Origin of the sequence: Candidatus Synechococcus calcipolaris G9 (assembly GCF_029582805.1) — a bacterium.
Taxonomy (GTDB): Bacteria; Cyanobacteriota; Cyanobacteriia; order Thermosynechococcales; family Thermosynechococcaceae; genus Synechococcus_F; species Synechococcus_F calcipolaris.
On the sequence record NZ_JAKKUT010000008.1, the window covers coordinates 230,687 to 288,357 of the forward strand.

General features: G+C 49.8%; 53 protein-coding genes and 1 riboswitch (2 of these 54 running past the window's edge). Of the genes, 32 read left to right on the top strand and 21 right to left on the bottom strand.

The window, feature by feature from the left end:
- Positions 1-152 carry the end of a R3H domain-containing nucleic acid-binding protein gene (locus L3556_RS15435; RefSeq protein WP_277868225.1) on the top strand. It extends 1,582 nt beyond the left edge of the window, so the window shows 152 of its 1,734 coding nt (coding positions 1,583-1,734); the start codon falls outside the window, past its left edge; it ends in the stop codon at positions 150-152.
- Entirely contained in the window at positions 149-1,003 is an 855-nt protein-coding gene (locus tag L3556_RS15440; RefSeq protein WP_277868226.1) for an SAM hydrolase/SAM-dependent halogenase family protein, read from the top strand. Before L3556_RS15435 ends, L3556_RS15440 begins: the two co-directional genes overlap by 4 nt.
- Before the next feature lie 17 nt (positions 1,004-1,020).
- On the opposite strand, the gene L3556_RS15445 is transcribed toward L3556_RS15440, so the two are convergent.
- The 3 genes from L3556_RS15445 to zds are packed head-to-tail and all read right to left on the bottom strand — an operon-like array spanning position 1,021 to position 3,445.
- Positions 1,021-1,497, bottom strand: coding sequence for an acyl-CoA thioesterase (locus L3556_RS15445; RefSeq protein ID WP_277868227.1), 477 nt, complete (start codon positions 1,495-1,497; stop codon positions 1,021-1,023).
- A gap of 57 nt (positions 1,498-1,554) precedes the next feature.
- The gene (locus L3556_RS15450) at positions 1,555-2,007 is read right to left on the bottom strand and encodes an SRPBCC family protein (RefSeq protein ID WP_277868228.1); all 453 of its coding nucleotides are present in this window, start codon (positions 2,005-2,007) and stop codon (positions 1,555-1,557) included.
- Positions 2,000-3,445: a 9,9'-di-cis-zeta-carotene desaturase gene (gene zds / locus L3556_RS15455; protein ID WP_277868229.1), complete on the bottom strand. Its 1,446-nt coding sequence runs from the start codon at positions 3,443-3,445 to the stop codon at positions 2,000-2,002. The genes L3556_RS15450 and zds overlap by 8 nt, the downstream gene beginning before the upstream one ends.
- Before the next feature lie 158 nt (positions 3,446-3,603).
- On the opposite strand from zds, the gene L3556_RS15460 reads away from it, so the two are divergent.
- On the top strand, positions 3,604-4,872 hold the full coding sequence (locus L3556_RS15460) for a DNA methyltransferase (RefSeq protein ID WP_277868230.1): 1,269 nt from the start codon (positions 3,604-3,606) through the stop codon (positions 4,870-4,872).
- Positions 4,873-4,895: 23 nt separating this feature from the next.
- On the opposite strand, the gene secA is transcribed toward L3556_RS15460, so the two are convergent.
- Together secA and L3556_RS15470 are read right to left on the bottom strand one after the other, a co-directional pair.
- On the bottom strand, positions 4,896-7,682 hold the full coding sequence (gene secA / locus L3556_RS15465) for a preprotein translocase subunit SecA (protein WP_277868231.1): 2,787 nt from the start codon (positions 7,680-7,682) through the stop codon (positions 4,896-4,898).
- 66 nt (positions 7,683-7,748) lie between these two features.
- Complete coding sequence (locus tag L3556_RS15470; protein WP_277868232.1) at positions 7,749-8,078, bottom strand: MgPME-cyclase complex family protein; 330 nt, start codon at positions 8,076-8,078, stop codon at positions 7,749-7,751.
- An 87-nt stretch (positions 8,079-8,165) separates the two neighbouring features.
- On the opposite strand from L3556_RS15470, the gene L3556_RS15475 reads away from it, so the two are divergent.
- From L3556_RS15475 to L3556_RS15490, 4 genes are read left to right on the top strand one after another with little or no spacing between them, the layout of a single operon-like run.
- Positions 8,166-8,702, top strand: coding sequence for a gamma carbonic anhydrase family protein (locus L3556_RS15475; RefSeq protein WP_277868233.1), 537 nt, complete (start codon positions 8,166-8,168; stop codon positions 8,700-8,702).
- 46 nt (positions 8,703-8,748) lie between these two features.
- A complete protein-coding gene (locus L3556_RS15480; RefSeq protein ID WP_277868234.1) occupies positions 8,749-11,034 on the top strand; it encodes a transglutaminase TgpA family protein in 2,286 nt (761 codons plus the stop codon).
- A 33-nt stretch (positions 11,035-11,067) separates the two neighbouring features.
- The gene (locus L3556_RS15485; RefSeq protein ID WP_277868235.1) at positions 11,068-11,979 is read left to right on the top strand and encodes a carbohydrate ABC transporter permease; all 912 of its coding nucleotides are present in this window, start codon (positions 11,068-11,070) and stop codon (positions 11,977-11,979) included.
- Complete coding sequence (locus tag L3556_RS15490) at positions 11,976-12,833, top strand: carbohydrate ABC transporter permease (protein WP_277868236.1); 858 nt, start codon at positions 11,976-11,978, stop codon at positions 12,831-12,833. Before L3556_RS15485 ends, L3556_RS15490 begins: the two co-directional genes overlap by 4 nt.
- Before the next feature lie 38 nt (positions 12,834-12,871).
- Here L3556_RS15490 and L3556_RS15495 read toward each other — a convergent pair whose 3' ends face one another.
- Positions 12,872-13,636: a TIGR00297 family protein gene (locus L3556_RS15495; RefSeq protein ID WP_277868237.1), complete on the bottom strand. Its 765-nt coding sequence runs from the start codon at positions 13,634-13,636 to the stop codon at positions 12,872-12,874.
- A gap of 109 nt (positions 13,637-13,745) precedes the next feature.
- Between L3556_RS15495 and L3556_RS15500 the strand changes: the two genes are divergently transcribed.
- Positions 13,746-14,213 (top strand): VOC family protein, encoded by a 468-nt coding sequence (locus L3556_RS15500; RefSeq protein WP_277868238.1) that lies wholly within the window; start codon positions 13,746-13,748, stop codon positions 14,211-14,213.
- A gap of 7 nt (positions 14,214-14,220) precedes the next feature.
- The gene (locus tag L3556_RS15505; RefSeq protein ID WP_277868239.1) at positions 14,221-14,490 is read left to right on the top strand and encodes a glutaredoxin family protein; all 270 of its coding nucleotides are present in this window, start codon (positions 14,221-14,223) and stop codon (positions 14,488-14,490) included.
- Positions 14,491-14,680: 190 nt separating this feature from the next.
- On the opposite strand, the gene miaB is transcribed toward L3556_RS15505, so the two are convergent.
- The 6 genes from miaB to L3556_RS15535 all read right to left on the bottom strand — a co-directional run bounded on the left by miaB (position 14,681) and on the right by L3556_RS15535 (position 21,269).
- Positions 14,681-16,036 (bottom strand): tRNA (N6-isopentenyl adenosine(37)-C2)-methylthiotransferase MiaB, encoded by a 1,356-nt coding sequence (gene miaB, locus L3556_RS15510; protein WP_277868240.1) that lies wholly within the window; start codon positions 16,034-16,036, stop codon positions 14,681-14,683.
- Complete coding sequence (locus L3556_RS15515; protein WP_277868241.1) at positions 16,033-17,622, bottom strand: glycoside hydrolase family 57 protein; 1,590 nt, start codon at positions 17,620-17,622, stop codon at positions 16,033-16,035. The genes miaB and L3556_RS15515 overlap by 4 nt, the downstream gene beginning before the upstream one ends.
- Positions 17,623-17,746: 124 nt before the next feature.
- The gene (locus L3556_RS15520) at positions 17,747-19,093 is read right to left on the bottom strand and encodes a gluconeogenesis factor YvcK family protein (RefSeq protein ID WP_479682453.1); all 1,347 of its coding nucleotides are present in this window, start codon (positions 19,091-19,093) and stop codon (positions 17,747-17,749) included.
- A gap of 117 nt (positions 19,094-19,210) precedes the next feature.
- Positions 19,211-19,621, bottom strand: a complete 411-nt coding sequence (locus L3556_RS15525; RefSeq protein WP_277868242.1) for a hypothetical protein — start codon at positions 19,619-19,621, stop codon at positions 19,211-19,213.
- A gap of 97 nt (positions 19,622-19,718) precedes the next feature.
- The gene (locus L3556_RS15530) at positions 19,719-20,744 is read right to left on the bottom strand and encodes a DUF2325 domain-containing protein (protein WP_277868243.1); all 1,026 of its coding nucleotides are present in this window, start codon (positions 20,742-20,744) and stop codon (positions 19,719-19,721) included.
- A gap of 144 nt (positions 20,745-20,888) precedes the next feature.
- Positions 20,889-21,269 carry a DUF1818 family protein gene (locus tag L3556_RS15535; protein WP_277868244.1) on the bottom strand — a complete coding sequence of 127 codons (381 nt, stop codon included), beginning with the start codon at positions 21,267-21,269 and terminating at the stop codon, positions 20,889-20,891.
- Positions 21,270-21,355: 86 nt separating this feature from the next.
- Between L3556_RS15535 and L3556_RS15540 the strand changes: the two genes are divergently transcribed.
- The 3 genes from L3556_RS15540 (at position 21,356) to rsmG (ending at position 23,224) form a co-directional block, all read left to right on the top strand.
- Positions 21,356-22,087 carry a phycocyanobilin:ferredoxin oxidoreductase gene (locus L3556_RS15540; protein WP_277868245.1) on the top strand — a complete coding sequence of 244 codons (732 nt, stop codon included), beginning with the start codon at positions 21,356-21,358 and terminating at the stop codon, positions 22,085-22,087.
- 81 nt (positions 22,088-22,168) lie between these two features.
- Positions 22,169-22,483, top strand: a complete 315-nt coding sequence (locus L3556_RS15545; RefSeq protein WP_277868246.1) for a hypothetical protein — start codon at positions 22,169-22,171, stop codon at positions 22,481-22,483.
- Between the two features lie 66 nt (positions 22,484-22,549).
- Positions 22,550-23,224, top strand: a complete 675-nt coding sequence (rsmG, locus tag L3556_RS15550; RefSeq protein ID WP_277868247.1) for a 16S rRNA (guanine(527)-N(7))-methyltransferase RsmG — start codon at positions 22,550-22,552, stop codon at positions 23,222-23,224.
- A gap of 55 nt (positions 23,225-23,279) precedes the next feature.
- Here rsmG and L3556_RS15555 read toward each other — a convergent pair whose 3' ends face one another.
- The 4 genes from L3556_RS15555 to L3556_RS15570 form a co-directional block, all read right to left on the bottom strand.
- Entirely contained in the window at positions 23,280-24,383 is a 1,104-nt protein-coding gene (locus tag L3556_RS15555) for a serine hydrolase domain-containing protein (RefSeq protein ID WP_277868248.1), read from the bottom strand.
- A gap of 123 nt (positions 24,384-24,506) precedes the next feature.
- On the bottom strand, positions 24,507-25,370 hold the full coding sequence (gene folP, locus L3556_RS15560; RefSeq protein WP_277868249.1) for a dihydropteroate synthase: 864 nt from the start codon (positions 25,368-25,370) through the stop codon (positions 24,507-24,509).
- A 16-nt stretch (positions 25,371-25,386) separates the two neighbouring features.
- The gene (locus tag L3556_RS15565; RefSeq protein ID WP_277868250.1) at positions 25,387-27,648 is read right to left on the bottom strand and encodes an NYN domain-containing protein; all 2,262 of its coding nucleotides are present in this window, start codon (positions 27,646-27,648) and stop codon (positions 25,387-25,389) included.
- A 108-nt stretch (positions 27,649-27,756) separates the two neighbouring features.
- Positions 27,757-29,049, bottom strand: coding sequence for an efflux RND transporter periplasmic adaptor subunit (locus tag L3556_RS15570; RefSeq protein ID WP_277868251.1), 1,293 nt, complete (start codon positions 29,047-29,049; stop codon positions 27,757-27,759).
- A gap of 235 nt (positions 29,050-29,284) precedes the next feature.
- On the opposite strand from L3556_RS15570, the gene L3556_RS15575 reads away from it, so the two are divergent.
- The 8 genes from L3556_RS15575 to recG all read left to right on the top strand — a co-directional run bounded on the left by L3556_RS15575 (position 29,285) and on the right by recG (position 39,551).
- Positions 29,285-29,836 (top strand): hypothetical protein, encoded by a 552-nt coding sequence (locus L3556_RS15575; protein WP_277868252.1) that lies wholly within the window; start codon positions 29,285-29,287, stop codon positions 29,834-29,836.
- An 11-nt stretch (positions 29,837-29,847) separates the two neighbouring features.
- Positions 29,848-31,260 carry a serine/threonine protein kinase gene (locus L3556_RS15580; protein ID WP_277868253.1) on the top strand — a complete coding sequence of 471 codons (1,413 nt, stop codon included), beginning with the start codon at positions 29,848-29,850 and terminating at the stop codon, positions 31,258-31,260.
- An 8-nt stretch (positions 31,261-31,268) separates the two neighbouring features.
- Positions 31,269-32,036: a YebC/PmpR family DNA-binding transcriptional regulator gene (locus L3556_RS15585; RefSeq protein ID WP_277868254.1), complete on the top strand. Its 768-nt coding sequence runs from the start codon at positions 31,269-31,271 to the stop codon at positions 32,034-32,036.
- A 629-nt stretch (positions 32,037-32,665) separates the two neighbouring features.
- Positions 32,666-33,325, top strand: a complete 660-nt coding sequence (gene phoU / locus L3556_RS15590) for a phosphate signaling complex protein PhoU (RefSeq protein WP_277868255.1) — start codon at positions 32,666-32,668, stop codon at positions 33,323-33,325.
- Between the two features lie 327 nt (positions 33,326-33,652).
- Positions 33,653-34,669 (top strand): cytochrome c oxidase subunit II, encoded by a 1,017-nt coding sequence (locus L3556_RS15595; RefSeq protein WP_277868256.1) that lies wholly within the window; start codon positions 33,653-33,655, stop codon positions 34,667-34,669.
- A gap of 47 nt (positions 34,670-34,716) precedes the next feature.
- Positions 34,717-36,420, top strand: a complete 1,704-nt coding sequence (gene ctaD / locus L3556_RS15600) for a cytochrome c oxidase subunit I (protein WP_277868257.1) — start codon at positions 34,717-34,719, stop codon at positions 36,418-36,420.
- 59 nt (positions 36,421-36,479) lie between these two features.
- A complete protein-coding gene (locus L3556_RS15605) occupies positions 36,480-37,109 on the top strand; it encodes a cytochrome c oxidase subunit 3 (RefSeq protein WP_277868258.1) in 630 nt (209 codons plus the stop codon).
- Between the two features lie 18 nt (positions 37,110-37,127).
- A complete protein-coding gene (gene recG, locus L3556_RS15610) occupies positions 37,128-39,551 on the top strand; it encodes an ATP-dependent DNA helicase RecG (RefSeq protein ID WP_277868259.1) in 2,424 nt (807 codons plus the stop codon).
- Positions 39,552-39,577: 26 nt separating this feature from the next.
- Here recG and L3556_RS15615 read toward each other — a convergent pair whose 3' ends face one another.
- Together L3556_RS15615 and L3556_RS15620 are read right to left on the bottom strand one after the other, a co-directional pair.
- A complete protein-coding gene (locus tag L3556_RS15615) occupies positions 39,578-40,570 on the bottom strand; it encodes a pentapeptide repeat-containing protein (protein ID WP_277868260.1) in 993 nt (330 codons plus the stop codon).
- A 59-nt stretch (positions 40,571-40,629) separates the two neighbouring features.
- Positions 40,630-41,400, bottom strand: coding sequence for a hypothetical protein (locus L3556_RS15620; protein WP_277868261.1), 771 nt, complete (start codon positions 41,398-41,400; stop codon positions 40,630-40,632).
- Positions 41,401-41,556: 156 nt separating this feature from the next.
- Between L3556_RS15620 and L3556_RS15625 the strand changes: the two genes are divergently transcribed.
- The 7 genes from L3556_RS15625 (at position 41,557) to cdf31 (ending at position 51,431) form a co-directional block, all read left to right on the top strand.
- On the top strand, positions 41,557-45,789 hold the full coding sequence (locus L3556_RS15625; RefSeq protein ID WP_277868262.1) for a PAS domain S-box protein: 4,233 nt from the start codon (positions 41,557-41,559) through the stop codon (positions 45,787-45,789).
- A gap of 198 nt (positions 45,790-45,987) precedes the next feature.
- Positions 45,988-46,998 carry a magnesium chelatase ATPase subunit I gene (bchI, locus tag L3556_RS15630; protein ID WP_338405768.1) on the top strand — a complete coding sequence of 337 codons (1,011 nt, stop codon included), beginning with the start codon at positions 45,988-45,990 and terminating at the stop codon, positions 46,996-46,998.
- Between the two features lie 24 nt (positions 46,999-47,022).
- On the top strand, positions 47,023-47,730 hold the full coding sequence (locus L3556_RS15635) for a response regulator transcription factor (RefSeq protein WP_277868264.1): 708 nt from the start codon (positions 47,023-47,025) through the stop codon (positions 47,728-47,730).
- Positions 47,731-47,875: 145 nt separating this feature from the next.
- Positions 47,876-48,778: an extracellular substrate binding-like orphan protein GrrP gene (gene grrP / locus L3556_RS15640; protein WP_277868265.1), complete on the top strand. Its 903-nt coding sequence runs from the start codon at positions 47,876-47,878 to the stop codon at positions 48,776-48,778.
- Positions 48,779-48,796: 18 nt separating this feature from the next.
- A complete protein-coding gene (gene grrA, locus L3556_RS15645) occupies positions 48,797-49,243 on the top strand; it encodes a GrrA/OscA1 family cyclophane-containing rSAM-modified RiPP (protein ID WP_277868266.1) in 447 nt (148 codons plus the stop codon).
- Between the two features lie 46 nt (positions 49,244-49,289).
- Positions 49,290-50,504 carry a cyclophane-forming radical SAM/SPASM peptide maturase GrrM/OscB gene (grrM, locus tag L3556_RS15650; RefSeq protein WP_277868267.1) on the top strand — a complete coding sequence of 405 codons (1,215 nt, stop codon included), beginning with the start codon at positions 49,290-49,292 and terminating at the stop codon, positions 50,502-50,504.
- A 15-nt stretch (positions 50,505-50,519) separates the two neighbouring features.
- On the top strand, positions 50,520-51,431 hold the full coding sequence (gene cdf31, locus L3556_RS15655; protein WP_277868268.1) for a CDF family zinc efflux transporter Cdf31: 912 nt from the start codon (positions 50,520-50,522) through the stop codon (positions 51,429-51,431).
- Here the strand turns inward: cdf31 and L3556_RS15660 are convergent.
- Positions 51,415-51,798, bottom strand: a complete 384-nt coding sequence (locus L3556_RS15660) for an MAPEG family protein (protein ID WP_277868269.1) — start codon at positions 51,796-51,798, stop codon at positions 51,415-51,417. The genes cdf31 and L3556_RS15660 overlap by 17 nt on opposite strands.
- A 142-nt stretch (positions 51,799-51,940) precedes the next feature.
- On the opposite strand from L3556_RS15660, the gene L3556_RS15665 reads away from it, so the two are divergent.
- From L3556_RS15665 to L3556_RS15680, 4 genes are read left to right on the top strand one after another with little or no spacing between them, the layout of a single operon-like run.
- Positions 51,941-52,993 (top strand): sulfate ABC transporter substrate-binding protein, encoded by a 1,053-nt coding sequence (locus L3556_RS15665; RefSeq protein WP_277868270.1) that lies wholly within the window; start codon positions 51,941-51,943, stop codon positions 52,991-52,993.
- A gap of 41 nt (positions 52,994-53,034) precedes the next feature.
- Complete coding sequence (gene cysT / locus L3556_RS15670; RefSeq protein ID WP_422110796.1) at positions 53,035-53,907, top strand: sulfate ABC transporter permease subunit CysT; 873 nt, start codon at positions 53,035-53,037, stop codon at positions 53,905-53,907.
- Complete coding sequence (gene cysW / locus L3556_RS15675; RefSeq protein ID WP_277868271.1) at positions 53,894-54,754, top strand: sulfate ABC transporter permease subunit CysW; 861 nt, start codon at positions 53,894-53,896, stop codon at positions 54,752-54,754. Before cysT ends, cysW begins: the two co-directional genes overlap by 14 nt.
- Positions 54,755-54,757: 3 nt before the next feature.
- Complete coding sequence (locus L3556_RS15680) at positions 54,758-55,039, top strand: NIL domain-containing protein (protein WP_277868272.1); 282 nt, start codon at positions 54,758-54,760, stop codon at positions 55,037-55,039.
- Positions 55,040-55,045: 6 nt separating this feature from the next.
- Here the strand turns inward: L3556_RS15680 and L3556_RS15685 are convergent, their stop codons facing one another.
- Complete coding sequence (locus tag L3556_RS15685) at positions 55,046-55,357, bottom strand: cell division protein SepF (RefSeq protein ID WP_277868273.1); 312 nt, start codon at positions 55,355-55,357, stop codon at positions 55,046-55,048.
- Between the two features lie 284 nt (positions 55,358-55,641).
- A riboswitch (cyclic di-GMP riboswitch) is annotated at positions 55,642-55,738 on the top strand.
- Positions 55,739-55,815: 77 nt separating this feature from the next.
- Between L3556_RS15685 and L3556_RS15690 the strand changes: the two genes are divergently transcribed.
- Complete coding sequence (locus tag L3556_RS15690; protein ID WP_277868274.1) at positions 55,816-56,709, top strand: hypothetical protein; 894 nt, start codon at positions 55,816-55,818, stop codon at positions 56,707-56,709.
- 20 nt (positions 56,710-56,729) lie between these two features.
- Here L3556_RS15690 and L3556_RS15695 read toward each other — a convergent pair whose 3' ends face one another.
- A protein-coding gene (locus L3556_RS15695) for a fimbria/pilus outer membrane usher protein (RefSeq protein WP_277868275.1) crosses the window boundary here: on the bottom strand, positions 56,730-57,671 show its 3' end. 1,689 nt of this gene lie beyond the right edge of the window; the window shows 942 of its 2,631 coding nt (coding positions 1,690-2,631); its start codon lies off the right edge, out of view — the gene reads right to left on this strand; the stop codon is at positions 56,730-56,732.

A 57,671-nucleotide genomic window follows, 5' to 3' on the forward strand; every position in this document is an offset into this window, starting at 1 on the left:
AAATTGTCATTCCCAAACGCCAGGCCGTGGAACTCTTGCCCCGATCTGCCAATATTCGGCGGATGCAGCATGAATTGATTGAGCATTATCAACTGAACTCCTCTAGCTTTGGCGAAGAACCCAACCGACGGTTGCGGATCTATCCAGGGTGATTACGCTGCTGACGGACTTTGGTCTGACGGATGTGTATGTCGGTGTGATGAAGGGCGTGATTGCCCAGATTGCTCCCCAGGAACAGATCATAGATTTAAGCCATGGGATTCCGCCCCAGGATTGCCGTCAAGCCAGTTTTCAGCTTTTGCAGGCCCTGCCCCATTTTCCCGCCGGAACAATTCATGTAGTCGTGGTGGATCCAGGAGTGGGGGGCGATCGCCGCGCCATTGCCCTAGAGTATCAGAGGGTCAAGCCCCAGAAAAATCCTGCCCCGACCCAGTTAGGTCAACCGTCAAGTTATCTGGTGGGCCCGGATAATGGGGTATTTACGTCGGTTTTGAGCATCATTGATCCGGTGAGTGCCGTTGAATTAACCTGCCGGGATTATTGGTACGGAGATACTATTAGTGGAACGTTCCACGGCCGGGATATTTTTGCGCCGATGGCGGCCCATCTGGCTCGAGAGTGCGCCCTTCACAGGTTAGGGCCGGCGATCGCCCCATCGAGTCTGATTCAACTGCCCTACCTGGACTATGAATCGCTGCCCAGGGGATGGCGGGGGTGGCTGCAAGGGGTGGATCACTTTGGCAATTTAATCACGACAATTCCTGGAGACTGTGTCGAAAATGTCCGCCAATGGCAGATTCAGATCACGGATCAGAGCAATGGTCAGAGTAATAAACCGACGATTCCCGGTGGTCACAGATCCTACAGTACTGTCCCCGTGGGAGAATTACTGAGTTTAGTGGGCAGCCACGGCTTCATTGAAATTGCCGTCAACGGTGGCCACGCCCAAGGGGTTTTAGGCCTCAGCCTAGAGCCACCCCAAGAGGTTCTCCTTCTCCTTTAGTCATTTAGTCAATCTTTTTAGTCGTCGGATTGAGGTGCCTGGGTTTCCGCTGGGTCGCCTAGCCAGTCTTGGAACAATGGCGGGAGGGGGGTTCGCTGGCGTTCCGGCATTTTGAGACAAATATGACGGGTTTCGGCGATCGCCACGGGACTAGGGTGATCGGGTTCTGTTCCCTGGGGAGGCTCAACCTGTTGTGGGGTTATCCGGTAATGGAGTTGAAAACAGGAGGCATCAATGGCCGTGGCACGGATTGAGATGATCAGGCGATCGCCGCAGTAGAGGGGACGGAAAAATTTAACCTGAGCTTCCACAATCGGCATAGCGATCGCCCCATCCCGGAAAAACTCCCTGAGATCAACTCCTATATCTTCCAGGAGCTTTTCATAGGCTTCATGGCAAAAATTCAACAGATTGGCAAAATACACCACGCCCGCGGCATCCGTATCCGCAAAATGAACTTGGCGGTGGTAGGGGGCAACAATCGGTTGGGTCATGTTGGCAGGATGTTCCAGATCAATGCTTCAATGCTCCAGTATTTTAAGGGAAGTATTTTACGGCAGCGTTGCCAGTTGTACCTGTTGGGCGTAGTCCCGGAAGCGTTCTAGATCCGCCTTCAAAGTATTTTCCACCATGCGACCCAGGAATAACTGATCAAATAGTTGCCCTAAAAATCCAGGAATGGCGTAGGACACCGAGAGTTTGACAATACTGGAACCATGGCGATCGTAAAACCGAATTGCCCCCTGATTGGGTAAGCCGTCCACGGATTCCCATTGAATAATCTGGTGGCGAATTTGTTTGCGAATGCGGGAGAGCCAACTCAAGTGAATGTTGCCGGAAGCAAGGGTCCATCGCGATAATTCCGGATCCTGATCTTGCAGAGTGACCGATTCAATCCATTTCATCCACTGGGGCATTTTCTCTAGGTCTGACCAGAGGTTCCAGACGAGATCAATGGGCGCGTCCACTTCAATTTGCACCGTATGCTCTAACCATTTACCCATGGGACTGTCCTTTTAGAATGGCTTGGGCGGCTTGACGACCGGACATGGTGGCCCCTTCCATGCTGTCAATGTAATCCTGTTGAGTATAACTGCCCGCTAAGAAAAAGTTATCAATGGGGGTTTGTTGGGGAGGGCGGTAGGGATCCATCCCCGGAGCTTCGCGGTAGAGGGACTGGGCCAGTTTGACGACACTATACCAGGTCATATTTAGGTCGCGGGAGGAGGGAAATAAATCATGGACCTGTTCCAGTACCCTGTGGGCGATCGCCTCGTTGCTTTGCTTGATGTAGGGATCTCCGGGGGTAAGTACCGCTTGCAATAGGGAACCCTGACCCTCTCGATAGTAGTCGGCGGGACTGGTCAAGGCCAGATCGGCAAAACAGGAGAAATCCGCATCCGCCGTATAAAGTAGGTTATCTAAGCCAGTGGCTTGGCCCAGTTGATGACGTTTCTGGTCGTCCTGGAGTTCAGTCACCCAGCCATCAAACCGCAGTTGAACCGTGGCTACCGGCACCGCATCCAGTTTGAAAATATTATCAAATACCGATAAATGTCGCCATCCCTCAGGAATGAGTCGCTGAATTCCTGGCACATCACAGGCACAGAGATAGGCATCACCCTGAATGGTTTCAACTTGGTCGTCTTGGGCGATCGCCAGGCCCGTGACCGTTAATTTTTGTTCCTGATCACTGGTGTAAAGAATCTCTCGCACCCGCCGCCGCGTAAATATTTTCGCTCCCCTGGCTTGAATGTAATCCACCATGGGCTTGAGCAGGTATTCCGCTGGGGAACCCTTGAGCATATTTAGGCGAGAGGCTTCGGTTTTGGCGGCAAACATCATAAAAATCGTCAACATACAACGGGCTGACATTTCCTCGGTATCAATAAAACCCAAGGCATAGGCAATGGGATTCCACAGACGTTTTAAGCTACCGTCAGAACCACCATGGCGACGAAACCAATCCGCAAAACTAAGGCGATCGAGGCTACGAATATGTCTCATTGCCCCCGGATAGTCAACCAAGCCGCGAACAATGGGACTGGTTCCCAGGGCGATCGCATTTTTCAGCTTATCGAAGCTCGTCAGTTGTCCCGTCGTAAAAAAGGCCTTGAGACCATTAAAGGGAGCCCCTAGGGGAAAGCGAAAGTCTAGCTGACCGATCTGGCCACCCCGATTAATGAACGTGTGGGTATGCTCCTTGGGCAATAAATGGGCGATCGCCCCCACCTTGTCCATCAAAGCAAAGAGATTGGCGTAGTTGTAGAAAAAAACATGTAGCCCCATCTCAATGTGATTACCATCGACATCCAACCAACTACTGACCTTGCCACCGACAAAGGGACGAGACTCGTAAATATCAACCTGATGACCCGCATCCACTAAATCAATGGCAGCAGCTAACCCTGCCAAACCGGCCCCAACAATCACAACCCGCATGGATAGACTCAAAAACTTAACATATTTTAACAGATCAGGGGTTTGCCCTGGTACTCAGCCACCCAAAAATAGCTAAAATGGCGGGGGAATTCAGCCGTTGGGTATTCTATGCCGGACAAATGGGATTTCCCCTTATTTCGTGAACAAGGATAAAACCCATGTCATATGTTGTTCAGGCAAAAGATGGCTCTGAGTTAAATAGATTTTATGAAGATGACCTATTAATTCACAACTGGTATCGTTTTGTATTATCCTATCCGCCCCACCTTGTTAAGCACTATCTTCAAAAATTCAATATTAATAACGGACATTGGGTACTGGATCCGTTTTGCGGTACGGGAACAACCCTCGTCGAGTGCAAGAAACAGGAAATTTCATCTGTTGGGATTGAAGCTAATCCTGTAGTGCAGTTAATGGCTGAAACAAAAACAAAATGGGATGTTGATACTGCCGCCCTTATTAAACATGCAGAAGCGATCGCAAAGGAATTCCAAGCACGAATCATTCAATATGGAGACAACCTAAAAACCCTCAGCAACGAGCAGGGGAAACTCATTATCAAGGATTCAATCAGCCCAATTCCCCTCCATAAAGCCCTGGTCTTGCTAGAAGTAATGAATGAATATTATGATCCGGATTTCATTAATTATGAGAAAACTGCCTTTGCCAAACAGCTTGTGTATGCTTATAGCAACTTAAAATTTGGCCCTGAAGTTGGCGTAAGCAGAAAGAAAAAGCTAGATGCCGACGTGATTGGGCTATGGCTGAATCAAGTGAATGAGATTGCAAAGAGTATTGAATTTTATGACAAACAGAAAAATGTAATATCAGTGGTTCATTTAGCGGATTCTAGAAATCCTGGCATGAAACTACTGACTAACGACATAGATGCAGTCATCACTTCCCCGCCCTATCCAAATGAAAAAGACTATTCCAGAACCACACGGCTTGAGTCAGTTTTGTTGGGCTTTATTACCAGTAAAGAAGACCTGAGAAGACACAAGGAAGGACTACTGCGTTCAAATACCAGAAATATTTACGTCAATGACACCGATGAGCAATGGATTGCACACAATGGGCGCATTCTTGAACTGGCAGATTCAATAGAAAAAAGACGGATAGAGCTAGAAAAAGATTCTGGATTTGAGAAACTATACCATAAGGTTATTAAGCACTATTTTGGTGGAATGGCTCGCCATTTGGAAGAATTGAAACCAAAACTACGTCCCGGTGCAAAGCTGGCCTACGTCGTGGGAGATCAAGCCTCCTATTTTAGGATACTCATCCAGACTGGAGAAATACTAGCGGATATTGCCCGCGATGCTGGCTATAACGTAATGAATATCGATTTATTTAGGACTCGCCTATCAACTGCCACAAAAGAGCAACTTCGTGAAGAAGTGGTACTTTTGCAATGGAACGGCTAAGGAACTAAACCAGGGGGCTAGGATCACACTGACTCCGCCGATACTTCCGCTGCTTGGGGCATCTGGGGCTGGAATTGGAACAGGGCATAGACCACATTCCGGCGGATCATAATCATCATATCCAGGAAAATTTCATAGCCTTCCCGTTTATATTCCACCAGAGGATCCTCTTGACCATAGCCCCGTAACCCCACCGATTCCCGTAGGGCATCCATTTGTTGTAGGTGTTCCCGCCACAGGGTATCAATTTGCTGCAAAATAAAGAACCGCTCGGCTTGTCGCATTAAGCCCGCTTGAATGGCATCAATTTGTGCCTCTTTTTGCTCGTAGGCCGTTCGCACCTGCTCATGCAAAAATAACTGCATCTCTGGCACACTCAATTGCTCAATATGCTGGGGTTCTAAATCCGCTAGAAGGTAAACAAATTCCTGGGCCTTGCTCACTAATCCCCCTAAATCCCACTCCTCTGGAGGTAACTCAGGATTGACAAAGGCGGCAATAATATCATCCATGGTTTTTTCGGCATATTCTAAAACCCGATCCTTCAGGTCTTCCCCTTCAAGAACTCGTCGCCGCTCCGCATAAATGGCCCGCCGCTGATTATTCATCACCTCGTCATACTCAAACACCTGTTTACGGATGTCGTAGTAGTAGGTCTCCACTTTCTTCTGGGCATTTTCCAGACTACCCGTGAGCAAACGGGATTCAATCGGCATATCTTCTTCTACCCGGAAGGCACTCATGAGGGCAGAAACGCGATCGCCGCCAAAAATACGCAAAAGATTATCTTCAAGACTCAAAAAGAACCGTGTAGACCCGGGATCTCCCTGACGACCCGCCCGTCCTCGTAATTGATTATCAATCCGGCGAGATTCATGGCGTTCAGTGCCAATCACATGCAAGCCACCTAGTTCCACAACTTCTTGGTGTTCTGCGCCCGTGACGGTTTCATACTCGCGCCGCACGGCATTATAGGCTGCCCGCAGCTTTTGAATCACTTCATCGTCCGTGGGTGCTTTTTCCGAGGCGATCGCCAGCATATCTTCAGCCTGGAGTTCGGGGATACTGCGTTCTCCGTAGGTCTTCACCGCAAATTCCACCGCCGTCCGTAACAACTGCTCCGTATCGTTACTGATTTGACAGGGGAATAAACCCGCCGAGGGAGTCCAGTTTTTGGGAGCCGCCTCTTGGCCAAACCCTTTCCCCTTTTTAGATTGATTTCCCATCAAGGAGAGTAATGACATCGGATCATCGGATTCCGGCATGACAATTCGCGGCATGAAATATTCCCGCACCTTTAACCGGGCCATGTAATCCGCATTTCCCCCCAGGATAATATCCGTACCCCGCCCCGCCATATTGGTGGAAATCGTAAGCGAGCCTTTCCGCCCTGCCTGGGCAATAATTTCTGACTCCCGCTCTACGTTCTCCGGCTTGGCATTGAGGAGATTATGGGGAATTCCCTGCTGCTGTAATAATTGGGCTAAAATTTCTGATTTTTCAACACTGGTCGTTCCCACCAGAACCGGCCGGCCCTCTTGGTGCATCTCCGTACATTCTTCGGCAACGGCGATCCATTTGGCTGCTTCCGTCTTGTACACCACATCGGACACATCCTGGCGGTTGCGGGGACGATTGGTGGGCACAACGGTAACTTCTAGCTTATAGATTTTTTCAAATTCCGCTTCTTCGGTTTTCGCAGTTCCCGTCATCCCCGACAGCTTGGGATAGAGCAAAAACAGGTTTTGATAGGTAATCGTGGCCAGGGTTTGGGATTCATTTTGAATCTCTTGCCGCTCCTTGGCCTCGATCGCCTGGTGCAAACCATCACTCCAACGCCGACCGGGCATCACCCGCCCCGTAAACTCATCCACAATGACCACTTCACCATTGCGGAGAATGTAGTTCACATCCTTAATGAAGAGTTCCTTGGCCTTAATAGCATTAAAAATATAATGGGCCCAAGGATCCTGGGGATCGTATAGATCCTCAACCCCCAAAAGGTTTTCCGCCTCAATAAACCCTTCATCGGTCATCAAGACATTACGGGCTTTTTCGTCTACTTCGTAATGTTCTTCGGTTTTCAGTTGGCGGGCAATGTCAGCGGCTTTCAGATATTTCTCCGTGGGCCGCTCCACTTGCCCAGAAATAATCAGGGGAGTCCGGGCTTCGTCAATGAGTACCGAATCCACTTCATCAATGACACAGTAGCGAAAGGGCCGCTGCACAACCTCTGCCATGGAAGTGGCCATATTGTCCCGCAGATAGTCAAAGCCAATTTCGCTGTTGGTGGCGTAGGTAATATCGCAGGCATAGCTCTTTTGTCGCTCCTGGGGAGCCATTTGCTGCTGAATCAGTCCCACGCTTAGGCCTAAGAAGCGATGCACCTGCCCCATCCATTCCGCATCCCGCCGGGCCAGGTAGTCATTGACGGTAATGATATGAACCCCTTTACCTTCTAGGGCATTCAAGTAGGCCGGCAGCGTAGACACCAGGGTTTTACCTTCCCCGGTTTTCATCTCGGCAATCTGACCATCGTGGAGAATCATCCCCCCCAACAGTTGCACATCAAAGTGACGCATCCCCAAGACCCGCTTGGAGGCTTCCCGCACCACCGCAAAGGCTTCCGGGAGCAGATCATCTAGGAACTCACCATTGTCGAGCCGTTGCTTAAACTCAACGGTTTTATGCTGAAGCTCACTATCGCTGAGAACTTGAATCTCGTCTTCAAGTAAGTTGATATCCACCACAAGGGGTTGATATTTCTTGAGTTTGCGTTGATTGGGATCGCCAAATAGGGCTTTCAGCATTGCTGGATCACCGCAAAGATCACTACTTTCATCATCCTAGCTAATTTCTCTCCTTTATTTTTGTCCCTAGGAACTGCTCACTAGGGAGGCCAAGGGTTCGGGAATGGTCTCTGAGGGGGCCGTAAACTCACCGGTCAAGACGTATTCAAGACGCAGCTTCAGCCATTGGATAAACGTTTTATTGGTGGAAATAATGGCCGCCGCTGGCTGGGGACATTTTGCTTTTTGCTCTTGAAACGCTGGCGTATTCAAAAAGGCTGGCTCAAGGACAAGCCAAAAATCGACCTCCTTACCCTGCTCTTGGTAATTGCGATGCCGCTCCCGCAGAACTTCTTCTAGGGGTTCGACCTCCGTGAGAAAGGTCTGACTCGCCAAGACGTAGTAGTAGGTACTCATTGACACCTAACGTTTTATTCCATGTATTTACTCCATCCTAGATTCTATCCTAGGATTGCTAGGGCAAGGATTTTTGCAGGAATATCTATGGTGATACCGACTCCCGCCTACTGGCCTCCGGTGGATATGGAACAGGCTGCCTTTGTGGCGGCAAATGCGACGGTGATTGGCCATGTCAGCATCGGGGATGGGGCAAGTGTTTGGTATGGGGCGGTGCTGCGGGGAGATGTGGAGCGGATTGCCATTGGTGCAAGTACTAATATTCAGGATGGGGCAATTCTCCATGGGGATCCAGGGCAACCGACGATTTTGGAAGATTTTGTGACGGTGGGCCATCGGGCGGTGATTCACAGTGCCTACATTGAACGGGGGAGTTTAATTGGCATTGGCGCAGTGATTCTCAATGGAGTACGGGTGGGCCAGGGCAGTATTGTCGGGGCGGGGGCGGTGGTGAGTAAGGATGTGCCGCCACGATCGCTGGTGGTGGGGATTCCAGCAAAGGTGGTTCGCCCAGTGAGTGAGACAGAGGCCCAGGAGTTACTGGAGCATGCCCGTAAATATCAGGCTTTGGCGCGGGTGCATGGGAATCGGGGAACGGATTTAGGATTTTTAGATCCGGCGTAAGAATACTACAGAGAAATCCTACGGGGCCACGGCTCCGGGAGCTTCTTTGCTAGGATCAGAATTAACCTCTGCCCCCAACAAAACCCCCAATAAAATCGTGGTCAATTTTCTGCCCCGCTCCTGGACTTTACCAAAACTATCTCCGTTGCCTGCGGCGGCGATCGAAGATTCTCGACTCCTGCGCCTAGGGGTTCTGCTCATGGTGTGCGTGGGCTTGGTAGCAACGGATGTGGCCGCAGAGGAGACCTGGATGAGTGTGTGGGCGATTCCCGCGACAGTGGTGGGCTTTGGCTGGAGTTACCGGGCGCGGCGAGATCGCAATCTTGTGGCTAAGTTTTTGATTGCCCTGGGAATGATCGTTGCCCTCGTGATTTTTCTGTCCCAATTGGCCAGTTTTGCCCAGGATTCCCGACTGTTGTTAACGAAATTATTAATTCAACTCCAAGTTCTCCATAGTTTTGATTTGCCTCGCCGCAAGGATCTGGGCTATTCAATGGTGATTGGTTTGATTTTAATTAGTGTGGCCGCCACCCTGAGTCAAACCATGACCTTTGGTCTGTTCCTATTTATTTTTTTGGCGATCGCCCTGCCGGTATTAGTCCTGGATTATCGATCCCGCCTAGGATTGCTTCAGGTGAGGTTAAAGGGCATCGGCCTATCTCCCCGCCAATGGCTGGCCACCCTGGCCCTGGTGCTGGGTTTGGGAATGCTGACGTTTCTATTGTTGCCCCGTCTACCCGGCTATCAAATTCGCACCTTGCCGGTGAGTGCGGATATTCAAGTGCAGGAGCAGTTTGACCAAACCCGTGTGGTGAATCCCGGCTATGTGGGCCGGGGCGGGCGATCGGGCCAGGGGGGAGACGACCTAGAAAATATTCAATTTGATTCTACGTTTTATTACGGTTTTGATAGTGAAATCAACCAGACCCTTGGGGGAGAACTGGAACCCGAGGTATTAATGCGGGTGCGTTCCCAAGCCCCAGGATTTTGGCGGATGATTGCCTTTGATGAATATACGGGCCGGGGATGGCGACTGAGCCGGAATGAAGATGCCGAGATACTGCAACGATCGCCCTGGAGTTATCGATTTTCGATACCCAGTGAAATTGCCCTCGGCCCCACCAGAGAAGTGGTACAAACCTACTCGATTTTGCGGGAGTTTAGTAACCTAATTCCCCACTTGAACCATCCCAGGGATGTATTTTTCCCCACCCAGGAAATTGCCCTAGATGCCGCCGGCGGATTGCGGGCCCCCCTCACCTTGCCCGATGGACTCACCTATTCGGTCATTTCCCAGGTTCCCCTCCGCGATCGCTCCCAGTTGCGCCAGGCCCCCAGGGAGTATCAGCCAGAGATACGTCGGCTCTATTTGGCCATTCCCCCAGAGATTGCCCCCGCCGTTCGCCAACAAACGGAGGCCTTACTCCAACGCAGCGATCGCCCGATTAGCGAACCCTACGAGCAGGCCCTTTATTTAGCCCAAGCCCTCAAGCAAAACTATTTTATTCAGCCCAACCTTCCCCCCCTAGACAGGGATCAGGATCTGGTGGAAGCCTTTCTCTTTCAAAATGAGGGGGGCTACCCGGATCAATTTTCCACAGTGTTAACGATCATGCTCCGCAGTATCGGCATTCCCGCCCGCTTGGTGACGGGCCTGGGAACGGGGGAATTTAATCCCTTTACGGGCCTCTATGTGGTCAAAAATACCGATGCCTACGCCCTGACGGAGGTCTTTTTTCCCAATTATGGCTGGTTCACCTTTGATCCGATTCCCGGCCATGATCTCTACCCAGCATCCCTGGAAGTAGACCAAACCTTTACGGCATTACAACAATTCTGGAATTGGATCGCCCAGTGGTTGCCCACACCCGTGACTGGTGCCCTCGGCAACCTTTTTGCCCTAGTGGATACAGCGATTCAGAAATTCCTGGGTTTATTTTCCCAAGGCATTGGCGGCATTCTGCGGGGGGTGATCATTTTGTTTGGAGCCGGGGCGATCGCCTGGTTTAGCTTGCAACTGCTCGGACAATGGCGATATCGGAAACGGTTAGGTCGCCTGGCAAAAATGGAGCGGCTCTACCAGGAAATGTTAGATTGGCTGGCCCAGCAGGGATACCCCAAACCCCTGAGTCAAACCCCCCTGGAATATGGGTTCAATCTGGGCGATCGCCTAGAGGCTCCCCAGCAAAATATTGTTCTTGCCATTACCGATGCCTACGTGGCCTGGCGGTATGGACAAACTACGCCTGAGATCACCACCTTAGAAAAGCAGTGGCAAGACTTACGGCGACGGGGCATCAAAAAGACTAAGGCAACCTCAACCAGCCGTTAGTAGGCATCTTTTTCACATCATCTTTCAGGGGCCATGGACTTAAAAACCCTATCTCAAAAGGAACGATCTATTGGTTGGCTATTTTTAGCCCCATCCCTGGTTATTTTGGCGATCGTCTATGGCTATCCCATTTTCCGGGCCCTGTGGTTAAGTCTATTCAGGGAAAATCTAGGAACAAATCTGAACCCGGTGTTTAACGGCCTGGGGAATTACGATCGCCTGATTCAGGATGGTCGCTTTTGGCTGAGTCTTTGGCATACATCGATTTTTTCCCTGGTCTCCTTGGCCGTGGAATTGATTCTGGGTCTGGCGATCGCTCTGTTATTGGATCAAACCTTTCGGGGGCGGGGGCTGGTGCGAACCATTGCCATTTTGCCCTGGGCCTTACCCACAGCCTTGATTGCCCTGGCCTGGCGGTGGATATTTAGTGGCGAATTTGGTGTCTGGAACGATATTTTGATCAACTGGCTCCATCTGATTGACACTCCGATTAATTGGCTGGGGAATCCCACCTGGGCCATGGTCTGTCTGATTGCAGCGGATGCCTGGAAAACCACACCCTTTGTCAGTATTTTGTTACTAGCCGGTCTCCAGGCCATTCCCCAAGACCTTTACGAAGCCCATCGCATGGATGGGGCAACATCCTGGCAAAGTTTCTGGCAAATTACCCTACCCCTGCTCCTGCCTCAAATTTTGATTGCCCTACTATTTCGCTTTGCCCAGGCGGTGGGGGTTTTTGATCTGGTTGCGGTGATGACTGGAGGTGGGCCGGGGGGAGCAACGGAAATGGTGGCCCTCTACATCTATGCCACGGTGATGCGCTATCTAGATTTTGGCTATGGAGCGGCCCTCGTGGTGATCACGTTTCTTATCTTAATCAGTGTGGTGGCCATGGTTCGGGGCCTATTGATACGAGTACAGCGGCTAACGGGGGTGGAACCATGAGTCATAGCCAACCGGGACCATTTCGGGCAGATTTAATCCTGCGTTGGGGGGCGATCGCCCTAGTGGTGCTGTTTAGTCTAGCTCCCCTCCTGTGGCAATTGCTAACGTCCCTTAAGACCAATGGAGCAATTACGGCGGATCCCCTCATTTATTTTCCCCGTTTGGATCAACTCACCCTCAGCCATTATGGTGATTTATTTTTTAAGGATCAGTTTTATCTTTATATTTTTAATAGTGCCTTTGTCGCCATTATCTCTACGTTGTTGTGCCTAGCCCTTGGCTCTCCAGCGGCCTATACCCTCGCCCGTCTTAAGCTGCCTGGGGAAAATCTAATTCTGGCGGTGGTATTGGTAATTACCCTATTTCCCTACATTCTCTTATTTTTGGGACTATTAGATATTGTCCGAGCCCTAGGCTGGGCCAATAATTATTTGGCTTTGATTTTTCCCTATACGGCGATAAATCTGCCCCTCACCATCCTCGTTATGCGGAGTTTTTTCCAGCAACTTCCCCGCGAGATTGAAGATTCTGCCAAGATGGATGGCTACTCCCCGGTGCAAATGCTCTGGCAAATTATTTTACCCCTGACCTGGCCAGCCCTAGTGACAACGGGAATTTTAGCCTTTATATTTTCCTGGAATGAATATATTTTTGCCTTGACGTTTATTACCCAGGAATCGATGAAAACTATCCCCGTGGCCGCCGCCCAATTAGGGGGAACGACCCTCTTTGAAATTCCCTACGGCCCCTTAGCCGCCGCAACGATGGTGGGAACCTTTCCCCTAGTGGTATTGGTGCTATTTTTCCAGCGCAAGATTATCCAGGGACTCACCGCTGGCTCCGTGAAGGGATAGGCCGAACGATCTAAAAAACAATCTAAATAAAAATCTATCTAAAATAGTCCGGTCAGGGCGATCGCCATGGCTAAAGCAGCCCCCGCCGTCGTATTAATGCCATTGACCACCTCATTGGTCAGCCAGGGATAGGTGTCCTGGAACGTGGCTCCGATCCAGCTTTCCAAAAGGTTAGCTAGAAATGCGGCCCCAATACAAACCAAAATAGCCCAAGGGGAAATTAATCCGACCCACCACCCCACAAGACCAATGATCGCCGCCCCACCAAAGCCCGCCAGGGTTCCCTCCACACTCATGGCCCCCTCCGTTCCCGGTGGCACAGGGCGCAAGGTGGTAATTAAAAACGTGCGTTTGCCGTAGGCCTTACCCACTTCACTGGCGCAGGTATCCGAGAGTTTGGTACTAAAGCTGGCCACATACCCCAACCAAAGAAGGGGATGCCAGGATGGCGGCAGCGCAAGGGTCAACAACCCACACAGGGCCCCGGTTAATGCTGAACCCCAAACATTTTCTGGCCCCCTCGCACCATCTCGCTTTTCGGCAATCCCCGCCGCTTTTTTCTGTGCCAGGCCCAGTCGGGTCACGCCAGAGCCAAATAGGAAATAAACCATAACCACAATGTAGCCAGGGGGCCCCAGGGTTGCCCAAACCAAAACCCCCAACCCCCAGGCATGGACTAATCCGGCAGGGGTTAATAGTTTTTTGGGGACAACGATCGCGATCGCCATGAGCAGCGTATTTAGCCAGAGGGCGATCGCCCAGGGTTGGAGAAAGGCTTGAAGAATGGGGTTAGAGTCGGTCATTATGTTTCGGTCATTAATGCTGTCAACGTGGATATTAATTCCCTATTTTGAGGGCTTTTCGCTAAGATCAGCAAGGGGTAACAAAAATTTAATTTTAAGGGATATTTTTATGACCCAGAGTGCGATCGCGCCCGTCCTTTTTCACCTTGCCTTTCCGGTGGGGAATATTAAAGACACAAAATCCTACTATGTGGATGGTCTCGGCTGTGAACCGGGTCGGCAGAATGATCACTGTCTAATTATGAAACTCTATGGGCATCAATTAGTCGCCCACGTCACCCAAGACCCCCTAGTGCCTCAGAAAAGTATCTATCCCCGCCATTTTGGTTTAGTTTTTCTTGCAGAAACGGATTGGCAAAACCTGTGCGATCGCATTGAGGAGAAGCAAATCTCGTTTTATCAACGACCACGAATCCGATTTGAAGGTAGTCCCCTAGAGCATAAAACCTTTTTCCTAGAAGATCCCTTCCATAACTTAATTGAGCTAAAATTTTACCGCCATACAGAAGCAATTTTTGGAGCGCAGGAACATCAAACTATTGGTGACTTACCCCTAGCTACTGCCCCCTCAGTGTAAATTTGCCATGAGTCATTATCAACTAATTCTTTACAGTAAACCAGATTGTCATTTGTGCGAGGGTTTACTCGAAAAGCTCCAAGCTCTGACCCATCCTAAATTTAGTTTAGAGATTCGGGATATTACAACTCGTTCTGAATGGTTTGAGGCCTACCAACTTGAAGTACCGATCTTAGTTCAGGTTTTTGATGGTCAACAAATTGTTTTACCAAGGTTTTCGCCGCGAGCATCCCTACGTCAGCTAGAGCAACGGCTCGATCTTTATCTACAACGTTAAGATTTTCAAGGATTTTAAAACTCTAAAATCTAACTGTAATTAATCACTCAGTAAGTGTTCTACGATATTTAGATATTAAATTATTTACTAAAAACACTGAGAACTTTAATAAAAAAATTTATGTCTTGAGAGTAAATTATATCTGGCCGTAATCAAGTATGCAGCTTATATTTCTTCCCAGTCTTTTCCCCTAGGCGATATGGCTCATTCTTGTTTGTTCACCACTTAAGCTAAAGGGGCGTACCTCCGTGATCTTGACTGCTACGATGTGTCCCATTAATTCATCAATGTTACCCGGCAAAAAGGTGAGGCGGTTTCCCTCTGTACGCCCCATAACTTGGGCGGGATCCTTTGGATTAGTATCTTCTACAAGGACTTTTTCAATTCGACCCAGATACCGCTGGGAGCGTTCTGCGGCCTTGATTCCCACCAGATGGTTGATTCGTTGCAGGCGATCGCCCTTAATCGAGCCACTCAATTGATTGGGCCATTGGGCTGCGGGTGTATTGGGGCGGGGGGAATAGGCGGCGGTATTCAGTTGGTCAAAACCCACCTGCTCTACCAAGTCTAGGGTTCGCTCAAACTGCTCCTCCGTCTCTCCCGGAAAGCCGACAATGGCATCGGCACTTAAAGACGCATCGGGCATATAGTGGCGAATGGTATCAATAATCTTCAGGTAGCGTTCCCGGGTATAACCCCGCGCCATCGCCTTGAGTATGTCGTTATCGCCGGACTGAAAGGGAATATGAAAATGCTTACAGACCTTAGGCAGTTCGCCACAGGCGCGAATTAATCGCTCCGTAAAATAGCGGGGGTGACTGGTGGCAAAGCGGATCCGCTCGATGCCCTCGACATCGTGAATGTAGTAAAGCAAATCCGTGAAGGTATGCTGGCGACGTCCCGAGGGGCTAATCCCCGGTAAATCTCGACCATAGGCATCAATATTTTGACCCAGGAGTGTAATTTCTTTATACCCCTGGCTCCCCAACTCCTCAATTTCCTGGCGAATGGCCTGGGGCGATCGTGACTGCTCCACACCCCGCACCGACGGCACAACGCAATAGGTACACCGTTCATTACAGCCATAGATCACATTCACCCAAGCCGAAACCTGGCTATCCCGTCGCGGCTTCGTAATATCCTCAATAATCTCAATGGGTTCGGTCGCCACCACCTGGGAACCGGCCACCACCTGCTCCAATAACTCCCCTAGACGGTTAGCGTACTGGGGACCCATGACTAAATCTAATTCCGGCACCCGCCGTAATAATTGCTCTCCCTCCTGTTGGGCCACACAACCGGCCACCACCAGGGTTAAATTCGGTTCGGTTTGTTTACGCTTAGCCTGTCGTCCCAGATAGGAATACACCTTTTGCTCGGCATTATCCCGAATTGTGCAGGTGTTATAAAGCAGCAAGTCAGCTTGTTCCGGCTCCTCAACCGCTTCTAGGCCCATCTGATCCAGAATTCCAGCCATGCGCTCCGAGTCTGCCTTGTTCATTTGGCAGCCAAAGGTGGTGATGTAGTAGCGACGGGGAGGGGTCATAGGGGACGGTAAACGCGGTAATTGATATTGGGGAAGATATTATCGATCGCCTCGACTTTTTCAAGCCAACCCGCATCGATTTTTCGAGCCTTAATATCATCATAGAGTTTATGGAAGCGAGTCAAGTGGCTACGGGTGCGGCGCACAGCATAGGGCACCATCGTCCCCGTCCGCATAATAAAGGCCCAGTCAGAGGATTGCGCCAAGAGAATTTCCCGCGCTGCCTGATTCAGGGCCCGCCAACTCAATTCATCCCAGGGTTCTTCCTTCCCTAAGTCGATCATCCGCTCGGCGGCCTTATGCAGGTGGGGATAGACCCAGGCATTGGTATCATTGAGCCAATACTCATGGAAGCCCTTGAAACCCCAACTAGATTGGGAAGGACGACAGACCTGCTGGGTGGGATGGGCCCGCAAATAATCCGCCAGGTGGGTCATAGCGTAGGTATCTTGATCAAACCAGGTTTTGCGGAAGAGATAGTCTAAGAACCAGGGGCCCTCATACCACCAGTGACCATAAAGCTCGGCATCGTAGGGCGCAACGACAATGGGGGGACGCTGCATTAAGTGGTGCAGATAGCGCACCTGGCTCTCGCGATTAAACATAAAATTGGTGGCGTGTTCGGCCGCTTTTTCCCGGGCCCAATAGGGATCGTAGAGTTGTTTATCCCCTAGACCTAAGCCCCGACCCGTAATTTTGTGGTACTTAATCCCGGTATTTTTCCGTTGGCCATTGGGCATAATGTAGGGCTTGATGTACTCGTACTCTGCTTCCCAGCCCAAATCTTTGTAAAATTCCCGATATTCGGCGGCCCCTGGGTAGCCCACTTCCGAAGACCACACCTGCTGAGAGGATTCATGATCCCGGCCAAAGGCAGCCACGCCAGTTTCTGTGAAAATAGGCGCATAGGAGCCAAAGCGGGGTCGGGGTCGGCCGTAGAGAATTCCATGGCCATCGGTAATGAAGTAGCGCAGTCCAGCATCCGCCAGCATCCGCTCTAGACCTTCGTAGTAGGCACATTCCGGCAACCAGATACCCTTGGGCGGCCGGCCAAAGTTTTCTTCGTAATGCTCACAGGCGACCTGTATCTGGGCCCACACTGCCTGGGGATACATCTTCATTAGGGGCAGATAACCGTGGGTGGCCCCGCAGGTAATAATTTCTAGATTATTACTGTCTTGAAATTGCTTAAAGGCCTTAATCAGATCACGATCGTAGTTTTCCCACGTTTGGCGAACACGGTTAAACTCTTCGGCATAATGCTCGGCTAAGTAACGAATATGGCCGTTATAGACATTTCGTTCAACTTCCAGTTCTGTTAATTCTTCCAGTTGGGCAAGATGGGCATCAAACCGATCCTGTAACAGTTCATCCCGCAACATTGAAACGAGGGGCGGCGTAAGACTCATGGTAATTTTGAAGTCAATACCATCCTTTTTTAGCCCCTCAAACATCCATAACAGAGGGACATAGGTTTCCGTAATTGCTTCAAAGAGCCATTCTTCTTCGAGAACGTAATCACTTCCAGGGTGACGGACAAAGGGGAGATGGGCGTGTAAGACGAGGGCCAGATAACCAATAGCCATAGAAATGTGCCTAACCTTTCAATTTAACAAGGGCGGGATCAGGGGATTCCTCCCATCTTAGGCTATTGCCTGGCCCCCCACGCAGGCCATTTTATCTTTTCAAGGAAGTAGATTTCGTAGCGTTCTAGAGGGAACGAATTCGACTGTACCAGCGCAATAGAATATGGGCAAGCTTCTGGGAATCATGGCGGATACTTTGGGTCTGGGGATTTTCATCCATAATATCGGCGAGAATGACGCGACATTTGAGTTCTGATAGATTGTCGCGATCGACAATAACGGGTTGACTGCCATGTTGGGCATAGCGGGCCAAGCTGGCTAGGGATGGGGGTTGTTTTTGAACAAGAACGGCATCAAAGAGGCGAATGCCATAGACATCATCCAGGGCACGGACGTGGTCACTCACGGTATAGCCATTGGTTTCTCCGGGTTGGGTCATAATGTTACAGACATAAATGCAGGGGCAGGTGCGGTGGGCGATCGCCGTGGCAATATCGGGCACCAGTAAGTTGGGAATAATACTGGTAAAGAGACTGCCAGGCCCCAAAATAATATAGTCAGCAGCTTCAATGGCTTCAAGGGCACGGGGTAGGGCCACGGGGTTGGGGGGAATACAGCCAATATCGACAATTTCTCCCCCCGCTTCTGTAATTTGGGATTCACCAATAATGCGACGGCCATCGGCAAGCTCGGCCCAGAGGGTGACATCCGTGAGGGTGGCCGGTAAAACTTGACCCCGAATCGCCAGCACATGGGAACTGGCGGCGATCGCCCGCTCGAGATCTCCCGTCACTTCACTCATAGCCGTGAGAAATAAATTGCCAAAGCTATGGCCCACCAAGCCATCCCCTGCCTGGAACCGATACTGAAAGAGTTCGGTAATCAGTTTTTCCTCATCTGCAAGGGCAGCTAAACAATTGCGAATATCTCCAGGGGGTAAGACACCAATTTCTCGCCGCAGTCGTCCCGACGAGCCACCATCATCGGCCATGGTGACCACCGCGGTAATATTTGAGCTATAGGACTTCAACCCCCGCAGTAAGGTGGAAAGGCCCGTCCCCCCCCCTACGGTGACAATCTTCGGGCCCCGACCCAAACGGCGATGGGTGAGGAGGCGATCCAAGAGTTCCTTATCACCATCGGGAAGGAGAACTTCCGTAATCGAGCCAAGGGTACGGGCCTGGCCCCACCAGAGGAGCCACAGGCCAATGCCTAGAACCAACGGGCCACTAATATAACTAGGGATAAACCGGGCAAGTTGCTGAATTAATTGCTCAACCAGTTGCAGGGTGAAAAAGACTGGCGTGAGATTAATACTAATGGCAATCCCAAGGCTGGCGAGCAATACGCCCACCATGCTGAGTACCATCCATCGCTTCACCAAAAGTCCTGGCAATAGCCACTTAGACCACTGACGCAACTGACGGGGTGATGATTTTAGTTTGGAGCGATCGCGCGGCCGCTTAGTCACTAACCTAATCCCCGGAGGATATCCCAGACCCTAGGTACTATCCTGAATCCTGATTCTGGGCATAACATTAACCCATATCATAATCGTCCGGGGCAGCGATTGAGAATTTATAGGAATTTACTCGTCTTCTGCGTCTTTATCGATACCCAGGTAGGTTTTGCCCAGGTAACGGCTAAGACGTTTGAGGGGATTGGCGACCTTGGTGGTGTGCTGTGCCCCATCCCGACTGACGGAAATTCCTAAGATTTTGGAAAATTCGGCATCGGAGATCGTACCTGCTTGATACTTGGCAAAGGATTCTACGACCGTAATTAACTCCTCAGCGGAAAAGCTAAAGTTATGCGCTTGGGCGAATTCCGCGACCTTGGGGGCCATTTCGCCTCTCAACACAGCGAGTTCATCGGAGTCGAGGGCCTCAGCACTGCTAATGTTACCGTCACCCACTCCCATCAGTTGTTCAAGCTGGAGCCGCAGGGACTCATCCTCAGCCGTTTTCTGCATGAACTGTAACACCTGTGAATTAGCCATAGGGTTCCATCCTTATTCTGGGCAAATGTGCAAAATTCTGGGCGAACCGCTTGGATTATAGCATTCTCCCTTTAAGGTCAACGGTATGACCCTGGGCTTAGGCAGAGCGAAGACGTTGGGCCAATTGCTGAGCTTTAAGACCATACTCGATCGCCTCTAGGAGTCGAATCATACCTGTGGTATTGATCATCTCTACGGATTTGCTAGATCGTTCTGCGGCCCGCATTGCTTTTTCCGTGAGTTTATGACTGGCGTAGCCGGTGATTACAATGACTAAATCAGCGGTGGCGATATGGGATTCGGATTGCTCCATCAACTGGGGGCCGGCCTGGGCAGTACACCAGATCAGGGTAATGGTGGCATCGCGGAGACGATTACGAACTGCCGTTTCTAGGCGATCGTGGCCACCAAAGACCACGACTTTGCCGGTGAGATCACTATAGGAGTTGGGCCGTTTATCACTGGGACGATGACGCAACCGTGGCTGCACCTCGTTGGGCCGTTCAACCTTGGCACGATTTTCTAGGGCTTTGTTATAGATAAAATTTAGGGTGTTCTCGTGGGAGCCGCGTAATTTGGCCACGGGCCCCTCCTTACTGAGGCTATTAATCCGATCCATCAGGGCCCCGACCACTTCATTGAGGGCATCAATGGCTTTGAGGTCTATCATGTAGCCCCGAATGGCGATCGCTGCGTCGGTGGCACTAAAGAAATCATCCTGCTCATCAATCATCTCTAAGAGATCTTCCTTTAGGTGTCGTCGCCAGGTATTGACCTGATCTCCTTGGCGTTCATTCAGGAGCCGCTCTTCGTTGAGGATCATCTGCTGATCCACCGTCAGGGCCGCTAAAAGGGGGGCATCGGCAATTTTTTGTTGGATTTCCTCAGCCTTATCGAGTAATTTTTTATAGCTAATACTATCGGTGTACCCCTCTTGGCGAAACTGCTCTAGGGATGCTTCTACTTGCTGAAGTAGGGGCTGGAGTCGCTCAATAATTTCGGCGGTTGTCTGCTCAATTTGGGACTCGCGGTGTTCCTGGAGGCGACGTTCTTCTATTTCCGTTTGGGCTAAGGAGAGTAAGTCCTGAACCGAGGCTTCAATATCGCTAATTTCATGGATCATTATTATATTTCCGAATAATAATTTATTTACAGTGATTTCTAGGACGATTTTCCCATGACTGAATTTTTACAGTGTACAATATTTACCTTTTTCTCTTTTTGGGGAAGGGAAGCAGGAAATAAGCAGGTATGCAGATAAGAACAGTTAAGACGATAGGTGCTGAATATGATTTTGGCAGGCTGCTATAAACTCCGGTGCCAGGGGAGGTGGCCAATAGCCTTCTATGCGGCGACCCGTCAATATCATAAAACTTAAACTGTAGGCTTGGGGATCGCCAGCGACCTCCATCCAAATTAAGCTTGTTTCCGCTTCGATGGAAATTTTCTCCTCAGGCATTAATTCTGTTACACTATCCTGTAGGGCTTGGTTTAGTTGCTGTAATAGGCGACAGAAATCCTTGAATTCCGCTGCAGTGAGTTCAGCAGCCCATTGATCCGTGCCCAATAATCCTTGAAAGGTTAAGTCCAGCGATCGCCAACCCACACGCCAACCGGGACCGTGCTCAAGGGTCTGTAAATTTTCCATTATGTTGGAAACATCATTAAGGCGGTCAAAAGTTTATTATACTATCATATAATTTATCTATACTCATTAACTTGAGGTTTAGGCCTGTGACTCAATCTTTAACATCCCTGCGTCATCAGCAACATCCTTTAATTTGCCGTTTAGCCGATCGCATTGAGCAGATTTGGCAAGAGACTTTAGACCTATCCCCATACCATTTACCGGAAGATTTGGGTTACGTTGAGGGCAAACTCGAAGGGGAAAAACTGACCATTGAAAATCGCTGTTATCAAACCGATCAATTTCGGAAGCTACACCTAGAATTAGCCCGAGTGGGTCAAAATTTAGATATTCTCCATTGTGTGATGTTTCCCCGCCCCCACTATGCCTTACCTATGTTTGGTTGTGATTTAGTTGGAGGTCGCGGTCAAATTAGTGCGGCGATCGCCGATCTTTCGCCGGTGCAAGAGACCCTCCCTTCCCCTTATATTACTGCCCTAGGGGCCTTGCCCAGCCTATCCTTTAGCCAGCCGCGAGAATTACCGCCTTGGGGAGATATTTTTTCCCCCTACTGTCTTTTTATTCGTCCCGATGGTGCTGACGAAGAGGAGCAGTTTTTAAGCCGAGTCAGTGACTATTTGACCATTCATTGTCAGGAAAGTCGAGTCATTGCTCCCCTCGCTCCAGAGGAGACCATTCAAGTACGGTCGGGCCAAGAGCGGTATTGTCGTAATCAACAGCAAAATGATAAAACTCGCCGGGTACTGGAAAAAGCCTTTGGCCACGACTGGGCCGAACGCTATATGACCACCGTTTTATTTGACTTGCCCGACAGCTAAGGATCACCAGTGGCGACTTTTAGGGAACCGATCTACAGTGAAACCAGTCTCTAGATTGTGACGATCAAGGTAGCTTAATTTATGAAAACGTTTTTACTCACTCCTTTTATTTTAGTGGGCCTAGCTTCCGGTGGGTCGGCCCAGGCAGAATCCTACCCTCCCGAAGCGGTTCAGCAATTTGTAAGTGCCTGCACCAGTGCCATTCAAACTCAAATACCGGCGATCGCCAATGATAGTTCCCGTTACTGCGGCTGTTTTATTGATCAATTGCAAGCCCAACTGACATACCAAGAACTTGCAGCGGCCGTGGGAGATGGAAGTACCACAGTGGATCCAAAGGTCAGGTCGGTAGCAACCCAAGCAGCCCAAACCTGTATGACTAAAATTATGCAGTAGGATAGTGCATGGTTCTTTCATCGTTAGAACTGTGATACTTCATCCCTAAAGAAGGAAGAACCTGTTTTGCCCCTTGATGTTTCGCCACCGATATCCTTAGACCTTTGGCAAGACAGTTTACAGTGGCAGCCTAATTCAACTCAAATGAGACAGTTCCAGGCCTTTTATGGGACGGTTGTGGCTGCCAATCAAACCTTGAATTTGACTCGGATTACCTCTCCCCAGGACTTTTGGGAAAAACATCTGTGGGATTCCCTCAGTGGCATTGCCCCCTGGCTAGGGGATTTGGCCCAAGTAACGCATTTTCGGGTAGTGGATATTGGCAGTGGTGCTGGATTTCCAGGCGTTCCGGTGGCGATCGCCCGTCCTGATTGGTCAGTAACTCTTTTGGAAGCAACTCGTAAGAAGGTGACGTTTCTTGAGACCCTTCCGCCCATCCTCAATCTAGATAATATTAGACCTTGCTGGGGTCGGGCCGAGACCTATCCTAATTCAGAACCCAGATTTGATCTGGCCCTCATTCGCGCTGTGGGTAAGGCTCCCCTCTGCATCACCTATGGTTTACCCTTACTCCGATCTGGGGGGCACCTCGTTCTCTATCGGGGGCAGTGGGCGATCGCCGAAGAAAACGACCTAGTGAAACACCTAAAACGGCAGGGGGCATTCCTTGAGGATGTGCGTTCCTTTCAAACTCCCCTGAGCCAAAGCCAACGGCATTGTTTGCTCATTAAAAAAGATTAAATGATAGTGAGGAAAACCAAAATTCTATTTTTGTCTTTTGTCTGCTTATTGAAAATTAACTATTGCCATAGAACTCACCCAGATTTTGAAAGCCTTTCTGGGACTGGTTTTTAGGTACTTGAATCCCTACATCAACCAGCTGAACCGTTAAATCTTCTCCATCATAGTTTTCATTGTTGGACAAAACAATAAGGGTAAAGGGCTGATCCGTATAATGACGGTAATAGGTACTCGTACCATACCAACTGCCACTATGGGCCACATAGTCCTCGTGAATTTCCCATCCCAAACCATAACCCGCTCCCTCCCCATCATCCTCAATACCCGCTGTAAAGGCCAAGGCTAAGGATTCCGGCTCAATTAGATCTCCGCCCCGCAACGCATTGTCATAATGGGCAAGATCACCAATGGTACTAAACACATTGCCATCTCCACCAATCATACTCGGAAAGCTAGACAGCTCGGTTTCACCCCGTTCCGAGACTCGATAACCCAGGGCTTGATTGGCAATCGTTTGATTTAACCGTGAAAATACCACCGTATTATTCATGGCTAACGGCTCAAAAATGGTATCCTCCATGAATTCAGCAAACGGTTGCCCGGATACCCGCTCAATGATTAACGCTAAGAGTGCATAGCCACTGTTGTTATATTCAAATTCAATATCGCGATCGCGCTCAATATTTTGCCCATTCAACCACTGTAAATGATCCTCAAGGGTTAACTGAGCCAGTTCTGAATCCGTGCCCTGCCAAGCCTCACCTGTATAGTCAGCCAAACCAGAACGATGGTAAAGCAAATCCGAGATTAAAATGGGATGATCCGGGTCAGGATCATTAAAATCAGGGACATAGATTGTCACAGCTTCGTCCAATTCTAATGCACCCGCTTCCATAAGAATTAAAATCCCCATGGCCGTCATTTGTTTGGAGACCGAAGCCAGATCAAACGCTGTATCTACTGTAATCGGTAGCTTTTCTTCAACATTGCGAAGACCATAGCCCTTTTGGTGAATGATCTCGCCATCGTAAAGGATCAACACCGCTACGCCAGGGCCATTTTCCCAAAGCGTTGCCTCAACAACCCGATCAATAGCAGCGGTTAATTCTGGTGAAACTTCAGGGGTGGATTGTATTAGTACAGGAGGAACAGAATGCAAAGATGCTTGATTTTGACAACTGGATAATGGTAAAGCAACCGCCCAGCTCATCGTAACCAGGGATATGTTCGCCATCAATCTTGGTGAGGGTTTCGTTAATTTCAGTCTTCTTTGCATCTATTTTTATGCTCCTATCCGGCGATCGCTGCGCCACAGGGCATCGGCCACCCGACACACTTGGGCCATGGGGGAAACGTCATGCACCCGTAAAATATCTACCCCCTGGGCGATCGCACCGCAACAGGCTGCTGCCGTCCCCCACACCCGTTCCTTGGGATCCGGTTGGTTGAGAAGATGGCCAATAAAGCTTTTCCGTGAGGGGCCCACTAAAATAGGGCAGCCCAGTTGCCGTAATTCCCCTAAGCCCTGGAAAATTTCAATGTTTTGGGCAGCGGTCTTGGCAAAACCAATGCCGGGATCCAGAATAATGCGATTGCAGTCAATTCCTGCTTTGGTGGCGACTTCTAAACGTTCCCTAAAGTAGCGGATTAACTCAGTGATTACATTGTCGTAGTGGGTTAGGGTTTGCATAGTTTCCGGTGTACCCCGGCGATGCATAAGAATATAGGGCACGCCCAACTCTGCCACGGTGGTGAACATGGCGGCATCGGCTTCTCCCCCGGAAACATCATTAATGATATCTGCCCCCGCCGCGATCGCCGCGATCGCCACATCTGAGCGGGTGGTATCAATGGAAATGGGGCAATCTAGGGTTGGACGCAGGTTCTGAATTACTGGAATGACCCGCCCTAGTTCTTCCTGCAAAGAAATTTCTATCGCCCCTGGTCGGGTGGACTGCCCCCCCACGTCTAAAATATCGGCCCCCGCTACCACTAATTGGTTTGCCTGGGTCAGGGCCGCGTCAATTTGATAGAATTCACCGCCATCACTAAAACTATCCGGTGTGATATTCAATATCCCCATTAGGTAGGTTCGCTCTCCCCAAACAAAGGGGCGATCGCCAAGGAGAAGGGGATAAGGAATCATGAGAATTTAACTAAAATTACTCAGAAGTGGTTGTATTCATATTTTCTGCATTATTAAATTCTGATATGTGATATTCAAAGAGTTGCTGAAAAATATGTTCATCTATTTTTTCACCAATGAGTGTCAAACGTTTCTCTAAAACTTCATGTACATGTGCTTTTAGTGCCTTGATCATATCATCGGCAGTTTTAATTTTTAAGTTAATTGTCATAATATGCTGATCTTTGTTGATTTGAATTATCAGTAACTTTGCTGATGCATAGTTATTAATTGCCCGTCGAATAGCAAGTTTTCCGTATTTACGTTCGACTGGCTTAGGTTGTTGAATGATGCTCTTTACTGCTTGAGCTACAAGCATATTTTTAGGTCGTTGAGTGACGGCCCAGTCAGCAACAACTTGAAGCACTGGAAATCCAGCTAATTTTCCCGGAAAAAGTCGATAGTAGATCCATTCTTGATGAACAAAAACGGGCGTATACTCATTAGTTTTGAAGCCCTCAGGAATTCGATCTTTGAAACACAGAATTGCGGTAGAAGAACATGAATATCCCTGTATAGCATTTGCCAAATATAGCTCTTTTTTAATGTTTTGACAAGTATATCTTATGACATCAGAAAACTTAATGGCTTGGTATCTCAATGGCTCTAAATCGGGAATAAAAAAATTAATAGCTTCTTTAACTAAGCTTATATCTATCCCTGTCACTAGTTTAGCGCTATATTCAGGCATATCCATATAGCATTGGAATATCTCTGCAATTTTGGCAAGCTCATTTTCTTTGATCTTAGAAGGGTTGGTTGGATTCTCGTATTGAATGATATTAATTTTTTTCTGCAAGGGCTGATTAAATTTACTGAGTTTGGATTTGGGTGGTTCAGTAATAATGGGTGGTCTAGTAATAATGGGTGGTTTAGTAATAATACGAGGAGGACTAGTATCGCTCTCTAAAAATGGATTTTCAATTAAAACAAAATGATGACAAACTTTTTGCAAGCTTGCACTTGCGGAACCATGGTAGGCACAGCCAATCACTGTTTTACCATAGTCTCGTAGCTTTAAGGCTAAGGAGCCAAATCCCCCATCTCCAGAAACAATGACGTAGGTATTAATGGTTGGATATTGATGAAGTAAATCCACTGCATCAAGGGATAGATGAATATCTGCTGCATTTTTCTGTTCATGATTAGCCCCATACACTTGGATACAATCAACGCTAATCTCAGTCTCTTCTGTTTTCAAGGGGTGCAAAACCTGATTCATCCAATTAGCATAGGCTCGCTGAATAATCACATCCCCAATATCAACATGATCTTTAATATTTTTCAGAATTTCGTCAAAGGAAATTTTTTCTTCCAATATCTTGGGATTTATTTTTTTGCCCTTGTTAAAAATAAAATTCTCAATGTCATACAAAATAGCCGTTTGGGGCTGGACGATCCTCTTACCTTTATTAAGTTCGTTTTGAACTGCTTGTATGCCTTGGGCTAAATCCTGAACTGAAGTAGTAACGTGTTGTTCAAGGGAGTCGGCAGCCGCCTTTAGTTCGTCATGGAATTGCGATACAGGTTTTGGTTCAGTTTGCTGTTTTAGATGATCGAACCCTTCCTTTAGTATCTGTTTAAGTTCATTTTTAATGTTGTCGATAGATTCGGAGAAGGTCGTTTGTTGCTCTGTCTTACCCTTGTTAAGATCGGTTTGAACTGCTTGTATCCCTTGCGCTAAATCCTGAACTGAAGTAGTAACGTGTTGTTGGGAATCAGCAACCTTCTTCAGTTCGCGGTGGAACGATATAGATTCTGATTCAGTTTGTGTTTTTAGACGCTTGAATTCTTCTTTTAATATCTGTTCAAATTCATTTTTGATATTGTCGATAGATTTGAGGAAGGTCGTTTGTTGCTCTGTCTTACCCTTGTTAAGATCAGTTTGAACTGCTTGCATCCCTTGCGCTAAATCCTGAACTGAAGTAGTAACGTGTTGTTGGGAATCAGCAACCTTCTTCAGTTCGCGGTGGAACGATATAGATTCTGATTCAGTTTGTGTTTTTAGACGCTTGAATTCTTCTTTTAATATCTGTTCGAATTCATTTTTGATATTGTCAATATATTTAGAGGAGATCGTCTCTCCCGGTCTCTTTTGCTTGCTTGTTTGGGCAATAGATGCTCCGGCGATCGCGCCAACACCACTAACCCCCACTGCAACCAAAGCATTACCTGGATTTATAACGGCCGCTGCACCACCAGTGACAAGGGCAGCTAGAGGAGAAATAAGCCACTTCATTAAGGGAAAACTCAGACTACCGAAAAATTATATTGAGGATGATTCTAGCAATATACTTTGAATCTAGACAAGGGATAACTTGAAAATGTTATATTTATTTACAATATTTTAGTTTTCATCTAGTTTCGGGCGCAACTTCTCAGGAAAATCAATAAATACCCGTTCCCCTGGCTGAATTCCCTCAATGACCTGGGTTTGATCTTGCCAGCTACTACCAATCGTAATTGGCCGAAAGACGGGTTTGTTATCGGGGCCCGGGAGATAAACGCCAGTTTGTCCCTTTTCTACGGAGATGGCCACCGTGGGCATCAAGAGGGCATTATCTAAGCGGCTGCCGAGAAAATCCAGGTTGACATTCATCCCCGATCGCAGTTTTTCTAGGCCGGAAAGGATGGAAACCCGCACCTGGAAAAAGGTCACATTTTGCTCAACCACAGCCTCAGGGGCAACCAAGCGAACCCGACCGGTAAAGGTTTCCCCAGGGTAGGCATCGGCAATAATTTCCACCTCTTGGTTTTGACGCACTTGGCCAATATCCACCTCGGGAATTTCCGCCAGAACCTCTAAGCCCTGGGCAATGGCCACAATGGAACTGGATGTGGCGGAGGTGGTTGTCGAAGCAGAGGTGGTCGGCGTGACAAATGCGCCGGGGTTGGCATATTTCTGGGTAATAATCCCATCAAAGGGGGCGCGGATCACCGTGTTATCTAGATTGACGCGGGCATTATCCACTTGGGCTTGGGCGGAGGCGACAACGGCCTGGGCTTGACGAATATCTTCCTGGCGGGATCCTTCTTTTTGTAGTTCTAGTCGCTTCTTCGCTTCATTTAGGTTGGCGATCGCCCCATCATTTTCAGCCACCAGTTCATCCAGTTGATCCCGGGGAATCGCCCCTTCATCGGCCAGCATGGTATAACGACGTACCCGTTCCGTACTCAGACGCACCCGCACTTCAGCGGCCCGAACTTGGGCCTGGGCCTGGTCTACCTCTTGGCTGCGATTACCCGCTACTGTTCGATCTAGGCGGGCCATGGCATCCACTAAATTGGCTTGGGCCTGGGCCAGTTGGGCCTGGGCATCGCGGCTATCCATCCGGGCAATGACTTCGCCAGCGGTGACCACATCCCCCTGCTCAACGTAGAGTTCCACTAGCTCCCCGGCATTCTTGGGACTAATATTTACCGTTTGCACCGGCACAATTGTCCCCGTTGCCCCAACCCGCGCCACCAAATTCTCGGCGGATTCCACCACCACGGTATAGCGGTCTAAATCAACATCAGACCCTTGCTGGCGCACATAAAGATAGCTGCCGCCGCCAATAAGACCGGCAATCAACAGGGCCCCCAAGAGCGATCGCCAAGGTCTTGATTCTTTACCCGCAAACGGCAGATAGGTTGCCATCGTTATTTATACCTACGCTGCCATTACTTTAACATTTCTTTACCTGGTTGAAAGGGAACCCCGGATCGTACCCACGGAGACAGAGTCAGGTTGTTCACACCTTGTTTTTGCTAAAATCAGAGGAATCAAATTGGCCCATGACGATTTTTTCCTGTTTTGAATCGTGGTTCGGCCCGTTGTACCCCATTGGCTAAGGTGGGGGTAGGCTCTCAATGAGGAAGGCGAACAATCAAGTATGGCAGAGTTGACACTGATCTATCTGTTCAGTGGTAGCTTAGGGCTATCTGCATTGTTGTATAGTCAATGGTGGTTTTGGCAACTTGACCTGTGTGCGCAAGAGCAAGAGGAAGAGGAAGGTTTGACGAACTATCAATCCCAACAAGCAACCCCTACAACCAAAAAAACTCCAGCCCAGTTAGCCGGGTGGGAGTTTAAGATCCTGCGATCGCAGCAAAATATTTTCCATCAGTTAGACAAACTTCAAGCGGTCTGTGCCGAAGAAGCTAAGGGAGGATGGATCCTCTTAGAAAAATTAGACGATCGCCGCCTCCGGTTCAAACGGCCCATGGTACTTCGGGAAAAGTTGCCCCCTATCGCTGGCTACGATCCCTATCGCTGCTACTACGGTTCTCGCTTTCGCTGGGGTTCGATTTTTTCCTTCCTGATTTTAATTTTATTAGCCACCTTACCTGCATATCTAGGTTATCGCTTGGTTATCCTAAGTCAGAGTGATTCATCTTGGACTGCTCCGTCCTGGCCCCCTGTTGAAGCTCCCCCTCAACCTTGAGGCAATTACCTATGACCACTACCACGCTTCATTCTGGCAGCACCTTACAGGGAGGTAAATATCGTCTTGATAGCCTCCTGAGTCAAGGCGGGTTTGGCGTAACCTATCGGGCTACCCATACACTCTTGAACCAGGCCGTTGTTCTCAAGACCCTCAATCCCCAGCAACAACGCCCTCAAGATTTACAAAAGTTTGGTCAGCGATTTATCCAGGAAGCCCAACGCCTGGCCCAGTTCCAGCACCCCCATATTGTTCGCGTCACCGACTGTTTTGTGGAAGCGGGCCTACCCTTTATTGTTATGGACTACATTCCCGGACAAACCCTAGCGGCCCTAACCCGCAGTGGCCCCCTGAGTGAAGATGTGGCCTTACACTATATTCGTCAGGTGGGACGCGCCCTAGAAATGGTGCATCAAAATGGCTTACTCCATCGAGATGTAAAACCCGACAATATTATGTTGCGGGAAGGGACGGATCAAGTTGTCCTAATTGATTTTGGCATTGCTCGGGAATTTAATTTAGGGGTCACTGAAACCAATACGGGGTTACTCTCCGCTGGCTATGCCCCCATTGAGCAATACCTGCCCCGCCATCAATGGAGTCCAGCAACGGATATTTATGCCTTGGCGGCCACTCTCTATGCTCTTTTAGCGGGTAAAGCACCGGTGGCCTCTGTGTTACGGGATCGGGTTCCCCTAGAAGATCTGCGTGAATTTCAACCCAATGTCAGCGATCTCACCCTTGGGGCTATTAACCAAGGCATGGCCATGGAAGCGCGACAACGGCCCCAAAGCGTCTCCACATGGTTAGATCTATTAGGGCCCCAGGGAAAGGGAGTGTCCCGGCCGACGGTGGCAACAGTGGCAGTGTTACCCCAGCACTATCATTCCCTGCCAGCAACTCAAAATAATCAAAATAATGGGTCAGCCGGTTATTCCTCCGGTTCAACAGGTTGGAATCCTTGGTATTGGCTCATCGGCACCGCGATTATCGGCAGTCTTTTGGGGGCGGGTCTAGGCTTTTTAGTGCGAAATCGTCCAGCACAGGTTTTTCCGGCTACCCCTGACCCCACCACCGAGGAGCAGGATTTTCCACAAACCTTACCCACAGTCACCCCCCGAGTTCGCCAAAACCAACCCCGCATTGAACCGAGTCCCACGACTATCCCGGAGGTGGAGATTACGTTACCGCCGGTTATTCCGGAAGAGGATCCGCTGCCGGATATTATTTTAGAGGAGACACCGCCCCTCGATCCGTCCACCCCGGCCAGTCCCTCTCCCTCGCCCAAGCCGGAAGCCTCGCCCAAGTCAAGTCCAAGTCCCCAACTTTCACCGATGCCGGAGGTGAGTCCCCCTGTGAATGTTCTTCCTCCCAGTGATCCGGTTCCACCCTCAGAACCAGATACCAGTGGTAGTTCTCAGTAGCAGGCATTATGGCTGGACATAGTAAGTGGGCAAATATTAAACGACAAAAGGCCCGGGTAGATGCTCAAAAAGGAAAGGTCTTTGCGCGGTTATCTCGGGCAATTATTATGGCCGCTCGCCACGGCGGGGCAGATCCATCCGCTAATTTTCAATTACGGGGCGCAATTGATAAGGCTAAGGCGGCGGGGATTCCCAATGACAATATTGACCGAGCGATCGCCAAGGGGTCAGGAACCTTAGCTGGTGACGGTCAAGACCTGGAAGAAATTCGCTACGAAGGCTATGGCCCCAGTGGTGTGGCAGTTCTGATGGAAGCCCTGACCGACAATCGGAACCGTACCGCCGCCGATATTCGGGCTGCCTTTAATAAGCACGGAGGCAACCTCGGAGAAACGGGCTGTGTGGGCTGGATGTTTGAACCCTGGGGAGTGGTCACCTTGACGGCCCCGGAGGATGAAGAGGCCTTTTTAGCCACGCTCCTAGAAGTGGATGCAGAGACCTATGAAGTGATTGACACAGAAGAGGGGGCGATCGCCGAAGTCCGCTGTGGGGTTACCGCCCTAGAGGCCCTCAGTGATGCCCTTACCTCCCAAGGCTACGAGATTCAAGATACTGAAAACCGTTGGATTCCCCTCAATACCGTCGAAATTACTGACATCGAGAGTGGTCGCCGACTTCTCAAACTGATGGATGCATTGGCAGAATTAGACGATCTAGAAACCGTAGCTGCTAACTTTTCCCTAAGTGATCCAGTGCTCGCGGCCTTGTATCCCTAGGCCTGTACCCATAAACCAACACCAATCTCTCAGTAATTTTACGGGACTTTTATTTTTGAATAGTCCCACAAACTTGGGTGATCTTACGGTAGAGGACATCCTAGTTCAGGTGTCATTATGATATTCAGATAAACAAAGCACCAACTCGATGTTCCCTTTAACTCTTCTGTGATGTTCCCGTTGATTGTTTCCTTGTTGGGCAACGTGTTCCTCTTAGTTTCAGGATAGTATTATGGCTCGTTGTCACTGCTTCCCGCTATGGTTTGTGTTCCCTTAATTGATTTTTAGTCGGCTCGTGTGTGTTCAGAAAAGCTGTGTTCCAATTGTGTTCTAATGTCATTCAAACCTTAATATACCCAACTGATCCTGTACGTAATGTGCAGGATTTTTTCTATCTGGAACTGATCAGCGGATGACGGACAATCCTATGGACTAGTATTTCAAACTGGCTCGTTATTCTTGGAACCCGGCATTGCCTGGCTATGCTTTAGGGGGCTGTGTTTAAGCGGGATGCTGGGATATATATTACCCTAAGATTAGATAAGTATCCCCCATGGCACATCCCATATTGCCTAGGAATGGGGTAATGAGGGTATTAATCGAGCATGTATCATTCAGCTTAGGGTTTCATGGTGATCCGCTCTCAATTTGAACAGCAACTCCAACGGGTTCGTGCCGATTTACTCCGTATTGCTGCCCTCGTTGAAGGTTCCTGTAGTTTAGCCCACGAAGCTCTGATTAAGCGGGATTTAGTTGCAGCGGATAAGATTGCCCCTAGGGATGAGGAAATTGACCGTCTGTATCGACAAGTCACCAGCGATTGCATGACCATCCTGTCCCTTCAGGCCCCCGTTGCCACGGATCTGCGCTTTTTGACGAGTCTTTTGCATATCAGTCGGGACCTAGAGCGGATTGGCGATTATGCCGTTGAAATTGGCCAGTTTTCTACCAAACTCTTTGCCCACCCCCCCGCCCCCTATTTACCTCGGATTGAAACCATGTTCAATCGCTGTCAAACCATGCTGGCCATGAGCTTAACGGCCCTAACGGAGATGGATACTGAGGCAGGGCAATTACTTCTAGAGCGGGATGATGCGGTGGATGCGGACTACGAATCGGTGTACAACTCCCTGTGTCACCAAAGCTATAGCCCTGGAACCATTGAACCAAACCTACTACTGCTGCTGACCGTGCGGAATCTTGAGCGTATTGCCGACCATGCTGCCAATATTGGGCGACGGGTGAACTACATTGTTACAGGGGAACCCCTGATTATTTCCAAGCCATAGGATTTTCGTTGGTCTACCGACGAAATCGGATCAATCAGCGTCTCCTCAATGTTGGGCAAGAGACGCGGCAGATGATTGCATCGTTACTCGTCAAACGGTATAAGGAGCGTTTTTTACGCTTGCTCTCCAATATCTAAAAATATCCCAATTCCCCCAATACAATGGCGATCGCCCGTTGACCCTTAAGCAAACTGCCCTAAACTGAGAATTTTTAGATTTTTTGTAATGAATCTTTAGAATCTTTTAACCCACTTCTGGGAGAAATCTGCCTAGGATCAGGGAGGGAATGACCCCAAAACCGTTTGCATCCTTGCCGGATACCGATTTATGGAACAAATACCTGCTTCAATCTGGACTCTTACCGCTGGTGTTGTCGTCACCCTCATTAGTTTTTGGGTAGGGCAAAACCACGGACTTTTCCCGGAACAAGCCTCTGAACAAGCTCCCCTCGTTGATAACCTATTCGACATTATGATGACCATTGCCACCGCTTTATTTTTAGTGGTACAGGGAGCCATCATTTACTTTGTTGTTCGTTATCGCCGCCGCAAGGGAGATGAGGGGGATGGAATTCCAGTGGATGGTAATTTACCCCTAGAAGCCTTTTGGACAGCCATTCCTGCCGCCATTGTTATTTTTCTAGGAATCTACAGCGTCGATATTTTCCTACGGATGGGGGGACTCAATCCTGGGGATCACACCTCCCATACCATGGGCCACAAGCAGGGGGTCGCCGTTGTTGCCCAAGCTCCCCAAGGAACCACCTCCGATGTGCCGATGCTCTTGGCCGCCAAGGGGGATATTGATGTGGGCATTGGCGCCAGTCCCGATGTGTTGGGCCAGCAGCCCGATGTGGCCGTCAAGGTTACGGGAATGCAGTACGCCTGGATTTTTAATTACCCCAACTACGGCATTACCGCCGGAGAACTCCATATTCCCGTGGGGAAAGATGTGCAGCTTGATTTGAATGCGTCCGATGTAATTCATTCCTTCTGGGTTCCCCAGTTTCGCCTGAAACAGGATGCCATTCCTGGAATTACGACGGAATTGCGATTTAAGGCGACAAAACCCGGAACCTATCCCGTCGTTTGTGCAGAACTCTGTGGTGGCTACCATGGGGCGATGCGAACCCGCGTCATTGCCCATACCCCAGAAGAGTTTGATGAGTGGCTCAGTCAAAACCAAGTGGCTTCAGGGCCAGAATCGACGGATTTTACGCCCCCTAGCTTGGTAGCTGCTCACCTAGATGCCACCGGTATCAACCCCCAACTCTTGGCCCAAGTCCAGAATGAACAGGCAGAAGCCATGCCTAATGATCGGCATCATCACCACTCCATGCATTAATTGAGACGTTCATTTAATTGAGAATTTAATTGAGATTTCTTTGACCTATGGCGCAAGCACAACTCCTGGATAAGCCCTTTCAAGAACCACCGGAACATCCTAAGGCCTGGAAGTGGTACGACTATTTCACCTTCAATGTGGATCACAAGGTGATTGGGATTCAGTACCTCGTCACCGCCTTCATTTTTTATTTGATTGGTGGCCTAATGGCGGTGGCCATGCGCACCGAGTTGGCAACGGCGGAGTCGGACTTCATTGATCCCAACCTCTACAATGCCTTCTTGACCAACCACGGCACGATTATGATTTTCCTCTGGATTGTGCCAGCGGCGATCGGTGGATTTGGTAACTATTTAGTGCCGCTGATGGTGGGGGCGCGGGATATGGCTTTCCCCCGGTTGAATGCCCTAGCTTTTTGGTTGAATCCGCCGGCGGGGGCCCTACTGCTCGGTAGTTTCTTTTTTGGTGGAGCCCAGGCCGGTTGGACATCCTACCCGCCCCTGAGCACGATCACCGCCAACACGGCCCAGAGTATGTGGATCCTGGCGATCGTCTTTGTGGGCACGTCTTCGATTATGGGATCGGTGAACTTCATTGTCACCATCTGGAAAATGAAAATTCCCAGTATGCGGTGGGATCAGTTGCCACTATTTTGCTGGGCGACCTTGGCGACCTCATTACTGGCGTTGGTGTCTACCCCAGTGTTGGCGGCGGGCTTGATTCTACTACTGTTTGATATTAATTTTGGCACGTCGTTCTTTAAGCCGGATGCCGGTGGCAATGTGGTGATTTACCAGCATTTGTTTTGGTTTTATTCCCACCCCGCCGTCTACCTGATGATTTTGCCCATCTTTGGCATTATGTCGGAGGTGATTCCGGTGCAGGCCCGTAAACCTATTTTTGGCTACTGGGCGATCGCCTACTCCAGTTTAGCCATCTGCCTAGTGGGCCTATTTGTATGGGTGCATCACATGTTTACCAGTGGTACGCCTCCCTGGATGCGGATGTTCTTCACCATTTCCACCCTGATTGTGGCGGTTCCCACGGGCGTAAAAATCTTTAGTTGGGTGGCAACATTATGGGGGGGCAAGATTCGCCTGAATAGTGCCATGCTCTTTTCCGTTGGACTCCTCTCCATGTTTGTGATAGGGGGGTTAAGTGGAGTCACCCTAGGGACACCACCGGTGGATATCCATGTTCACGATACCTACTACGTTGTCGCCCACTTCCATTACGTTCTCTTTGGTGGTTCCGTATTTGGCTTATACGCGGGCATCTATCACTGGTTCCCGAAAATGACCGGACGAATGCTGAATGAACCCCTGGGCATTACCCACTTTGTCCTCACCTTGATCGGTACCAATCTCACCTTTTTACCCATGCATGAATTGGGCCTCAAGGGGATGCCACGACGGGTGGCCATGTATGATCCCCAGTTTGAAGCAGTGAACGTGATCTGTACCATTGGTGCCTTTGTCCTCGCCTTCTCCATTATTCCCTTCCTGATTAATGTGATCTGGAGTTGGAATAAGGGCAAAAAAGCTGGAGACAATCCTTGGGGCGGCCTCAGCCTAGAATGGACCACCAGTTCTCCCCCCTTGATTGAAAATTGGGAGGTGTTGCCCATTGTCACGAAGGGGCCCTATGACTTTGGCATGGAACAACGGGCTGTCATGGAGCGAAAAGAGGATGAAGAAGAGTACGAGTATGACGATGACGAGGATGAGTATGAGGACGAGGATGACCTTTAGGCTTTCCCGGGCCTGAGTATGTGCCTCTGATCACCTAGATATCTGAAGGAGCGATCGCCATGGACGGATCTGTTATTGACACTGCTGCACCCCTTGGGGAGGTTCTATCCCCCGCCGAGGAAGCTCACCACGAAGAACATCCAGATTTTCGGGTCTTGGGTTTATTGGTGTTCCTGATTTCTGAATCCCTCATGTTTGGTGGGTTATTTGTCACCTATATTTTCCTGCGGGGCTTAAACGAACAATGGCCCCCAGAAGGTACGGAAATTGAGTTACTTCTGCCCACCATTAACACGATTATTCTGGTTTCCAGTAGTTTTGTGATTCACTATGGCGATGTGGCCATTAAGAACGACGATGTAAAGGGAATGCGGAAATGGTATTGGATTACGGCCGCCATGGGAGCTATCTTCCTGTTGGGGCAGGCCTATGAATATCTCACCCTGGGGTATGGCCTAAAAACCAATATTTTTTCCAACTGCTTTTATATCATGACCGGATTCCATGGACTGCACGTGTTCATTGGTCTCCTATTGATTTTGGGTGTGTTATGGCGATCGCGCCGTCCGGGGCATTACTCCCACCAAAAACATACCGGCGTTGCCATGGCGGAGATCTATTGGCACTTTGTGGATGTGATCTGGATTGTTTTATTTGCCCTGCTCTACCTCTTAACCATTTTTGGCTAGGATATCCCGCCATTCCCAATGGAGGATTCACTGGATTGGCAACGATTGCAAAAGGCCCTCGAAGTAGAGGTGGTGCGGGGGTTTAGTAATCTCCAGGGCCGGGAATATCGCTTTAGTGATTATGTTCATCTGGAATTAAGTCAGCATTCCTACCCAAATTTACCCCCCCATCTTCTGTCTCGATGGCATCATGCCGCTGAACAGTACACCACCTATGGTCAACTCTCTGTTCCAGAGCGACAACATCTGATCGCCACCACCCGCCGGCTACTCCATGAGGCCCAAAAAGCCCTTTATACCCCAGCCCCCGCCAAGGATCAGGGCCCTCGCCGCCAACCCCAAGGGTTAGAGCAATCCCTAGGACAGTGGCCCGGTATTGGTTCGCGGCTGGGCGATCGCCTGGCCAAGTTGGGCCTTTACACCCTGCGGGATTTGTTGTTTTACTATCCCCGTGACTATATAGACTATGCTCGTCAGATTCCAATTCGCGACCTAACTCCCGGTGAAACCGTGACCGTAGTGGGAAAGGTGCGGCGGTGTAATTGTTTTACTAGTCCCCGGAATAAAAAACTCACCATTTTAGAGGTTGTATTACAGGATCAAACAGGGCAACTGAAACTGAGTCGTTTTTTTGCCGGGGCGCGGTTTGCCCAACGGGGATGGCAGGAGCAACAAAAGCGTCTCTATGCTCCCCAAACCATTTTGGCCGCATCGGGGGTGGTGAAGGCGGGGAAGTATGGCCTCACGCTGGAGGATCCGGATCTGGAGGTGATGGATCATGCGGGGGCTGACATTGATTCCCTCACCATTGGCCGCATTGTGCCCGTGTATCCCTTGACGGAAGGGGTCTCTCCCGATGTGGTGCGGCGATCGGTGAAGGCCATTTTGCCCATAGCGGCAGAGGTACTCGATCCCCTCCCCCAGTCCATTTTGGCGGACTATGATTTGACGGCGTTGCCGGAAAGTCTGGCCCAAATTCATTTTCCCAGCGATCGCGATCGCCTCGATGTGGCCCGACGCAGACTTATTTTTGATGAATTTTTCTACCTACAATTGGGGTTACTGCGCCGCCGCCAGGAACAACAAAGGGAACAGCAAAGTATTCCCCTGAGTACCCAAGGGGAGTTAATTGAAGCCTTTTATCGCGGCTTACCCTTCCAGTTGACTGCTGCCCAGGAACGGGTGGTCGCGGATATTCTCCAGGATTTGGGCCAACCGATCCCAATGAATCGCTTAGTGCAGGGGGATGTGGGTTCTGGGAAAACCGTTGTGGCCGTGATTGCCATTTTAGCGGCGATCCAATCAGGCTACCAGGCGGCATTGATGGCTCCGACGGAAGTGTTGGCCGAGCAGCACTATCGCAAATTACTGGACTGGTTGACTCCCTTACCTTTGCCCGTGGAACTGTTGACCGGCTCAGTGAAAATTCGGAAGCGGCGGCAGATCCTCAGTCAACTACAAACTGGCGAGTTACCGATCCTGGTGGGAACCCATGCCCTGATCCAAGAGGGGGTTGATTTTCAGCGGCTGGGCCTGGTGGTGATTGATGAACAACATCGTTTTGGGGTAGCCCAGCGGGCAAAGTTGCAACAGAAAGGGGTCTTTCCCCATGTGTTAACGATGACGGCGACTCCCATTCCCCGCACCTTAGCCCTGACCCTCCACGGGGATCTGGATGTGAGCCAAATTGATGAACTGCCCCCCGGCCGACAACCCATTCAAACCACAGTCCTCAGTCGGGGCGATCGCCACCATGCCTACGAACTGATCCGCCGCGAAGTAGCCCAGGGCCGCCAAACCTACGTTATTTTACCCTTGGTGGAGGAGTCAGAAAAACTAGACCTTAAATCCGCCATTGAGGAACACCAGCGACTTCAGGAGACGGTCTTTCCCAATTTTCAGGTGGGCCTCCTCCATGGCCGCATGACCTCTGGGGAAAAGGAAATCGCCATTAACGAATTTCGCCAAAATCAAACCCAAATTTTAGTTTCAACCACGGTGGTGGAAGTGGGCGTAGATGTTCCCAATGCTACGGTGATGCTCATTGAACACGCGGAACGATTTGGCCTTTCCCAATTACATCAATTACGGGGGCGGGTGGGGCGGGGTTCCCACCAATCCTATTGCTTACTCCTGAATAGCTCCCGCAGTGATACGGCAAAACAACGCTTGGCCGTTTTAGCCCAATCCCAGGATGGTTTTTTTATATCTGAAATGGATATGCGCTTCCGGGGGCCGGGGGAAGTGTTGGGAACCCGTCAATCAGGACTACCGGATTTTGCCCTCGCCAGTTTAGTTGAAGATCAAGATTGTTTAGAACTCGCTCGCCAGGCGGCGGAAACGACGATCCAGCAAGACAATACCTTAACAAGTTGGCCCTTACTGAAACAGGAGCTCGATCAACGGCAACAACGACTCCTGGGGGGAACAATTATGACTTAGCTGTTAGGAGTGATTAATCATTTTAATCAGTAGTAGGTACTGCCATCGGGCATCGTGGCCCCATCCAGTTGGGCATCCAGGAGAATTGCACTACTAATTTCAGCACGGGTAAGATTAGCTTGACGCAGATCCGCTCCGCTGAGATTGGCACGGGCTAAATAGGCATCAACTAAACGGACATCTTGGAAATTTACCCGTTGAAAATTGCCCCGGCGCAGATCCGCTCCATTTAAGATCGCCCCTTGGAAATTGGCCAGTTCAGCATTCACCTGCTCTAGGTAGGATTGGGCTAAACGAGCTTGGGAAAAGTTGGCTTGATATAGATCCGCATCTTCAAAGTGGGCCCGTTCCATTTGCACCTTACTAAAATCCGCATTGGCTAGACAGGCATGGGCTAGATTAGCCTCCGTTAACCGAGCGCCCTGTAAAAATGCCCCTTCCAGATTTGCCCAGCGCAGATCAGCTTCCCGGAGATTGGCTTCCCGCAAATTGGCCCCACTCAAATTGACATTGGTGAGATCCGCCGCTGCTAAATTGGCCCCCTGGAAATCACATTTTGATAAATTAGTGTCCCGGAGGACGGATTTATCCTGAAAGGCTTCTTCCCGGAAATTGGCTCCCCGCAAACAGGCGCCCACGAGGCGAGTACTACTCAGATTGGTTTGCCGTAGATCCGCATCCAGAAGATTACAATCCGTCAGATCCGCCAGGGTAATATCTGCGCCAAAGAGAACCGCTTTTTCTAGGCTGGCTCCATGGAGATTGACATCCCGTAGATTGGCCTCCCCTAGACGGGCTTGACTTAGATTTGCCCCCCGCAGATCGGCCCGGGCCAGGTTGGCCCGCTTCAGATTTGATCGCCCCAGAAAGGCAAAGGCTAAATTAGCCCCATGGAGATTGGCCTCACCCAAATCAATCCCAATTAAGTCTGCACCAGCCAGTTGAATACCCGTCAGGTTTGCCCGGCTAAAATCAGTTTCACCGGCGGCATACCGGGCTAGGAGTTCTTCAGCGTCCATAGGGATCCTGCAAGGGTGGGTGGGCAACAATCATGGTTGAGTCTTCTTGGTATCCTGGGCTAAGGGGGTGGGTAAACTATGGAGGTTGCATCGTCTTGATCATGTTGATCGTGAAAATTTGAAGTTGCAGAAACCCCATTGTCTGAGATCTCCGTGTAGGGTTCTTCCTCCGGTGGCTGGCTAGGATGGACATAGCGTTCATAGATGGGTGCCATGGCCCGTAGCAGGCGATCGCCCACCACCAAATAATCTTCCGTGGGTTCTAATATCTTGGCCACACGGATCACCTGGAATTTGAGGGGTGGATAGTCATCATAGTGATGGAATAACTGCTCCAGTAAATCCGTGAGGACACAGCCCCGTAATTCCTGCCAATCAGTGGGTTTATAGCTAAAAGGATGATAAAGAACTGAAAAAATGAGAATTTTAAGCTGGAGGGAATTGCAATAGCGAATAATATCTAGGCGTAGCTTAAACCAAAGATGGTTGGGCACTGGCACGAGTTCCACCGCTGGCTGAGAGGAACGAACTGCCTGGTGGTATAGGGGCCCAAGTTCATTAATGAGGGTCTCGGCCAGGGGACGGTAAGTATCGGCTTTATTTAAGGTATTGACAATCTCCGTAAGCTGGGCATTGAGCATCTCTAGGGTAGGCAAAACAGTCAATACTGTCATAATCAAATCGGCTGCAGATACACTCAGCAATCGCTCTGGATTATTTTCCCATTCTTGCCAACATAGTCGAAACAACAGTTTTCGGAGACGTAGAGATTGGGGATGTTGCTCAAGGGCCAGGGTTGCATTGAGGAGAGTCACCTGTTCAGAGATCATGGAAAGAGTCGCAAAAGAGTGAGTAATGCACTAAATACATAATTGTGAAATTGTGAGATAGTATATTTTACATTTAATATACAAAGAAACTTAGGTAAATCTAAAAGAGGCGGTACACTTTAGAAAAGTAATCTTGAAGTTGCCCGTGCAGCGGCCATGACTCCTGCCTATCCCCCGCTATCAATTGATCAAATTTCCTTGGATGATTGGGAATGTACGCCGGAGAGTGTCAAGCAACTCCTGCAATTTCTAGATGCCACTCCCATCGGTATTTCTGTCCATGATCCCAGTGGGAAGCTCATCTATCTCAATCAGGTGGGGCGATCGCTCCTGGGGGTTGAGCATATTTCCGTGGTTGAGACGGCAGAACTGTCCTTCAGATTTCAGGCCTATCGTGGTGGGACTGGCCAGCTTTACCCCACTGAGGAGTTACCCGTCATTCAAGCCCTCAGGGGAGAGACAGTTTGGGCCGATGACATGGAAATTCACCAGCAGGGAAAAGTCATCTGTCTGGAAACCTGGGCCTCCCCCATTTTTAATGTTCAGGGGCAGGTGATCTATGGAGTCGTTGCTTTTCAGGATATTAGCGATCGCAAGCGCAGGGAAATCGAACAGCAACAGGTAGATCAACAGGTACGGGCCCAGGATATTTTTTATCGCGAGGTCATCCAAGCCCAGACTGACATGATCCTGCGATCGCAAGCAGATACGACAATTACCTTTGCCAATGAGGCCTTTTGTCTAGCCCTAGGCCGTCCCTTAGAGGAGGTGATTGGCCTGAAATGGTTTGATTTTGTCCCCGTCGATCAGATGGAACTGGTGCAAGAACGTCTGGTAAAGCTGTCTCCAGACCATCCCACCTTTGAAAGTATTAACCAAGACTATCGCCCCAACCAGGAAATTGGCTGGACCCACTGGATTAGTATGGGGGTTTTTAATGAGCAGGGGCAATTACTGGAAATCCAGTCCGTGGGTCGAGATATTACCGCGCTACAAAGGAAAGTGGAGCGGGAGCAGGCCCTGAATCGGGTGATCCAAGCCATTCGCCAAACCCTGGATCTAGAGACTATTTTTACCACGGCCACTCGGGAAACTGCCCAACTCTTAACCTCGGTGGACTGTTTTGTTGTCCAATATTTTGTCCATCAGAGCTATTGGGAACATGTTGCCGAATTTTATCAGGATACTGATCATGCTTCCACCCTAGGTCTGAGGATACCCGACCAGGGAAAACCCTTTGCCGCCCAGCTAAAGAACTTACAAATTGTCCAAGTCGAAGATACCCGTGCCATTGAAGATGCCATTAACCAGGCGATCGCCCAGGATTTACCGGGAGCCTGGTTATTAGTTCCCCTGGTGGTGAATGGCTCACTGTGGGGAAGTTTTACGCTGCATACGGATCAACACGCCTATTTCTGGACAGAAACCGCCATCAGTTTAGCCCGCGCGGTGGCAGAGCAATTGGAATTAGCCATTCATCAGGCCCAACTCTATCAACAAGCCCAACTCGAACTAGCCCAGCGGCGACAGGTGGAGCAAGCCCTGCGGGAAAGTCAAAATCGCCTTCAAAATATGGCGGAAAATTTACCGGGGGCCCTCTTTCGCTATATCCAGCACGCTGACGGATCCAATCGCGTGATCTATATGAGTCGGGGCTGTGTGGAACTCTGGGAAGTGGAGGCCGATGTAGCTGAACAAGACTCTTCGGTGATTTGGCAATTGACCCATCCCGATGATCTGCCTGGGATGTACGCATCCGTCATGGAATCAGCCCGAACCTTGACCGCCTGGTTTTGGTCTTGGCGGATTATTACGCCCTCTGGTCAATTGAAATGGCTGGAAGGAACTGGCCGGCCCGAGCAACAGGCCAATGGCGATGTGGTTTGGGATTCCCTGATTATTGATATTACTGCCCGGAAGCAGGCAGAACTTCAGTTTCAAAACTTAGTAGCCAATGCCCCAGGGGTGATTTATCAGTATGTCCTCCATCCCGATGGTAGGGATGCCATGGTGTATATCAGTGAAGGATGCCGAGACCTGTGGGGGCTGGAACCCGAGGCAATTAGAAACGATCTGAATATTCTCTGGGCCTTGACCTACCCCGATGATACTGAACCGATGCGACAATCCATTGCCCAGTCTGCTAAAAATCTGACTCCGTGGGTCTGGGAATGGCGAATGTATCACTGTTCAGGTACGCTCAAATGGCTACGGGGCTCGTCTAATCCCCAACAGCAGGCCAATGGGGATGTGGTCTGGGATGGCTTAATTCTAGATATTAGCGATCGCAAGGAGGTGGAAGCCAAAGTTACGGAACAGCAGGCCCAACTCGACCTAGTGATTCAGTCCTCCAATGTCGGGTTTTATATTACGGATCTCCGCAACCAAACCTCCTATGTTTCCCCCTCCTATAAGGCCCAGTTGGGGTATGGAGAAGCCGATGCCGAAGCGGCCCCCAGCGATTGGAATAACCGTCTGCACCCCGACGATCGCGATCGCGCCATTGCTGCTTACCAAGCTCTTTTACGCAAAGATGCAGGCTACAGTATCGACTTTAGATTACGTCATCGGGATGGTAGCTACCGCTGGATCTATAGCAATGCCCAACTCATTTGTGATGACCAGGGACAGCCCATCAAAGTGGTCGGTTCCCACATTGACATTAGCGATCGCAAGGAAGCCGAAGCAGCCCTGCGGGAAAGTGAGGAACGGTATCGCTTTTTAGCCGAAAACATCAATGATCTAATTGCCCTGCATCACCCCGATGGCACTTATATTTACGTCAGTCCCTCCTGTGAAACCCTACTGGGCTACCGCTGTGAAGAAATGATGGGTCGAGATCCCTATAGTTTCTTGCATCCTGAGGATCGCGATCGCATTCAAGCAACTCTGGAAGCGGCCCTAAACACGGGCAAATTTATGCCCATTACCTACCGGGTTCAGCAAAAAACGGGGAATTATCTCTGGTTTGAAACTCTGATCAAGCCTATTTTCGATCGGGCCACAGGAGTAATTAGCCAACTGCAAACCACATCCCGCAATGTGACCCAACGGGTAGAAGTTCAAGATCAACTCAAGCATGATGCCCTCCACGATGCCCTAACGGGGCTGCCCAATCGCAATCTATTAATGGAGCGGCTGGAACTGGCCCTTAATCGCGCTAAACGGTTCAAAGATCACTATTTTGCCGTCCTTTTTCTGGATTTGGATCGGTTCAAAGTCATTAACGATAGTCTCGGCCATCTAGCGGGGGATCAACTCCTGATTCGGGTGGCTCAAAAACTGGATGGATTATTGCGGGCGGCGGATTTGGTCGTGCGCTTGGGGGGGGATGAATTTGTCATTCTTTTAGAAGAAATTAAGGGCATTGAAGAGGCGGTGCGTGTAGCAGAGCGTATTTTGGCTGAGTTACATATTCCAATTCATATTGGCGGACGAGAGGTGTATACCACCGCCAGTATTGGTATTGTTTTTGGTAGCGATCGCTATACCTTGGCAACTAACCTCTTACGGGATGCGGACATTGCCATGTACCGGGCCAAAAATACCGGCAAGTCTCGCTATGAAATTTTCGATGCGGAAATGCACCGCCAAGCCCTGCGCCGCCTCCACCTAGAAAATGATCTGCGCCAAGCCCTCGATCGCCAGGAATTAGTCCTCCATTATCAACCCATTGTCACCCTAGACACGTGCCAATTAGTGGGTTTTGAAGCCCTGATTCGTTGGCAACATCCCAGCCAAGGTCTCAAATATCCCGATGAATTTATGGCGATCGCCGAAGAAACGGGCCTGATCACACCCATGGATATCTGGGGTTTGCGAACCGCCTGCCAACAGTTGCGTACCTGGCAACAAGACTTTCCTGACCACCGTCACTTAAAAGTTAGTGTGAATCTCTCGGCCCAAGATCTGCGGCGGGGGGATATCCTCTACCACATCGACCTGACCCTGGCAGAAACCCAATTGCCAAGTCATTGTTTAACCCTAGAAATTACCGAAAGTATGCTCATTGATGACATTGAATCCACGATCGCCCTGTTGGAAGCCATTAAAGAGCGGGGAATTTACCTGAGCATTGATGATTTTGGTACGGGCTACTCCTCCCTTAGTTATCTTCATCGTTTACCTGTGGATAATCTGAAAGTGGATCGCTCCTTTGTCAATCAGATGAACACCGGCCGCCGTAATCACCAAATTGTCGAAACCATCGTCACCCTGAGCAATCAACTAGAACTCGATGCGATCGCCGAGGGTATTGAGACGGAAGAGCAACGCCAACAACTCCAAGACCTGGGCTATAAGTTTGGCCAGGGCTATCTCTTTTCTAAGTCCTTGAATGCCCAGCAGGTCAAGACCCTTTTAGCAATGGATTTGGGCAATTGTCGCTGAGGACCATACTGGCATAGGGTCTGCCAATGATCCACCTTGCCCCCGCAAAATTAGTATGCCTTTATCCTGGTTGATCATGGAGATGGGCATAGTGTGGCACAATGAAGAACGCTGCTTTGAGTATCCTTGACCGTGACTGTAACGATTGTCCCCCGTCGCCCTGTATTTCCATTTACAGCGATCGTCGGGCAGGAAGAGATGAAATTATCCCTACTCCTGAATGTCATTGATCCCAAAATTGGCGGGGTGATGATCATGGGCGATCGCGGCACGGGCAAGTCCACCACCATTCGCGCCCTAGCGGATCTCCTACCAGAAATTGATGTGGTCGTGGATGATCCCTTCAATAGCCACCCCACGGATTCTGATCTGATGAGTGATGCCATCAAAGAAGCCGTTGCCCGGGGAGAGGACATCCCCAAGGGAACCAAAAAAGTGCCCATGGTGGATCTCCCCCTAGGGGCCACCGAAGATCGGGTCTGCGGCACCATTGATATTGAAAAAGCCCTGGCAGAAGGGGTCAAGGCCTTTGAACCGGGATTATTGGCCAAGGCAAATCGGGGCATCCTCTACGTGGATGAGGTGAACCTTCTGGATGATCATCTGGTAGATGTGCTGCTTGATTCAGCGGCATCGGGCTGGAATACCGTCGAACGGGAAGGCATTTCCATTCGTCATCCGGCTCGATTTGTTTTAGTGGGGTCTGGCAACCCAGAGGAAGGGGAATTGCGCCCCCAACTCTTGGATCGCTTTGGTATGCACGCAGAAATTCGCACCGTAAAGGATCCAACATTGCGGGTTGACATTGTGGAGCAGCGATCGCAGTTTGATCAAAATCCAGAGGGGTTTCTCCAAAAACACTTAGAGGAACAGGAAGTTCTGCAAAAAAAATTAGTGGCGGCCCAAACCCTCCTCCCCAGCGTTTCCATTGATTACGATCTACGGGTGCAAATTTCCCAGGTCTGTGCCGAGCTAGATGTAGACGGACTGCGGGGAGATATTGTCACCAATCGGGCCGCTAAAGCCCTGACCGCCTTGGAAGGACGCACAGAAGTAGAAGTCAGCGATATTGGTCGGGTCATTGTTTTGTGCCTGCGCCATCGCCTCCGCAAGGATCCCCTAGAGTCCATTGATTCTGGCTATAAGGTGGGCAAAGTCTTTAGGGACATCTTTGGCTTTGATCTGAATCAGGATGGAGCCGCAGCGTAGTTCATCGGGTTCTGAGTCCTGATCATGGCCAAGATTCTGTTTGCCGAAGATGAAGTTGAACTGGCCGAACCCTTGGGCCGACTTCTGGAACAGGAAGGCTATCAAGTGGATTTAGCCCATACTGGCACCACCGCCCTAGAGCATTGGCAAACCCTGATCAGCACTGGCCAAGGTTATGATCTGGTCATTTTGGATTGGATGTTGCCGGGGCCCTCTGGTCTAGAGATTTGTCGCCAGTTACGTCGCCAAGGGGATCAAACGCCCGTCCTGTTTTTAACGGCCCGAGATACCCTAGACGATCGGGTAGCCGGCTTAGATGCGGGGGGCGATGACTATTTAGTGAAGCCCTTTGAACTACGGGAACTGTTAGCGCGCATACGGGCCCTGTTGCGTCGTCATTTACCAGGACAGTCATCCTTATCCCTGATCAAGGTCGCGGATCTGGAGCTAGATATGGATAATCGCATCGCCTATCGGGGCGATCGCCCCATTCCCCTATCGGACAAAGAAACCGCTTTGTTAGCCTATTTAATGGAACATCCCCAGCAACTCCTCCCCCACGAAGACATCCAAGCCCATCTTTGGCCCGATCAACCGCCCCCCAACCGAAATGTTCTTGCGGCCCAAATTCGGCTGCTGCGGCGAAAGATTGAGCAACTTGAGGATGTCCCCCTGATTCACACTGTCTATGGCCATGGTTATCGCTTTGGGGAGAGCCTGGATTCACGCTAAACCAATAGTTTTCTGATTTTTCAAGGAAAAAGCATGACATAAAGCGTGGTATAAAAAGAATAAATCTTTCTTTTAACAATGATCTAAAGATCACTTCTAAACAAAAACCTAATTCTGAACGAAAACGAAACAAAAGCGAGTTGTTATGCATCGATGGTTGAGAATTCCCTTTGCCGCCGCGATCGCCTGTGGTGTCGTCCTAAGCCTAGCTGCCTCTAGTTTGGCAGAAACGGTTATGGAAAAAGTTGCCCGCACGGGTGTGTTAACCGTCGGTTCGCCCCTAGGGATTATTCCCTTCTCCTACGTCAACGATCGCCAAGAGCTAACGGGACTATCGGTTAATTTAGTGGAGTTAATCCGCCGTAAACTTGAAGTCCAGGTTGGTCGTCCAGTGCGGGTTGAATATGCCCCCATTAACAATCTGGGAGATATGGTGCCCTTGGTTCAAGCAGGGGCGATCGATGTCACCTGTGGTAGCCAATTTACCTGGGATCGGGATCAGTTTGTGGATTTTTCCATTCCCTACTACTATTCTGGAATTCAACTGCTGACAAAGAAAACAAGCCAACTGAACGGTTCCCCAGAATCCCTAGTGGGTAAACGCATTGGCGTGATTCCCAATTCCCTGGGGGAAACGGTGATCAAAACGATCCAGCCCCGGGCAACTTTAGTGACCTTTAATGAACCCCAGGGGGCGTTGGCAGCCCTTGTATCTGGCCAGGTGGATGGGGTCGCCGGAGATTCTCTAATTTTGGCGGGGGCAGTTCTGCGGTTAAACTCCGACGAGTACGTGCAGGTTCCAGAGCTTCCCTACACCAACTATGGGATTGCCTGCATGACCCGAGAAAATAATTCCCGTTTCTTGAACACAACGAACTTGGCGATCGCCCATTTAATGCAAGGGTATTTAGTGGGAGATGAAAAATATACCGCAATGATTGATCCCTGGTTCGGCCCTAATGGCCTGATTCAGATACCGGAAGATCGTCTGCGGGACTACTTTACCACCGTGATCAATAGCCATGAGTCCATTCGACTACCCCAGTAATGTCAGGAAAATATACCTATGAAAATTAATACCTACACCAGCCTAGTGGGGTTTCTACTCACCCTATCGGCCTTGCAAAGTGGGGCGGCGATCGCCAGCGAACCTAGCCGGGAGTTATCCGATAAGCCCTCCATTGAATCCCGTCTCGATCGCCTAAGCAGCCTCCTGAAAGAGCGTACAGAACAGGCCCAAGAAAATGTTTCTCCAGAGGTTGCCGCCCTCCTAGCAGGCCTAATGGATCTGAATGAAGGGGCCAAACGGGGCTTTGCCAATGGGGCCGGGAATCGCGGTTGGGCCGATGGAGCCCGGGGACGCGGTTGGGCAGATGGGGCCGGGAATCGCGGCTGGGCAGATACGGCCCGAGGGGGCGGCTGGGGCAATGCTGGCGCGGGTACATTTGTGAATGTGAATAATCCCTGGCGAAATGGTTGGGCCGATGGCGGTGGCTTTTTTAATACCTACTAAGCATTGAGATACTGTTGAACGATTTATGAACAATTAAATACTAAACATGGCGATCGCCCCTAGGACAGAAACCACAAATCATTGGGCAACTCAGTCTTGGAACTGTTCACCAGAGGGTCTGGAGACCTTTGGCCCCATTAACCTAGTCGTATTGCAGCCCACCTCCTACTGCAACCTGAATTGCGACTATTGCTATCTACCCGATCGCCACCTCAAAAACCAGATGTCCCTGGACTTGATTGAGCCAATTTTCCGGCAGATCTTTACCAGTCCCTTTTTTCGCAAGGATATTACGGTGTGCTGGCACGCTGGCGAACCCCTAGCCGTGGGGGTGGACTTCTACGAGCAGGCCATCGCCCAGATCCATCAAGCCGAAGTTGAATATAAAGAGCAACCCTACGCGGTTCACCATTCCGTCCAAACCAATGGCATCCTCATTAATCAGGCCTGGTGCGATCTGTTTCAACGCCATAACTTCCATGTGGGGGTGAGTATAGATGGCCCTGCCTTTATTCACGATCTCCACCGCCAAACACCCACAGGCAAAGGAAGCCATCAAGGCACCATGGCGGGCATTGCCCAACTGCAAAAAAATCAGATTCCCTTTAATGTGATTGCGGTGATCAGCCAAGACTCCCTAGACTACGCCGATGAAATCTTTAACTTTTTTGTCGAGCATGGTATTAGGGATGTTGGCTTCAATATGGAGGAAACGGAGGGGGTACATAGCCAATCGTCTCTGGATCACGCCGATATTGAGGAACGCTATCGCGCCTTTATGGAGCGGTTTTGGCAATTAACCCTGGCTTCCCCTGGGGTCATTCAGGTACGGGAGTTTGAGATTCTCTGTCGTCTCATCTACCACGGCGATCGCCTGACCCAGACCGATATGAATCATCCCTTTGTGATTGTCAGCATTGATCATCAGGGCAACTTTTCCACCTTTGATCCAGAACTATTGGCGGTTTCCAGCGATCGCTACGGTGATTTCACCTTGGGCAATGTCCAACGGGATAGTTTGGCCTCCGTCTGCCAGACAGAAAAATTCCAAGCCATCTATGGAGATATGCTGGCAGGGGTGAACCAATGTGCCCGGGACTGCCAATACTTTGGCCTCTGTGGCGGCGGAGCCGGTAGTAATAAATACTGGGAAAAGGGAACCTTTGCCTGCACTGAAACCTATGCCTGCCGCTATCGGGTGCAAGTTCTTACCGATATTGTTTTAGAGCATCTGGAAAACTCTCTGGCACACCCATCCTAAGGAGTAGGGGAAGCTATGGCGAACCCGATGCAAGTGCAGGATCATCGATCTCAAATTCGCTTTGTCCTCCTCCTAACCTTAGGGTTAAATCTATTTGTCACCGGCTTAAAAACCGTTGTCGGCATTTGGACTGGTTCCCTTAGTTTGCAAGCCGATGCCCTCCACAGTTTTACCGATGCCGCTAGTAATGTCCTGGGATTAGTCGCCAATCAATGGGCGAACCCCCATCCCGATCGGGATCATCCCTACGGTCATCAAAAATTTGAGGCCCTAGGCGCCCTAGGAATTGCCGCTTTTTTGGGCATGGCCTGTTTTGAAATTCTCCAAAGTGCGATTGAGCGGATTTGGCACGGCAGTGATGACCTGACCATTAGCTCAACGGAACTCTGGCTCCTCTTGCTTGTTTTGGGAATCAATATCTTTGTCACCCTCTATGAGCGTCACATGGGCCAAAAACTGGGGAGTCCTGTCCTTTTAGCCGATGCCCAGCATACCCTCAGCGACGTCTGGGTGACCTTTGCCGTCCTTGGCGGTCTCATTGGCATTTGGTGGCTGGAATGGCAGTGGTTAGATCTGGTCTTAGCCTTCCCTGTCGCATTGCTGGTTTTTTGGAGTGCTTGGCGGGTTCTGAAAACCAATATTCCCTGGTTAGTGGATCAGGTGGCGATCGCCCCCGAAGCCATTCATCGTATTGTGATGACCGTTCCCGGCGTACTGAATTGCCATGATATTAGCTCCCGTGGCGTAGTCGGGCGGCAGGTCTTCATTGAAATGCACCTAATTGTGGATGCCCAAGATGTGACGGCGGCCCATGCGATTACCGAAGCCGTCGAAGCGGCCCTCCAGGAACGCTATGCCCCCGCCCGCATTTTGACCCACGTTGAACCGAAGCCCTATGAATCAGATCGCCTTAGCTACGGTAACTAACCAAAATGGCGATCGCCGCCCCAGCCAACACCGCAAACGTCACAACCATACCCGTCACCCGATAAATTAAATTTTCCTTGGTTTGGCTGAGTCCAAAGGCATGGAGGCATCGTCCCAAGAACAACCCTCCACAAAGACCATGGATCCAAAGGGAAGACCCAGTTTGGACTTCGAGTAAGTAAATGATAAAGAGCGTAAAGGGGACATACTCAACAAAATTTGCATGAACCCGAATCGCCCGCTTGAGGCCGATTTGGCCACCATCGCCAAGGGCAACACTCGACTTCCCTCGCAGAATAATGACCCGACCACTTAAACCAATCAAAAATAGGGCAAAAAGCGCAGCATAGCCTGGAGTAATGAGCATGGGTTCTACGGAGAGACAAAAACTATCCCCATCCTAATTGTTGCAGGGGCATCCAGGGGTTTGCAAACGAAGCCAATTTGAGTAGTATATAAATCTATCGGTATCCCGATGTATAAATCGTAGATTAAAGGATCGAGACCCTATGTTGTATGGTTCCAAGTCAATTCGGCGGTGGTTAGCCCTCTTTTTGGTGGGAATTGGTTTAAGCGGCATTATTGCGGCCTGCGGGCCCCAAGGGGACAGTGGCGATTCGGCCAGCCAGCCAGATGTAGAAATCACCCTGGCCTCCTTTGCCGTCACAAAAGCTGCCCATGACGCAATTATTCCCAAGTTTCAGGAAAAGTGGAAGGCAGAACATAACCAAAATGTTCGCTTTAATCAAAGTTATGGGGGATCTGGTTCCCAGACTCGCGCGATTTTGGATGGTTTAGAAGCAGATATTGTCCACCTAGCCGTAGGGGTTGATGTAGATCGCTTGGCTGAAGGCGGTTTAGTCAGCGGGGATTGGACGGAAAAGCTACCGGATAAGGGTATTGTGACCAAATCTGTAGCAACAATTATTACCCGGGATGGCAACCCCAAAAATCTCACCAACTGGCCCGATTTAGCCCGTGACGGGGTATCCTTTATTACGGCAGACCCTAAAACCTCCGGCGTTGCTCAGTGGAACTTCTTAGCCCTATGGGGATCTGTCACCCAGACCGGGGGTACAGAGGAACAGGCGAAGGAATTTGTCACCCAAGCCTTTCGTAATGCCCCCATTCTCAGTAAAGATGCGCGGGAAGCAACGGATACCTTTTTTACCCAGGGTCAAGGGGATGCCCTAGTCAACTATGAAAATGAAGCCATCCTTGCCAACTTGAAGGGAGAAAATTTGCCCTACACCGTTCCTAGTGTCAATATTTCCATTGATAATCCCCTAGCCGTAGTGGATGCCAATGTGGATAAGCATGGCAATCGGGAGGTCGTGGAAGCCTTTGCTGAATTTCTCTATACCCCAGAAGCTCAGCGGGAATTTGCTGCAGTTGGATTTCGGCCCGTTGAACCGACGGTAATTGCCGAATATGCCGATAAATTCCCCAAAATTGAGACCCTCTTCACCATCGATGATCTGGGGGGCTGGGGTTATGCTCGCGAACATTTCTTTGGGGATGGCGGTGTCTTTGATCAGATCATTGCAGCCGGCCGCTCCTAAATTCTCGTTATCCTAGCTATAAACCGTTATTAAAGAACACCATGGTTTCCACTACCCCATTGCCTAAACAGTCTCCAAGCCAAAATTCCCTGGCTCTCTTGCTCATATCCCTGTGGCGCATGCCCTGGGTCTGGAAGATCACCTGGTTTTACCTCAGCGTGATGCTGTTCATTCCCACCGTCGCCATGCTAGCCAAGGCTAGTACCGCTGGGCCAGCCGAGTTTTGGCGAGTTGCCACTACACCCATTGCCCTTTCTGCCTATGATGTCACCTTTGTAACGGCATTCTTTGCCGCAATCATAAATGGCTTCTTTGGTACCTTAGTGGCCTGGGTATTGGTGCGTTATCAGTTTGTGGGCAAGCGATATATTGATGCGATCGTCGATTTACCCTTTGCTTTACCGACGGCGGTGGCGGGGTTGACCTTGGCCACTATCTACAGTGATAAAGGTTGGATCGGTTCCCTCTTGGTTCCCTTCGGCATTAAAGTCTCTTTTACCCGCTTGGGAGTGGGGGTGGCCATGGTGTTTATTTCTTTGCCCTTTGTGATTCGGACGGTGCAGCCGGTACTCACAGAGTTGGAAAAGGAAATTGAAGAAGCAGCTTGGTGCTTAGGGGCTAGCCAATGGCAAACCTTTTGGCGAGTGATTTTGCCGCCCCTCACGCCTGCTATTTTAACGGGTATTGCCCTCGGTTTTTCCCGGGCAGTGGGCGAGTACGGATCCATTGTCATTATTGCCGCAAATATGCCCTTTAAGGATTTAATTGCCCCTGTATTAGTGTTCCAAAGTTTAGAGCAGTACAACTACGAAGCAGCCACCGTCATTGGTACGGTCATGCTTGTTATTTCCCTAGTGATTTTGTTTGTGATTAATTTAATTCAAGCTTGGGGCCGCCGCTATGACGATCGCTAAACCACCATTAACTAAAAAGAAATCCTGGGTTCCTACGGCCTTAATTCTCGTGACTATTCTCTACCTGGGCTTGGTGTTAATCATTCCAGCGGCGAATGTCTTTTACCAAGCCTTTGCCAGCGGTCTTGGCCCATTTCTCAAGAACCTGCAAGAGAAAGAGTTTCTCCATGCCGCCTGGATGACCCTGATGTTGGCCCTAGTGACAGTTCCCATTAATACTGTGTTTGGCCTGTGCGCTGCCTGGGCGATCGCCCGCCATCATTTCCCCGGTCGCGCCTTACTACTAAGTATCATTGATTTACCGTTTTCAGTCTCTCCAGTCGTCGCTGGATTAATGCTGGTCTTGCTGTACGGACGGAATGGTTGGCTGGGCCCCTGGTTACAAGAAGCAGATATTCGGATTATCTTTGCCTTTCCGGGAATGGTTCTAGCCACCGCCTTTGTCAGCCTACCCTTTGTGGCCCGGGAGGTAATTCCGGTACTGGAAGAGGTGGGCATGGATCAAGATGAAGCGGCCCAGACCCTAGGGGCCAGTGAATGGCAAACCTTCTGGCGCGTCACCCTCCCCAATATTCGCTGGGGTCTACTCTATGGTGTCCTACTCACCAATGCCCGGGCCATGGGAGAATTTGGAGCCGTGGCAGTGGTCTCTGGCAATATTGGCGGTAAAACCCAAAGTCTACCCCTGTTTGTGGAAGAAGCCTATAAAAACTATGCCACCCAATCTTCCTATGCCGCAGCGGTGGTCTTGGCCCTCCTTGCCGTTATCACCCTGATCTTCAAGGAGATTTTAGAGCGCAAAACTCGGCGAAAATTAAGGAATGCCCAAACAGCCCTAGGAGAGTAAACAATGACCACTGATGCGATAGATCAAGATAACCGCCTGAACCACAAGAAAATTTTTCTGCGTATTGATAAGCGATACCACCAGGAGCCAGTCATTTCTAATCTGGTGTCAAAATTTAACTTACGAATTAATATTGCCAGTGCCCTGCTGACTCGAAGCTGGAATGAGGATGGCTGGTTTGAGCTAGAAATTGAAGGAACACTCACCCAAATTAATAGTGCCCTAAGTTACCTCAATGATCTCGATCTAGAGGTCCTTAAAGAAACCGAAGAGGATGGGTGGTAAAGGTGACTAGCGGGCAGGAACTGCCGTAGCAGCTTGGGGGGAGGCGGTCTCATTGATCTGAATAATATTGGGAGTAAATAAAAAGACCCCATCCCCTAGGCGAGATTGATTACCACTGATGGCGTAGGTACTACCGGCGGCAAAATCTGAGATGCGCTGGGCTTCGGAGATGTCTAGCTCTTCCAAATTCAGGATAACGGCTTTATCTGCCCGTAAAGCTTGCACAATCAGCGTTGTGTCCTGTAGGGATTGGGGCCTGATGACAATGACTTCGTACCCACTATTGAGGGAGCGGTTCAGGGAGGCAACATCATGCATAGTTAAAGATTCCAATGAAACTGATTGGGCGCACTATTTAGGGTGTCCGAGAAGATTGCGTAAGGATTTAACAAAACATTCAGGTTCATGCAATGCGTCCGAAATGTTCCTTAAGCGTAACATAATCTATTCTGCAACGCCCTACCCTAGAGACTTTAAGCCTAGCTGGCCTGCCAATTGTAAAGTTTGTAAATTTATTCTACGAGGGTCTTGCTTCTATCTGACTTTTGAGCTACTTTAGTAATCAGATAGGGCTATACATCCCCCGCATAGCCCCCCTCAAATCCCCGAAAAGGTAACTTATTCCGAAAGGGTAAGACTCAAATCAGAGATCCTATAGCCGTTCGTTTCAAAACTGGTATGGATGCCTTTGATGCCGAAGGGATTTTCCCCCTATTCAAAACAGTCTACTCATGGCTTCTTTCCAGTGGCTTTGGTCATTTTTATGGTGAGAATTCGTGGTATTCAATATTAATAACGCGGCGACAATGATCCGTCGGAAGTGTCTGATTTGCCTTGGTTTTGTGGTTTTCCTAGGGGTGGGAATCCTTGGTTCCCTGCCAGGTTTTGGGTCAGAGCAGCCGAGTATTCGGGTTAATCGTGATCAACCTACCCCAGGGGAGCAATCCCTTGAGGAAGGAGCGATTAGGGTGATCCTGCGTTCCCAACCCGATCGGGAGATGGATTGGAAGCTCCATTTGGATTATCAGGTTTTTTATAACGATCAACTCCAACTGAGCGATCGCCGGGAAACCTACTATTTTGGCGAGGTGAGTTTCAGACCTTTGCAGGGGCGTTCCTCCCTGGACGTAGTGGTGACGACCTTTACCGGGGGATCTCGCTGTTGCTTGCAGTATGAAATTTTTTCCTGGCGGGGCGATCGCTTCGAGAGGGTTGATATAGGCCCCTTAGATGGGGGAGGTGAGTTCAAAGATTTAGACGGGGACGGTCGAGAGGAACTAGTCGCAATTGATCCTGCTTTTTTGTATACCTTTGCCCCCTATGTTGGATCATTTCCGCCCTCGGCAATTTATCGATTAGAGCAGGATCGGCTGGTGAATGTTACCCAAGAATACCCTACCTACCTAAAGGCTAGGGCAATGGAAATGTATACCACGATTATGGAGGCGAAGCAGGACAAGATTCCCGTGAATGGTGCCTTGGCAGGGTACGTGGGGCAGATGGCCTTGATCGGTGAATTTGAGTCGGCCTGGCAGGTGATGCTAGAAAACTATGATCCGACTATTGACTGGGGTTTGACCCGTTACAATGATGCCGGAGAAGTGATTCAGGAGTTTCCTGATTTTCCGACGGCCCTCAGATTTTTCCTAGAAGAGCAAGGGTATATTTAGGGAGCGGTTGCGGGAATTGTTTAGGGAACAGTTAACGTGCCTAAGTCATAGAGTCCGGTTTGGGTTTCAGGAATGTCAAAGGTGAGGGGTGGCCCGGGGCGATCGCGAAAACGGATTTGATACCGACCGGGCCGAAATCCCTCTAGGGCGAACCTGCCCACGCGATTCGTAAATAAAATAACCGACGGGCGATCGGGGTCTGATAAATCATCTACGTCTGCGGTAATCAGACCGAGGGGTTCCCCTTGGGCATCCCGCAGTTCCCCACGCAGGAAGACGCTGGCATCGGTTCCCACCTGAATCACTAGACCACTTTTATAGGTGGGAAAAACATTGTATTGGGTATCTCCCAAATCGTAACCCAAGGGTAAATCCGGGGCATCCATGCGTAGGCTGGTGACGTAATAGGGGGTTAAGTTAGGGACAACGGCGGGGCCAAAGCGATCAGCCTGGGCGACATAGTTATTGAGGCTAGGATTAACTCCCACGGTTTGCTTCCCTAGGGCCGGATTGCGGGTAATAATTGCAAAACTTCCGGTGACGGGCCGGGATAGGGCAAAGGCGCGATCGGCAAAGACAAAGGCGGTGCCAAAGGTTGTCCGGGAATTGGCGCGGAGGGTAGTATCATTCACTATTGGGCTATTAAAGCGATGCAGCACCGCTAACTCATTGCGAAAGCCAGTGTAGTTTAAGTTCCCTAATAAATTATTTTCTTCCGTCAAGGTTTCGCCAGTTATATTGGTGGTAAAGCCATTCACAAGGGCCTGGGTGCGGTAGTTCCAGCGTAGGGTATGACGAAAGTCATTTTGTTGAGAGATGCTGGTTTGACTGTTGATACTTTGGCGGGGCGCAAAGAGCCATTGCAAATTCAGAAGAACCTGATGATCCTGCTCGCCGCTGGTGTCTTGGCGATGGACTAAATTGAGATTCACCCCTAGGCCATTGGGGAAGGATCGCCCCAA

Bases quoted from the DNA above. Each gene is read 5' to 3' on its own strand.
- L3556_RS15445 (WP_277868227.1), bottom strand. From the start codon at position 1,497: ATGACCCAACCGATTGTTGCCCCCTACCACCGCCAAGTTCATTTTGCG.
- L3556_RS15450 (WP_277868228.1), bottom strand. From the start codon at position 2,007: ATGGGTAAATGGTTAGAGCATACGGTGCAAATTGAAGTGGACGCGCCC.
- zds (WP_277868229.1), bottom strand. From the start codon at position 3,445: ATGCGGGTTGTGATTGTTGGGGCCGGTTTGGCAGGGTTAGCTGCTGCC.
- L3556_RS15460 (WP_277868230.1), top strand. From the start codon at position 3,604: ATGTCATATGTTGTTCAGGCAAAAGATGGCTCTGAGTTAAATAGATTT.
- secA (WP_277868231.1), bottom strand. From the start codon at position 7,682: ATGCTGAAAGCCCTATTTGGCGATCCCAATCAACGCAAACTCAAGAAA.
- L3556_RS15470 (WP_277868232.1), bottom strand. From the start codon at position 8,078: ATGAGTACCTACTACTACGTCTTGGCGAGTCAGACCTTTCTCACGGAG.
- L3556_RS15475 (WP_277868233.1), top strand. From the start codon at position 8,166: ATGGTGATACCGACTCCCGCCTACTGGCCTCCGGTGGATATGGAACAG.
- L3556_RS15485 (WP_277868235.1), top strand. From the start codon at position 11,068: ATGGACTTAAAAACCCTATCTCAAAAGGAACGATCTATTGGTTGGCTA.
- L3556_RS15490 (WP_277868236.1), top strand. From the start codon at position 11,976: ATGAGTCATAGCCAACCGGGACCATTTCGGGCAGATTTAATCCTGCGT.
- L3556_RS15495 (WP_277868237.1), bottom strand. From the start codon at position 13,636: ATGACCGACTCTAACCCCATTCTTCAAGCCTTTCTCCAACCCTGGGCG.
- L3556_RS15500 (WP_277868238.1), top strand. From the start codon at position 13,746: ATGACCCAGAGTGCGATCGCGCCCGTCCTTTTTCACCTTGCCTTTCCG.
- L3556_RS15505 (WP_277868239.1), top strand. From the start codon at position 14,221: ATGAGTCATTATCAACTAATTCTTTACAGTAAACCAGATTGTCATTTG.
- miaB (WP_277868240.1), bottom strand. From the start codon at position 16,036: ATGACCCCTCCCCGTCGCTACTACATCACCACCTTTGGCTGCCAAATG.
- L3556_RS15515 (WP_277868241.1), bottom strand. From the start codon at position 17,622: ATGGCTATTGGTTATCTGGCCCTCGTCTTACACGCCCATCTCCCCTTT.
- L3556_RS15525 (WP_277868242.1), bottom strand. From the start codon at position 19,621: ATGGCTAATTCACAGGTGTTACAGTTCATGCAGAAAACGGCTGAGGAT.
- L3556_RS15530 (WP_277868243.1), bottom strand. From the start codon at position 20,744: ATGATCCATGAAATTAGCGATATTGAAGCCTCGGTTCAGGACTTACTC.
- L3556_RS15535 (WP_277868244.1), bottom strand. From the start codon at position 21,269: ATGGAAAATTTACAGACCCTTGAGCACGGTCCCGGTTGGCGTGTGGGT.
- L3556_RS15545 (WP_277868246.1), top strand. From the start codon at position 22,169: ATGAAAACGTTTTTACTCACTCCTTTTATTTTAGTGGGCCTAGCTTCC.
- folP (WP_277868249.1), bottom strand. From the start codon at position 25,370: ATGATTCCTTATCCCCTTCTCCTTGGCGATCGCCCCTTTGTTTGGGGA.
- L3556_RS15565 (WP_277868250.1), bottom strand. From the start codon at position 27,648: ATGAAGTGGCTTATTTCTCCTCTAGCTGCCCTTGTCACTGGTGGTGCA.
- L3556_RS15570 (WP_277868251.1), bottom strand. From the start codon at position 29,049: ATGGCAACCTATCTGCCGTTTGCGGGTAAAGAATCAAGACCTTGGCGA.
- L3556_RS15575 (WP_277868252.1), top strand. From the start codon at position 29,285: ATGGCAGAGTTGACACTGATCTATCTGTTCAGTGGTAGCTTAGGGCTA.
- L3556_RS15580 (WP_277868253.1), top strand. From the start codon at position 29,848: ATGACCACTACCACGCTTCATTCTGGCAGCACCTTACAGGGAGGTAAA.
- L3556_RS15585 (WP_277868254.1), top strand. From the start codon at position 31,269: ATGGCTGGACATAGTAAGTGGGCAAATATTAAACGACAAAAGGCCCGG.
- phoU (WP_277868255.1), top strand. From the start codon at position 32,666: ATGGTGATCCGCTCTCAATTTGAACAGCAACTCCAACGGGTTCGTGCC.
- L3556_RS15595 (WP_277868256.1), top strand. From the start codon at position 33,653: ATGGAACAAATACCTGCTTCAATCTGGACTCTTACCGCTGGTGTTGTC.
- ctaD (WP_277868257.1), top strand. From the start codon at position 34,717: ATGGCGCAAGCACAACTCCTGGATAAGCCCTTTCAAGAACCACCGGAA.
- L3556_RS15605 (WP_277868258.1), top strand. From the start codon at position 36,480: ATGGACGGATCTGTTATTGACACTGCTGCACCCCTTGGGGAGGTTCTA.
- recG (WP_277868259.1), top strand. From the start codon at position 37,128: ATGGAGGATTCACTGGATTGGCAACGATTGCAAAAGGCCCTCGAAGTA.
- L3556_RS15615 (WP_277868260.1), bottom strand. From the start codon at position 40,570: ATGGACGCTGAAGAACTCCTAGCCCGGTATGCCGCCGGTGAAACTGAT.
- L3556_RS15620 (WP_277868261.1), bottom strand. From the start codon at position 41,400: ATGATCTCTGAACAGGTGACTCTCCTCAATGCAACCCTGGCCCTTGAG.
- L3556_RS15625 (WP_277868262.1), top strand. From the start codon at position 41,557: ATGACTCCTGCCTATCCCCCGCTATCAATTGATCAAATTTCCTTGGAT.
- bchI (WP_338405768.1), top strand. From the start codon at position 45,988: ATGAAATTATCCCTACTCCTGAATGTCATTGATCCCAAAATTGGCGGG.
- L3556_RS15635 (WP_277868264.1), top strand. From the start codon at position 47,023: ATGGCCAAGATTCTGTTTGCCGAAGATGAAGTTGAACTGGCCGAACCC.
- grrP (WP_277868265.1), top strand. From the start codon at position 47,876: ATGCATCGATGGTTGAGAATTCCCTTTGCCGCCGCGATCGCCTGTGGT.
- grrA (WP_277868266.1), top strand. From the start codon at position 48,797: ATGAAAATTAATACCTACACCAGCCTAGTGGGGTTTCTACTCACCCTA.
- grrM (WP_277868267.1), top strand. From the start codon at position 49,290: ATGGCGATCGCCCCTAGGACAGAAACCACAAATCATTGGGCAACTCAG.
- cdf31 (WP_277868268.1), top strand. From the start codon at position 50,520: ATGGCGAACCCGATGCAAGTGCAGGATCATCGATCTCAAATTCGCTTT.
- L3556_RS15660 (WP_277868269.1), bottom strand. From the start codon at position 51,798: ATGCTCATTACTCCAGGCTATGCTGCGCTTTTTGCCCTATTTTTGATT.
- L3556_RS15665 (WP_277868270.1), top strand. From the start codon at position 51,941: ATGTTGTATGGTTCCAAGTCAATTCGGCGGTGGTTAGCCCTCTTTTTG.
- cysT (WP_422110796.1), top strand. From the start codon at position 53,035: ATGGTTTCCACTACCCCATTGCCTAAACAGTCTCCAAGCCAAAATTCC.
- cysW (WP_277868271.1), top strand. From the start codon at position 53,894: ATGACGATCGCTAAACCACCATTAACTAAAAAGAAATCCTGGGTTCCT.
- L3556_RS15680 (WP_277868272.1), top strand. From the start codon at position 54,758: ATGACCACTGATGCGATAGATCAAGATAACCGCCTGAACCACAAGAAA.
- L3556_RS15685 (WP_277868273.1), bottom strand. From the start codon at position 55,357: ATGCATGATGTTGCCTCCCTGAACCGCTCCCTCAATAGTGGGTACGAA.